This window comes from Salinivibrio sp. SS2, assembly GCF_001722075.1.
In the GTDB taxonomy this organism is placed as follows: domain Bacteria; phylum Pseudomonadota; class Gammaproteobacteria; order Enterobacterales; family Vibrionaceae; genus Salinivibrio; species Salinivibrio proteolyticus.
Window position 1 is genome coordinate 114,119 of sequence record NZ_MEBP01000064.1, and the last position, 57,671, is coordinate 171,789.

Below are 57,671 nucleotides of genomic sequence, written 5' to 3' on the forward strand. Positions count from 1 at the left end.
AAAGACTATTCAGGTTAAGGAAGTTAAATTCCGTCCTGGTACAGATGTAGGCGACTATCAGGTAAAACTACGCAACCTGGTTCGCTTCATTGAAGAGGGTAACAAGGTCAAGGTTACAATCCGATTCCGTGGTCGCGAAATGGCGCACCAAAGCATCGGTGTTGACGTGCTGAACCGCTTGAAAGAAGACACTGCTGAAATCGCTTCAGTAGAAAGCTTCCCTTCACGCATCGAAGGCCGTCAAATGATCATGGTTCTTGCCCCTAAGAAGAAGTAATTTTGGCTTCCAAGTAACGATCGGCTGCGCCGAAAGGTGCGGCCGTTTTGTTCGCCAAATTGCTATGTTATTAACACAATGCGGAGTTATTCATCATGTCTAAGATGAAATCCAACAAAGGTGCTGCTAAGCGTTTCAAGAAAACTGCTGGTGGCTTCAAGTACAAGCGCGCAACCAAACGTCACATCCTGACTAAGCGTACTACTAAGAACAAGCGTCAGCTGCGTCCAAACGCGATCCTACCAGCGTGCGAAACCGCGCAAGTAGCTCGCATGCTGCCATACGCATAAGTTTTTAGTTTTAGTTTATTTAGTTTAGGAGAGACACAATGGCTCGCGTAAAACGTGGTGTACAAGCTCGTGCACGTCACAAGAGTGTAATGAAGCAAGCGAAAGGCTACTATGGTGCGCGTTCACGCGTATACCGCGTAGCTTTTCAGGCGGTAACGAAAGCTGGTCAATATGCTTACCGTGACCGTCGCCAGAAGAAACGCCAATTCCGTCAACTGTGGATCGCACGTATCAACGCTGCGGCTCGCCAAAACGGTATGTCATACAGCCGTCTGATTAACGGCCTTAAAAAGGCATCTATCGAAATCGATCGTAAGATCCTTGCCGATATCGCGGTATATGACAAAGCAGCATTCTCTGTGCTGGTAGAAAAAGCGAAAGCTTCACTGTAATTTTTACAGTAAAGAATTGCTGAGAAAGGAGAGCTTCGGCTCTCCTTTTTTGTTATTGATGTGTGTCTAGATAATTACACTTCGTGCATATTAAAATGAGTGATGGGTACACCATCTCACTAAAATACCGTGGTATATTGCTTAGATAATAAGTTGCATAATGCCTTCGCACTTTAAGTAGGCAAAGTTTCACTGACGCTTTGTTGAGCTATTAAATCTTCATCGGCCTCCGGCCTTAGTTAGAAGGGTAATAGCATGATAAATGTAAATAAGTGGGAAGCATTTTCTGATAGCTTCGAGCAGAGAAATACCTACGTTGTTGGGCAGGCCATTATAGACACAGTAAAATCGAAACTTGCTGAGTTAGACAACCTCGGGGTAGTACTTGAGGTAGCAGCACTACTTGAATCAAAGCGAGTATTAAAACCTGGTGGTCGGCTGATTGTGATGAGCATAACCCAATACAGCATGAGTTTATTCCAGCAGATTGGACTCATGTATCGTTATATCAAAATGTACGGTAACAAGCCTGCTGGTGCGATAAAACTCACGCCGAAAAGAACACTGCAATATCTTGATGCGGCGATGTTTGACGATGTTCAAATCGAAGTTCTAGGAGATGGAGTAAAAGCGTTGTATGCAGAAGCAGTGAAAGCGCGCCGTTAATGACAGACTTTCGGAGCTAGGAGGGCTACTCATCAATGCTAAAGATTTACATAGACTGTTAATGCATTGGCCTTACATCGGTCAGTGCTCGTCTATTGAAAAAATCGAATGCGGGGCAGTGAATGTTACGTACAAGATTCATGCTAGGTATACCTACTTTCTGCGCTGTTATCAAACCTTAACTGACGAGCAAATCTTACAGTCTCATCAGATTCAGCGCTCGTTAGCGGTCCAGCTGCCGTTTGTGATTGCTCCTTGCTTCACGGACAAAGCGTTAACGTTAATCAAATTTAATGGTGCATCTTACGCGCTGTACCCTGCTGCTCATGGGAACTCTATGAGTAAACTCTCGTCAGTTCAGGCTAAATCGGCAGGTTTTGCGCTCGCACTCGTGCATAGTGCGCTTGTTCAGCATGATGGTAGCGCCTTTCCGTCTATTACCCTTAGTTGGGAAAAAGAGGCGTGGCTACTCAAACTGGAAACGATCATCAAACGAATTCGTCAGGCACCTACCAGTGTTGACAACTACTGGGCAATGCGCCGTGCTGAAAAACAGCACAACTACTTAGCGAATAAAAATAGTGTGCACCAATACAAAATAGCCACTCAGCGTCAGCTAATTCACGGCGACTACCATCAGGCTAATCTCTTTTTCGATAGGTATAGTGCAGTGTCAGGGCTGATCGATTGGGATTTATTGCAGAATATGCCACGTGCCTATGATGTGATTCGTGCATGTACATATATGTTTCAAATGGATCCTGTGCTATCAAGTGCCTTTATTGGTGGCTATATGTCGCAATTACCATTGACTGGCGAGGAATTGATAGATGGAGCCAGAGCTTGGGGTATATATGCGGATCATCATATTTGGCCGCTAGAGCAGGTGTACTTACACAATAATGTTGCTGCAAAGCGCTTTATTCCTCATCAGGATTTTCTGCCTTTTTCCCAGCAGTGGTGTCGTCTCGCTCACTACCTAAAAAACGATAAGGATATACGATGAACCAATACGTCTTTTTTTGTCAGCCTAACAACTGTGACCAGTTTACTTACTTGATCAAGGAATCCCCCAGCTATCTTGCTGAAAAAGAAGCATTGTTAGAGCAGGGATTGATCATCGAAGGAGATGTGATTATTGCTGATTGTGCGGAGACTGCGATTGAAAAATTCCGCCAGATTAATCTCAATGCAATCGAGGATTACATTCAACACGATCCTATCGTTGGCTTTACGACCTTTATCATGGAAATGTATCATTCGCTGCGTCGCCGGCTTGGAATGAAATCGTGATTGTGGATATGTATCAGGTTGATGCCTTTAGTGCGTCATTGTTTCAGGGAAACCCGGCAGGGGTGTGTATCTCGGCGTCCATGTTAGATGAAGCAACCATGTTGGCTATTGCCGAGGAAATGGCGGTCTCTGAAACGGCATTTCTTGCCTTAGATACCATGTCCTTACGCTGGTTTACACCGACAGTAGAAGTCGCACTCTGCGGTCATGGCACACTCGCCACAGCACATGTTTTGGCTGAGCGTGGTGACGTCAAAATGGGTGACAATGTCACTTTTTATACGCAGTCTGGGCCTCTTGAGGTGACGGTAAAACGCGAGGGGATAGCGATGGCATTTCCTGTTCCTGAGCTTGCAGAAGTAACGCCAAACCCATCGCGGCTAGAAGCCTTGGGTCTACATGGCTCTGGTATCAGTGCGAGTTATTGTTTTGGCGAAAAAGAGTTATTGGTGGTTGATTCTGAAGATGATGTAAAAGCGCTGTCTCCTGATTTTGCGGCGCTAAATACGCAGCCCGGACGTGGCGTGGTGGTGACTGCGGCAAGCCCTGATAACACGGTCGATATTGTCTCTCGCTACTTCGCCCCTTGGGTGGGGGTGAACGAAGACCCAGTGACAGGATCCGCACATTGTGCGCTGGCAGCTTATTGGTCTCAAGCACTGAGTAAAAAGCAGCTTATCGGTTATCAAGCGTCCGCGCGCGGTGGGTATATCAAGATGACGCTTAGCGACGATCATGTGTTGCTACAAGGCCAAGCCGTGACTGTATTCAGCGGAAAGCTGGATTTAAGCAAGAAGTAGCCATTCATTTTCCCCGCGGTATATTTTCAAGGCGCAGAATAAATTCCTCTGGTCCAATGCTTTCATCATTAAAATACCGATAGATCTCACTGGTCGTTGCTTGTTGAACGATAGGGCTTACAGCCATTGAATCAACTGTACTTGGAAGCAAGCGGCCGTTTTGTTCTGCTTGCTCCATATCATGATGGGCTTGGCGAGAGCACGGGTTGAACTGGCTTAGGTCGATATCTTTACGAGCGGGCAGTGCCCCTTTTGCTTGATTAAAAGCAGTAAGAAATGCTTTGGATGATAAGGCGCGAGCGAGCGTATTGGCCGTTTTTCTACTACTGCGCGCGCTATTAAAGAGCGCGAAACTGTCCATATTGTAAATAAAACCGGTGTGCTTGGCGGGGGCTTGATAGCAGCCGATTGCTTCTGGAGCCGCTACATGTTTGGCCAATAGCTCTCCCAATACCCAATCGCCAGAAAACTGAAATGCGTGTTTGCCTTCAATCAGCAACTGAGTTGCTTCATCCCAGCGTATGTGAGAAATCGTTGGCTGGATGAGGCGGCTAATCTCTCGGAACAAACTTAAAACCTCAAATGTGGTTGCGCTCCGCAGTGTATGCTCATCCATATCCATAAATGCACGTCGATAATAGTCCGCACCGCCGTAGCCAAAAGCGAGGTTTTCAAACAGTAAGGCGATTTGCCATTGATCATTGCCGATGGCTAGCGGTTGCACATTATGACGCTTTAAGGTTTTAAATGTATCGATTAGTGCTTCCCAGTTGTCAGGTGGCGATAGGCTGTATTGACGAAGCACGTCATGATTCACCCACATCCAATTTAATCGATGAATAGTCACTGGCGTTGCCACAAATCTCCCTTCAAATTGATTGACCGCGCGCGCAATAGGATAGAGCTGCGAGCGCCAATGCTCTTGATTGGCTAACTGTTCTAGGTCGTAAAGAAAACCCAGCGCTGCCCATGACTGGATCGCGGGCCCCTCGAGCTGAGCGATGGTTGGCGGTGTGCCCGCAATTGCGCGAGCTTGTAAAATAGACATTGCCGTATCCCCGCCGCCACCTTGAACTGCCTGCTGTTCGACGTGAACATTAGCCTCCTCAAGCGCCTGTTTAGCGATGTTGGCAGCGCGGACTTCACCTGCTGATGTCCACCAATGCAGAAATTCAACAGATGCTACGGTGGACTGTGCTGCGTTAATGGGGAAAGCGGCTGCGAATAAAAGGGTAAGCAAGTATTTTTTCATAGTTCACACGCCAACTGAATGGTGACAATAAGCCCTTGTTGGGGGTGGTTTTGTACATAGAGATCGCCGCCATGGCTTCGAGCAATACTGCGGGAAATGGTGAGGCCTAGCCCGGATCCGAGATGTGTTTTTGCATCAACGCGAAAGTACGGTTCGAAGACTTTTTCTTGCCACTTTGTCTCCAAGCCCGGGCCAAAATCGCGCACCTGAATAACAACCTTGTCATTATCGTCGTAAAGACCAACTTCAGCGGAGCCACCATATTTAATCGCGTTGTCGATGACGTTATAAAGGCATCGTTTAATCGCAAGGGGTTTACCCAAGAATCGGCTTTCAACTGGTAGCGAAAGCTGAACCTTATGTTTACTGCGGTTGTAGTACGCTGCGCATTGTTCAAGCGTGTCGACCAAATTAATCCATTCAATTTCCTCATGGATGTCAGTTTCACGAATACACTGCAAGGCGCCCTCTAACAACACATCAAATTCAGTCAACACGGTCTCAAATTTTTGCCGCTCTGCATCCTCTTCCAACATTGCCGTGCGTAATTTCAGGCATGCTAATGGCGTCTTTAAATCGTGTGATATGGCCCCGAATAGCATTTCGCGGTCGCGGATATAGGCGCGTATACGTCGCTGCATTTTATTAAATGCTCGCACAGCAGCACGTGTTTCTTTACTGCCTTCTTCTTGTACTTCTTCGACATATAGCTGTCCGCTCATCAGCGTCGCGGCTTTAGCCAGTCGCCGAATTGGACGAATTTCTAATCGCAATAACCAGACCGTACAAAAGACAAGGAGTAATGAGGATATCCCCAAAAAGACCAGCTGTTTTTGGTCAATAAACTGTGGCGATAAGGTAGAGAAGGGGACAGGTAGCGTTGCCGCGAGATAAAACCATTCGTTTTGTGACATTTGGATCTGTACCACAACGATAGGTAAATCCAGATCGCCTAAGGCTAAGCTGTAGTCGGCCCAAATAGCAGGCAATGCCTCAAGCTTAATACCTGAGTTAAACACTTGGAGGTCTTGGCGTCGGCTTAACGCAACATCAATGTGTTGCGCGTGGCGCACTGATTTAGACAACCGCGTTGATGCTTGTTCTAAAATCATGGCGGTACGCGCAGTTTGCGTGGGTAACCCAACATCTAATTTGCGTTGGTTGATGGAGATAAAGAAGCGTGTGCCACCCATCTCTCGTATTTGGTTCAAGATGAGGTAGCGATAACTGACGGGAAGTGCCTCAAAATAGTTGTAAGTATCAGCAACATTACTGGTTAGGCTTTGTACCGTTTTCTGTAGACTCTCTTGCTCCTTTTGCGCACTGGTTTGGTACCAAATCAACCCTGCGATCAGTTGGGCGATAACAATCACGATCAATAAAGTCGCGCCAATACGAAATCGAATGGAGGTGAACAACGATAGCGCAAGCGTACGCATCAATGCACCTCTGTCGCGATGACATCAGTGGCGAGCATGTAACCTTTATTCCTTACCGTTAAAATGAGCGAACGCTCATCGTCGTGAAGGTGCTTACGTAATCGGCTGATTTGCACATCAATCCCGCGTTCAAATGGCTCTGCATCTCGACCCCAAATGCAGCGGGCAATATCATCTCGACTCAAAAGCTGATTGGGTTTTTCTAGCATTAAGCTGATCAGATTAAAGTCGGCGCCAGACAATTGTTTGCACTCACCGTGAGGGCTAACTAATTGACGCTTCAGCAGGTCACACGTCCATCCGGCGAAAGTGACTTTATGGCCGACACCGGATGATTGGGTCATATGTGTACGCCGCAATAAGGCTTTAATTCGTGCCAGTAGCTCACGTGGGCTAAAGGTTTTTGTAATGTAATCATCGGCGCCCACTTCCAGCCCTGCAACACGATCAGCTTCATCTGTCACAGCCGTGAGCATGATGATAGGGACATTTGAGTGTTTGCGAATTTGGCTACATAGCGTTAGCCCATCATCGCCCGGCAGCATAATATCGAGAATGATGAGATCCGGTGCGTGCGTTTGATAGTGCGCCCACATTTGCTCACCGTCACTGGCAGTAAGAACATGAAACTCAGCACGCCCTAGGTAATCGGTGAGTGCATCTCTAAGCGATTGATTGTCATCCACAACCAGGATGGTTTTCATCTTGCACGTTCCTGTGTTTTTCACCAATACCTTGTGTATACCTCAATTAAAACGAGATAACTATTGGTGCAAACTGATATTGCCACACCGGTAGGCGTTGGTATGTAACAGCCTGCTTACAAACTCATAGGCTTTTGTAACCTTGGGAGAGACGCTTTTCTTTATCGTGTGTATGTCTCTACATAAAAAAGGAACATTACATGTTTAGTCACGCGTTTGGATTACTACAACGGATAGGGCGCTCTTTGATGCTGCCTGTGGCCGTATTACCTGTTGCCGGTCTATTACTCGGTATCGGTTCTGCTAACTTCGCATGGATACCGGATAGTGTCTCTGAAATCATGGCCATGTCAGGCGATGCCGTATTCAGCAATCTGGCACTTATCTTTGCGATTGGTGTCGCTCTGGGTCTATCAGACAACGATGGTGCGGCTGGGCTGGCGGCGACGGTTGGCTTTGCCATTATGACCGCAACCTTAGGGGTAATGGCTAACATCCACGGCATTGAGCCTGCGATGATCATCGGGATCCCTAGTCTTAATACTGGGGTATTCGGCGGGATTATGATTGGGGCTGTAGCAGCCTATTTGTTTAATCGTTTTCATAACATCCAGCTTCCTGAGTACTTGGGCTTCTTTGCCGGAAAACGCTTCGTCCCTATCGTTACGGGTATTGCTGCAATATTTCTTGGTATTGCGCTCAGCTATATCTGGCCTCCCATTGGCGGCGCCATCAAGAGTTTTTCGCACTGGGCGGCTTATCAAAGCCCAACCACAGCTTTTGGTATTTACGGGTTTGTTGAGCGTTCTTTGATTCCTTTTGGCTTGCACCACATTTGGAACGTGCCTTTCTTCTTTGAAGTGGGGGAATATGTCGACCCTGAAAGCGGCAAAGTGATCACCGGTGAAATTCAGCGCTACCTTGCTGGTGACCCTACTGCCGGCAATCTAGCCGGAGGCTATTTGTACTCAATGTGGGCGTTACCGGCGGTGGGATTAGCTATTTATCACTCAGCTCGCCCTGATAAACGCGCACTGGTTGGCGGGATTATGGCTTCGGCAGCGTTAACATCTTGGCTGACGGGTATTACCGAACCGATGGAGTTTTCTTTCCTATTTGTCGCGCCGGTGTTGTATGCCATGCATTGTGTCTTAACGGGGATCGGTTTTGCACTCGTCACGACGTTAGATATCCACCATAGCGTCACCTTCGCACATGGTGCAATTGACTTCCTTATCTATTATCCACTGTCGACCAATGCTTGGCTTTTCGCACTGATTGGCCCGCTCTGGGCGTTAATGTATTACAGCTTGTTTAGATTAACGATCAGTAAGCTTAATTTGCTGACACCAGGCCGAGAAACCGCTGAAACCGAGGTGAGTCAACTTTCGGAAATCGGTTCAGAGCTAGCACATCAATTGGTTAGTGCGCTTGGAGGAAAGGAAAACATTAAAAATGTGGATGCTTGTATCACACGACTGCGAGTCAGCCTGAACGATATCCAGCATGCCGATATTGCCGCAATTAAGCAGCTCGGCGCCAAAGAGGTACTAGTTGTTGGCGATAATCTTCAGGCTATATTTGGTACGCAGTCAGACACTATCAAATCTGAAATAAAAGCGGTGCTTGTTGGGTAACTCTTTAATAATTAAAAGGTATTACAGAATGCATAGTTCACTTGCTAGAAAGCTATCGACGGCCTGTCTTATCATGAGTATGTCCGCTATGTCGAGTGTATCCATAGCAGAGCCGTTGGATATTACACATGAAAAAATCTTTTTCTTAAGTCCTCATCCGGATGATATTGCACTGACATTTGGTGGCTTGATTAATAAGCTTGCTAAAGAGGATGGGTTGCTACAAAAAAAGCCAGTCACAGAAGTCTATTTTTCGGTATCTAATTACACTACTAATCACCTAGATATCTCGACAAATAAGAGAGTTATCGATGTGACCTCGATGAGATTCAACGAGGACATCAAGGCTCATACAGATATGTTTAACAAGTGGAGTAATTTTAGGTACAAAACGTCAGGTTTTTATGATGCGCCATTGAGAAATTATGAAGGGTCGACAACGGCTGGGGGAGGACCGGCTGGAACGTTTGAAGACTTTAGGCAGCAAGAAATAGAGATTTACCAGACTATTACAGCTAGCGTAAAGCCTATTCTACAACAAGATAATTGTGCAGCATTTGTTCTATTGGCTAATGGTAGTCACATCGATCACTTCGTCGTGAGGGAAGCGATTTTAAAAGCTGCTCATGACTTAGGTTCACAAGCTAAATGCGACATTTACTTAGGGCAAGATCAACCTTATACGGGAGCAAACCCTACTGATGCGATGGTAGAGGTTAATAATTTAGCAGCCAGATTACCCCCTAACGCATTAATACCAATGAGATATTGGATAGACAAGGAACATAAGGTTAATTTATTCGAGACTTACTTCCTGAGCCAATACGATAAATCATACATTCCAGCGCTCGATAGTACGGATACTGAGACAATATACAAATGGGAGAAATCAACATACTCTCAGCTCAGTCCTCACCAAAAATGTAATTCAGAGTACTGTCGCTGGTAGTCAAAAAAGAGGCCAAACGGCCTCTTTTTCATTATTGAAGTGGGGTGGGGGGATTACGCCACTTGCACTTGCTGTTGTTCGATTTCTTCACTTGGTGTGGCACCAGATTCAGCACCGTGCATCCAACGAATCAGTGTGCCGGATAGCGCCAGTAAGATAACACCGGAAATCGCGGCTGTTGCTGCAATACCACCGAAGATGGCCATGGCACCGTAATCGCCCACATGTGAGCCAATAATACCTGCCACATAGTTAGCGACGGCGTTAAAGCCAAACCATGCACCCATCATTAGAGAAGCCAAACGTAGTGGTGCGAGCTTGGTAACTAGCGATAAGCCGATTGGAGAGAGACAAAGCTCGCCCATGGTATGGAAGAAGAACGCGCCCACTAGCCAGAACATAGAGGTTTTAACCGCCGTGTCGCCACCTTGTTCTAAAACGGCACCAATCATGAACACAAATCCTAACGCGAGCATAAATAGCGCCATCGCGAACTTCACTGGTGAACTTGGCTCTTTACTGCCCAAGCGAACCCATAGTGATGCGACAATGGGAGCAAACACAATGATGAAGAATGGATTAAGCGATTGGAACCAAGCCGCAGGGATCTCAAAACTCCCCACCATACGATCTGTGTATTGTTGGGTATAAATATTCATCAGTCCGCCTGCTTGCTCGAAGCCAGCCCAGAAAATGATCACGAACAAGCCCATCAATAAAATCACTTTGAGGCGATCGATTTCTTTTTTCGTCAGTGGGGCATTGGTGGTCGACTTATTGGCGTCTCGCGCTTGCTGTGCGGCGGGTACTTTACCGATTTCGCCCAGCCATGAGTTCGCCATGGTAAGCTGGATTGCTAAACTGATTAGCATGCCAACGCCTGCCGCGAAGAAACCGTATTGCCAACCGTAGGCACTCGTTACTGTACCAGAGACAAAACCGGCGAGCAGTGAACCAATATTGATCCCCATGTAGAAGATGGTAAAGGCACCATCTCTACGGTGATCGCCTTCGTTATAAAGGTCACCAACCATGGTTGAAATATTGGGCTTTAACAGGCCACAACCCGTGATCAGTAGGGCAAGACCAGCATATAAGGTATGCACGATATCCAAGCCATATTGGTGAGCGGGAAATGCAAGGGTAAACTGACCGATGGCCATTAAGGCACCACCGAACACCACCGCACGTCGCTGACCAATATAGTTGTCGGCAAACCACCCACCAATTAATGGTGTGATGTAGACCAAGCCTGTGTAGTAGCCATAAAGCTCAAGTGCATCTTTGGTTGACCAGCCTAAACCACCGTTAATGGTCTGATCGGTCAAATAAAGGACGAGGATGGCGCGCATCGCGTAGTACGAAAAGCGCTCCCAAAGCTCAGTGCCAAAAAGCAAAAATAGCCCACGAGGGTGGCCGAGTATATTCTTTTGGTTTTCCATAACTATCTAATTATTCACTTAAAGTTTTTGTTGGGTCTGCATTTCGTCATTTGGCGTGCAGTACGTCGCCAAGAGGGAGGGTTGTGATTAGATGAGCTCCTTAAATGTAATTTGTAACAAAATATTTAAATCTAGAGTAATGGTTTTTTACCAAAATTAAAATCTATTAATCAATCTCTTTATGAGTCATTTGATTAACTTTCGAGCAGGTAGTTGAAATATTGTGTTCTGATGATTTCAAAAAAGGCTGCCACCATCATAGTTGGTGTAGCAGCCTCTTAAATCTTTGAGTGGGATCAAAAGAAGGGTGTTTATGTGACGTGTGTCACTATGAAGAGTGCGTTTGGATAGAAATCAGACAATAGCGTTACGTAGCCACAGCGCAATATCTTCGTACATAGTTTGGTGGCTCTGATCGGCATCAGCCCAGCTCATCACAAAGTGATAAAGCTTTTCGTGGTGGTAAGCTTGCCCCAGCATTTGATTGGCCAGTAATTCTAACGGACCGGGCGTCAGGCTGTCGGTAAACAGTTTACAGTCCACAATCTCACCGTGTTTGACGTCCAAGTGTAACTCAACGCCACCCCAATCAAATCGCTCGTCAAAGGTGTGCATAAATTGCGGACTTTGGCCAAAGTTCCATTCCCAACTGCATTGCTTCTCGTAGATAGCATCAAACCCTTCGACGTCAGGTTTTGCTTGGGGAGAAATGTATTCAATCTCAGTGTGCTGACCAAAGTGCGCGAAGAATGCTTGTTTGATGGCGTCACAGACCTTTTCGTGATCCACCGATGGCACAAACTCCGCAATGTTAGCGACGCGAGCGCGGACTGACGTAATGCCTTTGGCTTGCAGTTTTTTGGGGTCGGGGTTGAGGTAATCACCCAATCGAGATAGATCGGCGTTAATCAACAATGTGCCATGATGAAAACCACGATCTTTGGCTTCTTTATACGCCGAGCCAGAAATTTTACGTTGTCCTTCAGGGGTATCCATAACCAAGTCGTTGCGTCCACTGGCGGAGGCATTCACGCCAAGCGACTTGAGCGCATCAAGGACGATTTGCGTAGAAATGGATTTATCATAGCCGGGTTTGCCTGCCATGAAGGTGAAGTTAGTATTGCCGAGATCATGAAACACTGCGCCACCGCCACTTTGACGACGCGCTAAGACTACCTTGTCTTCTTCCATCTTTCGCGTGTTGCATTCGCGCCAAGGATTCTGACCGCGTCCAATGACCACCGTATTGTCATTGCGCCACAAGAACAGCACATTTTGTTGGGCCGACATGGTGCGAAATATGGTGTCTTCCACGGCAAGATTGAACCACGGGTGAGTGGACGTAGATACAAAAACGCGCAGCGGCAGAGAGTTAGGGTTCATGCAAGGCTCCAATCAGTCAAAAAGCTGGGCAGTAGAATAACAAACTCACTAAGGCGAGCGGGAACAAATAGCAATAAAAATCATCTCCGAGTGTCGCTGTGACTGACAACTCTGCTTAAAGAGCAGACAAATTTACTTTTTCTCCGCAAATCAGTGTGGAAAAATCCAACAAAAGCGGTTTAGGGTTTGGCATTAGCCGTGGCATTAATTAGTATGTAAGGTCATTTTTATTACCCGTTCTCTCAGTTAATTGGCATGGTAGTGCAAATCGGCGCTCTGTCAGTTTGCTCAGACAATTGGTAAACCACGATTTCCAACTGGTATGCCACTTCTTTAATCTGGTTGGACAGCCCCACGGGTCGACGAGGAAACAATGCAACAATTAGAAGAAATTCTTTCTAGCGCAACAGCGGCGATCGCCAGTGCCGCATCCGTTGCTGCACTGGATGAGGTCCGGGTGAAATTCCTGGGTAAGAAAGGTGAATTAACCGCGCAATTACAAGCTTTAGGCAAATTGCCTCCGGAAGAGCGTCGTGAAGCAGGTCAAACGATCAACCAAGCGAAGCAAACCGTACAACAAGCGATTGCTGAGCGTAAAAATGCACTTGAGCGTGCCGAGTTGGAAGCGAAGCTTGCGGCTGAAAACATTGATGTCAGCTTGCCGGGCCGTCGTATTGAAAACGGTGGTATTCACCCTGTAACGCGTACTATTGAGCGTATCGAACAGTTTTTTGGTGAGTTAGGCTTTTCTGTTGCCGCAGGCCCAGAAGTCGAAGACGGCTTCCACAACTTTGATGCGTTGAACATTGCTGCGGACCATCCGGCACGCACAGACCATGATACTTTCTTCTTCAACCCTGATCTGATGTTGCGAACCCATACCTCGGGTGTACAAATTCGTACCATGGAAGCGGGCAAGCCACCGTTCCGCATTATTGCGCCGGGCCGTGTTTATCGAAATGATTACGACCAGACCCATACCCCCATGTTCCACCAAGTGGAAGGTTTATTGGTTGATAAAGACATTAACTTCGCTGACCTGAAAGGCGTGTTAAATGACTTTTTGCGTAACTTCTTTGAAGAAGACTTAGAAGTGCGTTTCCGTCCGTCTTACTTCCCGTTTACTGAGCCGTCAGCAGAAGTGGATGTGCGCCGTAAAGGTGGCAAGTGGCTTGAGATTTTAGGCTGTGGCATGGTTCACCCGAATGTCCTACGCGCGGTAAACATTGACCCAGAAGAGTACCAAGGTTTTGCCTTCGGTATCGGGGTAGAGCGCTTGACCATGTTGCGTTATGGCGTGAATGACCTTCGTGCGTTCTTCGAGAACGATCTGCGCTTTTTGAAACAATTTAAGTAATCAGTGGGGCAAGGTAATAATGAAATTCAGTGAATCTTGGCTGAGAGAGTGGGTGAGCCCAGCAAACGACACCGAGGCGCTTGCCCACCAAATCACGATGGCCGGCTTAGAAGTAGACGACATTGCGTCAGTGGCTGGCGACTTTTCCGGCGTAGTGGTTGGCGAAGTGGTTGAGTGTGGTCAGCATCCGGATGCGGATAAACTGCGTGTCACCAAAATCAATGTTGGCGGTGATGAGCTACTTGATATTGTATGTGGTGCGCCAAACTGTCGCCAAGGCTTGAAAGTTGCAGTAGCGACCGTTGGTGCAGTCCTTCCTGGAAACTTTAAGATCAAAAAAGCGAAGCTGCGTGGCCAGCCATCGTTCGGGATGCTGTGCTCTTTTACCGAGCTAGGCATCGATGTGGAATCTGATGGCATTATTGAGCTGCCGACCGATGCACCGATTGGCACCGATATTCGTGAATACTTGTCACTCAATGATGCTGCGATTGATGTTGATTTGACACCCAACCGTGCTGATTGCTTGAGCCTGCGTGGCCTCGCTCGCGAAGTTGGCGTGCTTAATCGCGCCGATGTAGCCGAGCCGACCATTACTCCAGTGGCACCTAGCATTGATGATAAAGTCACGGTACGTATTGATGCGCCTCAGGCATGCCCACGTTACCTCGGCCGTGTCGTTCGCAATGTCAATGTTGGCGCACAAACACCGCTTTGGATGCAAGAAAAACTACGTCGCAGCGGCATTCGTGCCATTGATCCTGTTGTTGATGTCACCAACTATGTGATGCTCGAACAAGGTCAGCCGATGCACGCGTTTGACCTCAGCAAAATTGAAGGCGGCATTGTCGTGCGTCTTGCTGAAGAGGGCGAAGCACTGACCTTACTCGATGGCAACGAAGCGAAGCTAAATGCGCAAACACTGGTAATTGCCGATAACCAAAAAGCCTTGGCGATGGCGGGGATTTTTGGTGGTCAAGACTCAGGTGTGACGACGGAAACTCAGGACATCTTATTAGAGTCCGCCTTCTTTGCGCCTGAAGCCATTCGTGGTCGTGCACGTAACTATGGTTTGCATACTGACTCGTCACACCGCTTTGAGCGCGGCGTTGATCCAGCACTGCAAACTGCTGCAATGGAGCGTGCGACTGAACTATTGATCGCGATTTGTGGCGGAGAAGCCGGTGAAATTGTGGTGGGTGAGTCATCTGAGCATCTACCTAAGCGTGACACTGTGACTTTACGCCGCGAGAAGCTTGATCGCCTACTGGGTCATCATATCGACGATGCCACCGTTACTGACATTCTGACCCGTCTTGGCTGTGGCGTCACACAGACGCAGGAAGGTTGGCAGGCGACAGCACCAAGCTGGCGTTTTGATATTGCCATTGAGCAAGACTTGATTGAGGAAGTGGGCCGTATCTATGGATACGACAACATTCCGACGCGCGCACCGAAAGCCGCACTGACTATGCGCGAGCATCAAGAAGCCGCGATGCCGCTAAAACGTGTACGCGATTTGTTGGTTGACCGTGGCTTCCACGAGGCGATTACCTACAGCTTTGTCGAGCCAAAACAGCAAGCGTTGATTGTGCCAGATGTTGAGCCGCTAATCCTACCAAGCCCAATTTCTGCAGACATGTCAGCCATGCGTTTGAGCCTGCTTCCAGGGCTTTTGAATACGGTGGCGTACAACCAAAAACGCCAACAACCGCGCGTGCGGTTGTTTGAGTTTGGTTTACGTTTCACTCCAGAAGGCGATATGACGGGTGCTGTTCGCCAAGAAAATATTCGTCAAGAGCGTATGCTTGCGGGTGTGATTGCTGGTCCTCGTAGCGAGGAGCACTGGGACATGGCAACGGCGACAGCGGATTTCTTTGATTTGAAAGGCGATCTTGAAGCTGTTCTTGAATTGAGCGGTAAGTTGTCTGACTTCCGTTTTGTCGCCGCCAAGCATCCAGCGATGCACCCGGGTCAAACTGCTGCGATTGAATTGGATGGCAAGGTCGTTGGCTATATGGGCACCTTACACCCAGAGCTTGAGCGTGAGTTTGGCTTAAATGGTCGTACCGTGGTGTTTGAGATTGAGTGGCAAGCCATTGACAGCCGCTTTATTCCAGAAGCCGCTGGCCTTTCTAAATTCCCAGCAAACCGCCGTGATATTGCGGTGATTGCCGACCAAACACTCGCGTCTGGTGACGTAGTGGCTGCGTGCTTGGAAAGCGGTAATGCGTTGGTGAAAGGGGCGAAACTGTTTGACCTCTACACTGGCAAAGGGGTGGAAGAAGGTAAGAAAAGCTTGGCGATTGCCCTTACGCTTCAGTCTGATGAGCGCACGCTGGAAGAAGCCGATATTAGCGATGCCGTGTCTGGTGTTGTGGCCCATTTATCAGAGAAACTGGGCGTAACTTTGCGTGATTAATCCCACTCTGATTAGAAAAAAGCAGCGGAAACGCTGCTTTTTTTATGCCTAATTGATCTAACATCTATCCGTTTGAAAAGCTGAGTAAATTCACTAAATCTGTATAAAATCCGCTCAGATATTGATAAATTTGCCTAAAATCAGTCACTAATGGATATATGCAAATAGCGTGACTAAAATACGCTTGGTAAGTGGCTGGTAACAAAGGTCAAATTTTTGGACACTGTTCTTGCTTTTGCAACTTAAAAAAGTTGGCGCAAATCAGCCAGTTGGCATACACTTGTTTTGAGTTGGTCCTCAAATATCCCTAAAATACAAGGGCTAAAGACGTGTGGACCACGTGTAGAATGGTGGTGTCGATACTGCGGTATTGCATATGTGTTCAACAATTCTTGAGGGAAAAACCTATGGCGCTCACTAAAGCCGATTTGGCTGAGAACCTGTTTGAAAATATCGGGATTAGCAAACGGGACGCCAAGGAGACAGTCGAAGCGTTTTTCGAAGAAGTTCGTAAAGCACTCGAAAGTGGCGAGCAGGTGAAATTATCGGGTTTTGGTAATTTTGACTTGCGAGACAAGAATGAACGTCCCGGTCGAAACCCTAAAACAGGGGAAGATATTCCAATCACTGCGCGACGCGTTGTGACGTTTCGACCTGGTCAAAAACTAAAAGCACGGGTTGAGAACGCCAAGGTAGAGAAATAAACAGAGCGTTACTCGTGCCAGTGGTGACGATGCCACGGATAAAAAGCCGCGGACCGAAAGGTTGGCGGCTTTTTAATTTGTCTATACATGATCACACTGTGAAGGGAAAACGCTGGGTTTATCGGTTAAGTCACTGTAACGTTTTGTTGTCTAGTTGTAATAAAAGGAAGCATTATGCTGACAACACGTCCTGGTGCCTTTATTGATGCGGCATTGACCGCACCTCACGCCTTTACCCCAGACTCATGGCGAGTTGGCTCGCTGACCTTCAATCACAGCGCGCCCGGTGTTATCGCAATCCAACCCGATGTGACCAACGTTTCCCGTTGTGTGGTGCTATCGTCGGGGATCCATGGAGACGAAACTGCACCGATTGAACTGATTGATCAGCTGCTCACGGATATGCTCGCAGGGCAATTTACTCCTGATGTTCCACTGTTACTGATCATTGGTCATGCTGAAGCGATTAAAGCGCACACTCGTTTTATTGAAGATAACCTCAACCGCTTATTCGGTGGCTGGAATGAGGAAAAAAACGAAGAGCACTACCTTGCCAACCAGCTGCAGAAAGCGGTGAGCGATTTCTTCGCGGCTCAACCGGATAACATGACCCGTTGGCATCTTGATTTACACAGTGCGATTCGTGAGTCCTACCATTATATGTTTGGCGTGATCCCAACCACGCCGACCGAGAAAGACGTACGCCCATTGGCCGCATTACTCAATGACGCGAAAATGGATGCCACTGTCCTGTCTCAATCACCCTCACCAACCTTTAGCTGGTATAGCGCCAATCACCATGATGCGCTGGCTGCAACCTTAGAAATGGGCCGTGTGGCGCCGTTATTTGAAAATGATATGCGAGAGTACGAGCCACTTGATCGCACCTTACGAGGCTTGTTAAAAGCCGCTACGTTGCCGACTGAATTGGCGCCGATGCGCTTTTACCGCGTGACCCGAACCTTGACCAAGCACAGCGAGCAATTTGCACTCACGTTTCCCTCCACCGCCAAAAACTTTACACCGTTTGAAAAGGGCGTGTTATTGGCGACCGACAAGGAACAAGAAATTTATGCTGAACACGACGGTGAAGTGGTGATCTTTCCAAACGCGAATGTCCAAGTGGGTCATCGCGCCGGGTTGCTTGCCACACCGTTTGAAGCCGATGCGAGTCAGCCACTCTATGTGCACGTACCACAAAAAGCCACTGCGTAGCGCTTTTCAAGCCTCACGCCAGTCTGTAAAGTGCGTCACAGAATCAAAATAATGGATGACGCATGCGAGTGTCCGAACTTACTGCACGCCAACAAGCCAGATGGCGGCGTGCTTTATTAGCATTTAGTGGCGTTTTACTGGTCGTTGGCGTATTTGCTCTGAGCGTTGGGGAGATCTGGATCGCTCCGTTTGGCAATCACTCAGTATTAGAGTCGCAGCTGCTGGTACAACTGCGCTTGCCGCGAGTGATGGCGGCCATACTCATTGGCGCGTCGCTTGCCATCGCAGGGGCGAGTTTACAGGTGTTACTCGGTAACCCGCTTGCCGAGCCCGGCGTGTTGGGGATCTCAGGCGGCGCCAGCGTCGCAGTCGTATTGTTGCTTTTTTTCGCGCCAGCATGGGCATCCGGAGGCATGATGGCGGTTGCGGCTATGCTTGGTGCTAGCCTCTTTACACTGATATTGGTGTTGCTTGCTCGGCGTGCCTTAGCAACGTCACGCATCTTGTTAGTGGGCGTCGCCTTGAGCATCCTTGCCGGGGCGGTGGTGACCTTAGCCTTTTATTTCAGCTCTGATTTTAACCTTCGCCAATTGATGTATTGGCTAATGGGTTCATTGTCCGGTATGCGCTTAAGCCATATCACGTGGTTGGCGCTGACCGCGCCCTGTATCGCGATATTGTGTCATTTTGGCCAGCAATTGGATCAACTCATGCTTGGTGATGTACAAGCGCAACAATTGGGGCTAGATACTCATCGATTGCGTTGGCAATTGATTGTGCTGATCAGCATCTTGGTCGGATTATCGGTCGCTGCAGCTGGTGTGATTGGCTTTATTGGCCTTGTGGTGCCCCACTATTTGCGTTTGTGGTTTGGTAGCCGGAATCGCTACTTGCTGCCTTTGTCGGCGTTGGCTGGGGCGATTTTACTGGTCAGTGCCGATACGTTGGGTCGATTACTACTTGATGCGGCAGAGCTCCCCGTTGGGGTGGTGACCAGTGTGATTGGTGCGCCTTTATTCATTTGGATGCTGGTTAAGGCGGTGTAATGTTAACAGCACATCAATTGAGCTTATCGCCGCGTTTATTGCCACTGTCTATCCGCTTTCAGCCCGGGCAAGTGACGCATTTGATTGGCCCTAACGGCAGTGGCAAAAGCACGTTATTACATTTGCTGTCAGGGCTTGGTACGCCTGAACACGGCCAGGTGAGCATTCAAGACACCGCTATTGCTGGCCTACGCCGCCAAGATCTCGCGCATCTTCGCGGTTACTTAATCCAACAGCAAAAACCTGCCTTCGTGATGGCCGTGTATGAATACCTCAATCTGGTCATCGACAGTCTACAGCTTGGGCAAGTGTCTGCGCGTGATGCGGTGGTAAGACGTGTATGCCAATCGCTGTCGATTGATGACAAGCTTCATCGTCGTGTTGACAGTTTGTCAGGAGGAGAATGGCAACGGGTTAGGCTGGCTGGGGTATTATTGCAAGTTGACAGGCAATTAAACCCACAAGCTTCTGTGTTATTGCTGGATGAGCCGGCGACGGGGCTGGATGTTGCTCAGCAAGAAGCGATTTACGCAGAAATTACTCACGCCGCCAAGCAGGGACTGTGCGTCGTCATGGCAAACCATGATCTCAACCGCAGCCTGACGCACGCAGATAACGTAGTTTTGCTCAACCAAGGCCGGATGGTGGCGAGTGGTGCACCCCGTGATGTACTCTCGGACACCCGCTTGTCTGACGTATTTGCGACTCCTTTAGTGCAGGTCAGTACTGCATACGGCCCGGTGATTGTGCGGGTTGGCGAGCAAGCCGATCTCAATCCGCCTCGATGACGTTCAGCTTGGCCCGGATAAACTCCGCGTGATCCACATAAAGCAGCTCGGCGGTTTTACGGATCACCGCTTCTTCGAGCGGGTCGATATTTTCATCGGCATACGCCACCGACCACATGGCTTCAATCAGTTCAATCCGTGCTTGTGGGTCTAAATCACGCAGCTTGTCTGTGTATTCGTATAGCGACGTCGCTTGTTTACTGTGAGCTTGTGCTTCGGCCAACAGTGTATCCGCTTGCGATGGCTCGAGGTTCAGTAATTGGCAAATGCGATCGCGCTTAGTCACAAACTCGCGCTCATCAATGTCGTGATCGGCCATTGCCACCTCACTCAATAAGCCTGCCATCGCTTGATGCAGCGATAGCCCAACGTCACTGTGTTGCGCCGCATCAGCGGCGAGGGCGGATTCAAGTTTTTTAAAAAGCTGTTTTAGCATGGCTGTTCTCCCAAACTGCGGAGTTTATTGGCCGTATTTACACACTGAGTACGTAGTGAACGGGCAATACGTTTACTTTAGCAACACCGTATTGGCGGTTTGCACGTCGATGGCGCGGCTTTGTTTCTTTTTACTTTGTGATAGGATGCGTCTCCAATCAACCTTATTTATCGGCTGTGACACTGATAAACGCCTTAAAAGATTAAGCAGTAAGCAGGAATCGCCTTGAGTTCACGTCATCACAACACGTCAGAGACACTGTTTGCAGCGTTAAACGATTGTATGCTGCAAGACCGTTTTCGTTTTAAAAAGCGCATCCATGGCGCACAAAAAATCAAAAAAGACGACGCCAAACAGGCGGTGTACGATCAAATTGCCGTTGAAATGGCGCAGAGTATGCAGCGCCTGCTCGCCCGTCGAGCCAATACGCCAACCGTTCGCTACCCGGAAGAGTTGCCAGTCAGTCAGAAGAAAGATGACATTGCCGAGGCAATCGCGAACAACCAAGTCGTGATCATTGCGGGTGAAACGGGCTCAGGCAAAACCACTCAGCTGCCCAAAATCTGTATGGAGCTTGGGCTAGGCGTCGCCGGTACCATAGGTCACACTCAGCCACGTCGCTTGGCTGCACGCTCGGTCGCCTCACGGATTGCTGAAGAGCTTGACGTCGAGTTAGGCAGTAGCGTCGGCTATAAAGTGCGCTTTAATGACAAAGTCTCAGAGGCGACGCAAGTCAAACTCATGACGGACGGGATCTTGTTGGCCGAAATCCAGCACGATCGGTATCTGAATCAGTACGATTGCATCATTATCGATGAAGCGCACGAGCGCAGCTTGAATATCGACTTTATTCTCGGCTATTTGCGCGAGTTATTGCCCAAGCGCCCCGATCTCAAAGTCATCATTACCTCGGCAACCATCGATCCTGAACGTTTTTCTAAGCATTTCAATAATGCCCCCATGATTGAGGTATCTGGCCGTACTTATCCGGTGGAAGTGCGCTACCGCCCCTTGGTGGAAGAGGACGATAGCGATCGTGACCAGCTGGAAGCGATCAGCGATGCGGTCGATGAGCTGTGCCTTGAAGGGCCGGGTGATATCCTAATCTTTATGAACGGTGAGCGTGAAATTCGCGACACCGCCGATTACCTTCAGCGTCGTCAACTGCGCGACACCGAAATTTTACCCTTATACGCGCGGCTTTCTGCTGGCGAGCAAAATCGTGTATTCCAATCTCACTCGGGACGCCGGATTGTACTGGCCACCAACGTCGCCGAGACCTCGCTAACCGTACCGGGCATTAAGTATGTAATTGATCCCGGCACGGCGCGTATTTCTCGCTATAGCTACCGAACCAAGGTGCAGCGATTGCCAATTGAGCCGATTTCACAGGCCAGTGCTAACCAGCGTAAAGGGCGCTGTGGCCGTGTGTCGGAAGGCATTTGTGTGCGTCTGTATAGCGAAGAGGACTTTTTAGGCCGTCCTGAATTTACCGACCCAGAAATTCTGAGAACAAATCTGGCTTCGGTGATCCTGCAAATGACGGCATTAGGGCTCGGTGATATTCAAGCCTTTCCGTTTGTTCAGCCACCTGATAGCCGTCACATCAAAGATGGTGTCCGTTTGCTCGAAGAGCTGGGGGCGATCAAGCCCGGCCAAGCCACTGATAAACGTAAGCTGACCGCGATTGGTAAAACCTTAGCCAAACTGCCGATTGACCCGCGTTTGGCACGCATGGTGATTGAGGCGCCCAAGCATGGTGCCTTAAATGAAGTGATGGTGATTGCCGCGGCCTTAGCTATCCAAGATCCGCGTGAGCGTCCAGCGGATAAGAAGCAACAAGCGGATGAAAAGCACCGTCGTTTTGCCGATAAAGAATCGGACTTTTTGGCCTATGTAAACCTTTGGGACTACGTTAAAGAGCAGCAAAAAGCGCTATCGAATAACCAGTTCCGTAAACAGTGTAAAAAAGACTATCTCAATTACTTGCGGGTGCGAGAGTGGCAAGACGTTCACTATCAGATCACCCAAGTTATGAAAGAGCAGAATGCGCAATTCAACCAAGAGCCCGCCAGTTATCAGGCCATTCACATGGCCCTGCTCGCCGGGCTATTAAGCCACATTGGCCTGAAAGACCAAGAAAAGAACGAATACCAAGGCGCGCGAAATGCACGGTTCCATATTTTCCCGGGCTCTGGGCTTTTCAAAAAGCAGCCTAAATGGGTGATGGTTGCCGAGCTGGTTGAAACCTCGAAACTCTGGGGGCGAATTGTTGCGCGTATCCAACCTGAATGGGTGGAGCCATTGGCGCAGCATTTGATTAAGCGCAGCTACAGTGAACCACATTGGTCACGCAAGCAAGCGGCTGTCATGGCCAGCGAGAAGGTCACGCTATACGGGATCCCGATTGTCGCCAGCCGTAAAGTCAATTATGGCGCCATCGACCCGGTGCTTAGCCGTGAGCTGTTTATTCGTTCGGCATTGGTTGAGGGAGATTGGCAAACTAAGCATGCCTTTTTCCGCCAAAACCAAAAGCTGTTGGCGGAAGTGGAGGAGCTCGAGCTCAAATCTCGCCGGCGCGATATTTTGGCAGACGATGATACCTTGTTCGACTTTTACGATCAGCGCCTCGATCACAGTGTGGTCAGTGGGCGTCACTTCGATACCTGGTGGAAAAAGGCACGTCAAGACAATCCGGATCTGCTCAACTTTGAAAAAGCCATGCTATTGCAAGGCGACGCGAGCCATGTCACGGAGCTGGATTACCCTAACTTTTGGTATCAGGGCAACCTAAAACTCAAATTAAGCTACCAATTCGAGCCGGGCCAAGACCATGATGGGGTGACGGTGCATATTCCACTGCCGATCCTTAATCAGGTGTCAGAAGAAGGCTTTGATTGGCACGTCCCCGGGCTACGTCACGAGCTAATTGTCGCGCTGATTAAATCTTTGCCTAAGCCGTTACGACGTAACTTTGTTCCGGCACCAAACTATGCGGATGCGGTCTTGCAACGAGTGACGCCCATGGAAGCGCCTTTGCTCGATAGCATGGAAAAAGCCCTAAAGCAGATGTCCGGTGTCACCATTGAGCGCGACAGCTGGAATTTGGCGCAATTGCCAGAGCATCTGCGCATTCAGTTCCGCGTTGTGGATGATAAAAACCGCACCTTGGCTGAAAGCGAAGATCTTCATGCACTGAAACTGTCACTGAAAGATAAGGTGCAAGCGACGTTATCGGATGTGGCAGATGATGACATTGAACAGCAAGGACTCACCCAATGGACATTTGGGGAATTGCCGAAACGTTACCAGCAAAAGCGCAGCGGGTTTGAAGTCAAAGCGTATCCGGCTTTAGTCGATGAAAAAGACAGTGTCGCGATCCGCCTTTTCGAAACGGAAGATCAACAACATAAAGCCATGCAAGCGGGGCAGCGTCGATTGGTCTTGCTCAATGTGCCATCGCCGATAAAATACCTGCACACCCATTTGCCCAATAAGTCGAAACTCGGTCTGTATTTTAACCCCTATGGCCGTGTTTTGGATTTGATTGATGACTGCATCGCCTGTGGCGTGGATAAACTCATTGAGCAACACGGCGGGTTAACCTGGGAAGCGCAAGCATTCGAAGCTCTTAAAGAGACGGTGCGTGCGGAGCTAGGTGATACCGTGGTGGATATTGCTCAACAGGTCGAACAGATTTTAACCCATGCCTTTAGCATCAATAAAAAGCTAAAAGGCAAAGTGGATCTCTCTATGGCGTTTGCGATGTCGGATATCAAAGCTCAGCTAGAAGGGCTGATTTTCAAGGGCTTTGCTACCGAATCAGGCTGGCAACGGCTGCCCGATATTTTACGCTATATGAAAGCGATAGAGCGTCGGTTAGAGAAGCTGCCGATTGATCCAGCGCGAGATCGCAGTCATATGCTCAAGATTGAATCTGTGATGAATGACTACAAGGCGTTGCTGAATAAGTTACCGAAAGGCAAAACTCTCCCTGATGAGGTAAAAGCCATACGCTGGATGATTGAAGAGCTTCGAGTGAGTTACTTCGCGCAGCAACTGGGAACGCCTTATCCGATTTCAGACAAGCGGATTAAAAACGCCATTGCGGCGATTTAAACGCGGCAAGGTCGTGCCGCCGTGTGACGTCAGCGAATGGATAAATCGTGAACGATAATTAATTTATATAAATATCAATAGTTAATAGAAACCGTGTCAAATGGCACGGTTTTTGTTTTTGCCAATACGGACAACAAACGGCTCGGTCGTTCGTGTTGCAGTGGCAAAGTAAGGAGCAGAAAAATGAAACAAGCAGGTGTGGCCCCTTGGTATCGGGTAGTTTTTTATGTGTTAGCGCTCAGCATGCCAACCACAGTATGGGCCAGTTTTAAAGATGAGGTCAGTGGTTTATATCAGTCTCTCAACCTCGACGGTGAGGTGTCGTATCAGGCCTTTTCTGATGCGTATCGCCATTTTAAGCACAACCAAAGTAGCAAGCCGGTGATGACGCTGATTGATTACGGCAAACCGTCGTCAGAAAAGCGGTTTTGGGTGATCAATGTGAAAAAACGCCAAGTGCTATTTCGCTCTTATGTCTCTCATGGCAAGAATAGTGGCGCCCTTTACGCAAAGCGTTTCTCGAATCAGATTAATTCCTTGCAAACATCATTAGGGGTTTATCGTGCGGCTGAAACCTATCATGGTAAACATGGCTACTCACTGCGTTTAGATGGGCTTTCGAAGGGCTTAAACGATAATGCGCGCGCAAGAGCGATTGTGATCCATGGTGCCGATTATGCTCACCCTAAGGTGATTAAACAAAGCGGCCAATTAGGTAGAAGCTGGGGCTGCCCGGCGTTACCTAGCTACTTATCCACGCGCGTGATTGATGCAATAAAAAATGGCACCTTTATCTATGCGTTTGCCAGCCAAGCTTGATGGTTCTTGATTGCGCAGCGGACGAGGTTTCACGAGTCATTTCACGGTGGGCGATGTAACACCTGCACATTGTTCACCGTGAACGCAAATTCTCTACCAACAAAAAATAAAGGCATGTTGAGACGCCTTTTATCGCGCTAGCGTATGCTCCTTAACCACTAAGGAGGAATGCATGGCACGCCTAAATCCTGTTACTTTATGCTTACTCTCCGCGTTTACCCTGTTTCCTAGCAGTGACGGAGATGCTGCACCGTCCGCGCCAGCGTTGATGCATGGTGTTGACGGGCAGATTGCCGAACATGACTATCGTGGCTATTGGGCCAGTGAAAAACTGGATGGGATCCGCGCCTATTGGACGGGCACGCAATTCTTAACTCGACAAGGAAATCCTATTCACGCACCGGAGGCATTGATACGAACGCTACCAACGACGCCTTTAGATGGTGAGTTATGGGCCGGAAGAGGCGAGTTTCAAACCGTGTTGCGTACCGTGTTGGACGATAAACCAGACCCTGACGCGTGGCAGAACGTTCGTTTTTATGCGTTTGATTTACCGGATGAACCTGGCCCGTTTTCTGCTCGCTATGCAGCACTGAAAAAGATAGTCGCCAACAGCGCATCGCCGTTCTTAGCCTTGGTAAAGCAAACGCCAGTGACTGACAATGACGCGCTCCAAGGACAGCTTATTGCCATCAATGAATCGGGGGGAGAAGGTTTGATGCTGCATCATCCCGATAGCCTGTACTTAGGAGATCGGGTAGAGAGCTTGGTCAAGCTAAAAACCTACCAAGAGAAAGATGCCACCGTTGTTGGTATGACGCCCGGAAAAGGTCGGTTACAAGGCTTGATGGGGGCCTTAGTGGTACGCCTTGCGGATGGTGCTGAGTTTCGCGTGGGATCTGGCTTTAGCGATGCACAGCGGGCTGAACCACCTGAAATCGGCAGTACCATTTTGGTTAGGCACAATGGTGTAACGGAAAAGGGCATCCCACGCTTTGCGCGTTTTATTCGCGAGAAACCCATGCTTTAAAAAGAACCCGCCCAACGGTTGGCGGGTTTGCAGGTCGGTTTAATGCTCATGCGTGGCGGGTGACGTGTCCTGACTCGCTCGATGACGAAGCTGGTGATCAAGGCACTGACAGTCTGCATTGTATTTTTTCTTGCTGGTTTTTCCGATCCCCGGGTTAAAACTATTGGTTGGGTCAAGCTGATGGTAGAAATGAGCTAAATCGGGCTCGGCGGCATAGAGATGTCCCACGTTATGCTCGGCAGGGTATTTCGCGCCGCGTTCGTTGAGCTGAGAAAGCATTTTTGCCTTAATCGCATGTACATCGGCACCTTTTTTCACAATGTAGTCTTGGTGAAAGACGTGACAAAAAAAGTGTCCGTAATAGAGCTTGGTGACCAACTGTGACTCAATGGTATCAGGCAGTTGCTCGACCCAATGTTTTTCATTGCGCTTCAATGCAATATCAAGCGCGAGAATATCTTCCACATCATTGCTGTGCATGGTGTGATAGCGAATCGCTGCGCCGGCAGCAGCAAAGCGGTGAAGCATGGCTTTTTTGGCTTCCTCTTCGGTACAGACAAAAAAGTCGCTGTCATCATGGTCGGCAAAAAATTGCGTCAAGAATTGCGAGCTTTCCTCAATACCTTCGTCTGATGCTTTAAAAATCAAATGATGTTCAAAGCGGTCACGGAACGCGAGCATACGAGAAGGCAAATGCTGCGGAAAAAGCTGGCTAACGTACTGCATGACTTTATCCGGCAGTGAATTGGGCAGCAAGGGCACTTTATCCAGCCATGCGGTAATTTGGGCTTTTAAGGCAAACATTTTAGGAATGCTGTCCGTCCCTAGTCGGGCAATGGCTAAAAACACGTCTTTGCCATATCGTTCAGCAATATTAAAGGCCTCGCGATGCATGTATTCTGCCACTTCGGGAAGATGTGACAGATCGCTGAGCACACGGCGACGTAACTGGTAAAAAACATCAGGATTGTTGGTGCCGATATAGAACACCTTTTCACGCTCTGGAATGGGATAGGTATCTAGCCTGACCGCAAACACTGCCAGTTTTCCTGCACAGCCACTCACTTCATGAAGACGGTGTTTATCGGCGTTATACCGTGCAGGACTATCTGCGTCGACATCACGGAGGATTTGCTCGTAATCATGCGCGGAGGCTTTGCGCGTATCCGTGGTAATGTCTTCAGGACGATAATCGCCGCGTTCGACACGGGCGAGAATGGTTTCCGGATCGTCGCCAAGCGCAATCCCTAAATGATTGACCAAGACTAGCTCACCGGCTTCGTTTAACTGCGCAAAGAGCGAATATTCTGTATAGGCAGGGCCACGTTTAACCAACGCGCCACCAGAATTATTGGCCACACCACCGACAATCGATGCGCCAATACACGACGAGCCAATCACAGAGTGCGGGGCTCGGTTAAGAGGCCGTAAGGTTTGCTCTAAGTGATGAAGTGTGGTCCCCGGAAAGCTGATCACTTGCTTGCCCTGATCAAGCAGCTGTAAGCCGTCTAATCGTGTGGTATTAATTATCACCACATCGCGGTCATAGTCATCGCCCTTCGGCGTCGATCCTTCGGTTAAGCCCGTATTCGCGGCTTGCATGATGATCACCACATCGGCGTCGACACAGGCTTGCAAAACACGCCATTGCATCACTAATGAGGTCGGGAAAATGACCGCCAGCGCACTGCCTCCTCCAGAGCGAAACCCAGTGCGATAGTGCTGGGTATGACTTGCATCCGTCAGTAGGTTCTTGTGACCGACAATATCCGTCAGCGTTTGTATCAATGCTTGTTGTTGTGATGAGGACAAACGTGATGGGGTGTTCATAAGCGTTCCTTTCCTTCCATATATTCCAAAAGGCTGAGGGTCAGCCTGGCTGGCCCGCTTGAGTTAGGTCAATCAGGCCGAGTTCTGCGCTCGGCCTATCATCGTCAGATTACGCCGCGATCAGGATGTCAGCAACTTGAATCACATGTATCGCGATGATGCCAATTACTCCAGCGGCAATTAGGTAGTAAATCGTAGGTAACACAGTTTTACGTAAGGTCGCGCCTTCGCGCCCCAATAAGCCCACAGTGGCGGAGGCGGCAACGACGTTGTGAATGGCAATCATATTACCTGCTGCCGCACCGACGGCCTGAAGTGCCAGCACGGTGACGGTTGAAGCGCCCAGTGTTTGTGCGACTTCAAATTGAAACTGACTAAACATCATATTCGAGACGGTATTTGAGCCGGCGATAAAGGCCCCTAATGCACCAATGGTGGCGCTCAGAGCAGGGAAACCATCACCCACCAGTTGCGCAGCAAACCGCGCAGTCATTACTGGCATACTGACCAAATCGGCGGCATTCACTCCTGAGTTAATAAATATACGCACCATAGGAATGGTAAACACCAACACAAAGCCTGCACCGATGAGTGTTTTACTAGACTCATTCGCTGCTTTGAATAGAGGCTGGAGACGTTTGCTGTGAAGTAAGGTGGCAACTAAGGCGACGAATGCGAGGATCCCACCAGGAAGATACAAAGGTTGAATCGCCGCATTAATGCCGGTTTCTCCCAATAGCGCGTTAAAACTTAAGCTCACATCTGTTAGTAGTGATTTTACCGTTGGACTGACGCGGCTGATCACCAAACACAGTGCCAAGAGTAAATAAGACGCCCAAGCCATGGCCATGTTCATGGGCTTTTCTTTAACCTTAAGGTCCATTTTAAGCGAGCCTAACCATTGACTTGGCCACGTAGAGGCATCATCAAAGTCCCAGTGCTTTTTGGGAACAAGAAAATTTTTCCGCGCCGCGGTGGTGACCAGGACAATACCTACTAATCCACCAAGTAGAGAGGGGAATTCAGGACCGAGTAACCACCCGGTCAAGGCATAAGGAATGGTAAAGGCTAACCCCGCAAAAATGGCGAATGGCGCCACGGCCAATCCTTCGCGCCAGCTTTTGTTTTTGCCGAAAAAGCGAGTCAACATCATGGCCATCAATAGTGGCATTAGGGTGCCAATCATGGCATGGATGAGTGCGACTTGGGTGGTGATAGCTTGTAAATAGCTGGCCCAGTCACTGCCGTTAGCCAGTAATGTTTGCCCAATAGTGTGGCTATCAAGCCCTTTATTGACGCCGACAATGATAGGGGTTCCCACTGCTCCGAAAGAGACGGGCGTGGATTGGATCATCATACCAATCACAACGGCGGCCAGCGCAGGAAAACCGATCGCAACCAACAAAGGGGCTGCGATGGCCGCGGGGGTCCCAAATCCTGACGCACCTTCAATGAAAGAGCCAAAACACCAAGCGATAATAATGGCTTGAATACGCCGGTCATCTGAAATATTGGTGAAACCATTACGGATCACGGTAATCGCACCGGTGTGTTTCAATGTATTGAGCAGCAAAATCGCGCCAAAGACAATCCAGAGGACAGCAGCTGTAATGATTAGTCCTTGTAAAATCGAGGCTGAGACGCGAGTAAGGCTCATTTGCCACTGGAATAGTGCGATTAACACTGTCATGATAAATGCCACTGGCATCGCCTTTTTGGCGGGCCAATTTAATCCCACCAGCAAAATGGCAGCAACCACGATGGGGGAAAACGCAACAAGGGCGTAGAGGGTATCAGTCATAGTCTGTCCTTTTAGACGTCTCTTCCGTTAGTTCACGTAAAAGCAAGGCACGCCATCGTATTTTTATGCTGTCGCATCTGTTGTTTTTTTGCTGACATCGTGATGACGTGATGTTAACTGGATGTGACATTACTCGTTTACATTTTCTTGATATATGGAAATAATGAAAATGATTACTTCCATAATTGACATAATATGCCGAAAACAGACGATCTCGTACTTTTTGCTCAAGTCGCTGAATATGGTTCCTTCAGCAAAGTTGCCGAAATAAATTCCCTTACAAATTCAGTCGTTAGTAAACGGATTAAGAAGCTGGAGGAGAGTCTAGGCGTTCAGTTGTTGTATCGAACAACCCGAAAGCTCACGCTAACGGATGCGGGGCGGACACTCTATCAAGGCGCAAAAACTGTGAAGCAAGCCGCTGATGAAGCCTTTGATGCTGTCTCGGGCTTTGGGGAGGCGATCAGTGGCCATATCAAAATCTCGGTACCAACGATTTCTGGTGAGTTACTGTTAGCGGAGGCAGTCGCGGAATTTTGTAGCCAATACCCGGGGCTTACCATTGATATGTCGTTAGAAAATCGCTTTGTTGATTTGATTGATGAAGGGTTTGATTTGGTAATCCGTACCGGTTATCTCGAAGACTCCAGTTTGATTGCCCGGCATATTCTCGACTCTCAATGGGTGGTTTGTGCTGCACCGGGCTACATCGCACGTCATGGTCGTCCGCAGCAACCTCATGATCTGAAAGCCCATAACTGTTTGCAATATGCCTATCAAACCACAGGGGCGAGTGATTGGGAATTTAAAGGTGAGGGCAAAAACCAAATGATTAAAGTGTCGGGTAATCTCTCGACGGATAACCCTATTGCATTGAGGAAAGGCGCGCTTGGGGGACACGGTATTGCGTATGTCCCGCGTTGTTTGGTTTATCAGGATATTACTCGGGGCGACTTGATTGATTTGTTTCCCGATCAGGTGGGCAAGCGATTGGGGATTTATGCCGTGTACCCGTTTACCCGACAGCCACCAAAGAAAATCCGCTTACTCATTGAGCACATTCGGCAAAAGTATTTAGATATTCGCCATTGTTTCTAGCAAGGTGATGCATAAACAGATACCGCGTTTATTTGGCTGCAATGGCAACGTTCGGTGACAACAAAAAAGCGCCATGCTGGATGGCGATGGCGCTTGTATTCTATGTACAGTCAGAATTAACTATTTCAGCATCTTCGCCATTTCACGGCCTTTGCCGATCACATCATCAACGGCGGCGACCACGGTTTTAGGAAAGCCGAGCATATTGTATTCGAGCTGCTGATTAAGCCACTCGAGCTTGGAGTCGGTAGTGACAAACTCCTGCCATGATTCGTCGACTTTCCCCGCCAGTCGTAAGATACCGGCCAGTGGCGAGAATTGTTCTTTATGCACAGGCGTAAATTGATAGCGAATCGCATCGCAAAGCCGATCAGGAAAATTCCACCTACGTGCTAACTCACCGCCTAACTCTGCGCTGGTGACACCTAAAATGAGTTCCTGCGCTTCTTGCTTGGGTTTACCCGCTTCTATATGTAGATTAATCCTATCAAGCTGTTCATAAGCGGTTGTCATGATCAGCAATTCGCCCAAGTTATGAAGCATCCCCGCAGTAAACGCCTCATTCGGATCCATTTTTAATGAGCCCGCGAGCGCTTTGCTGATGGTCGCTACTTCAAAGGTGTGCTGCCAAAATGCGTCGATATCCAATTCGCTATCGACGTCAAACGCACTCATTAATGCACTTGAAACGACGAGGGTGCGCACGGGGCCAAGCCCAAGCCGAATGACTGCCTCATTGACAGAGCCAATGTTCCGGGCTCGTCCAAAATAGGCGGAATTTGATAAGCGGAGTACTCGGGCTGAAATCACTTGATCGTATGAAATTTTGTCCGCAATTTGATTGAGATCGGCACTGTCACTGTTTACCAAATCAATCAGTTCTTGCACAATTTTGGGGATCTTCGGTAATTTATCGATACGCTCAACTAAGCTACTGGATTGCATAATAACTTCCCTATAAAAACGCCCTCATCTAACTATAGATCAGGGCGAAACGTGGGTGCGGATAAAATGCAAAAAAAGCTAAGCCATACAGTATGCTTGCTTACGGGCATTAAAACGCTCAACCAAATCTTGAATCGCGTCTTCACAATAAGGGCGCAACCCGCTGGCGACCATTGTCTTGCAACCATGACCGACACGCCTATCCCCAACCATAAAATCAAACGAGAGATCGACCTTGCCACGTTTACCGTTAACACTCATGGTTGAGCTAGAAAGGGCAACTTCTGCCGAGCTAATTTGTAAATCATCAAACGACAGACTCATGCTCTCATACATCACCAGTGGACGATCGGTATTGATCATCATCTGCTGCTCACGCATCAATGGCACCATGATATGGGGAAAGTTTTTACCTGAAAACTGTACATAGTGCTGAGCAATTTCGTTAGCAAGCGCAGGGTCGTGTCGTACAGCACCGCGGCGGGTCAGGGTAAGATAGAGCTTTTGGTTTTCATCGACCACAGTGACTTCATGATCGGTTTCGACAATCTGTAATGGCGTGTTCGCACTGATCATGCCATTAAAATGAATCTGAATATGCTCACTGATCCCAATCTTTGCAAGCAAAATAGAGAGCAGAAGATCGCCGGGTACACAAAAGCGTGATGCCTCAGTATCGTGGATAGGGTTAAAGTCACCGGCAACACGTTTGGCAAAGTCACTGGCTTGCTGGCGAGTAAAAAGCAGTTTTCCGTCCTGCTCACTATAATAACGTTCAAGTTGCATAATTGTTAACAAAAGCGATAAACAAGTGAGTATTGTAACCCAAGCGGACGGATTGATTGGTCTAGCCAGTCGTTGCATTAGCGGTTCGTGATCGCGGTCGAGCATTTTTTCCTAATGAAACCATTTCGCGACCAAGGTCTAAAGCCACCATGCTTCAAAGGTTTCAATTTGGGTGTTATAAATGAAGGTGTTAGATGAAAATTCAAGGATGGGCTATGACATTTCCCTACCGACACATTGTTGTGCTTACCGGCGCGGGCATTTCTGCAGAGTCGGGTATTCGTACCTTTCGTGACCAAGATGGCCTGTGGGAAGAGCACCATATTGAAGATGTCGCGACGCCAGAAGGCTTTGCGCGTAATCCGCGATTGGTTCAGCAGTTTTATAATGACCGCCGTCGCCAGCTTCAATCCGGTGTATTGCCCAATGCGGCACACGACGCGCTAGCCCGTTTAGAAAAAGAAAGTGATGCCACTGTGCTGGTGGTCACGCAGAATATTGATGATCTTCATGAACGTGCCGGCACACAGCACATCATTCATATGCATGGCGAGCTCCTCAAAGCACGCTGCAGCCACTCGCAACAGACCATTGATTGGGTAGGGGATATTACTGATGCTGATCACTGTCATTGCTGTCAAATGCCAGCGCCCCTTCGTCCTCATGTGGTTTGGTTTGGCGAGATGCCACTGGGGATGGGACAAATCCATGATGCACTCACCCAAGCTGATTTATTCGTCTCTATTGGGACGTCTGGTGCAGTCTATCCCGCGGCGGGATTTGTACATGAAGCGGCGATGCATGGGGCTCACACCATTGAAATCAACTTGGAGCCCAGTGCGGTTGAAAGTGAGTTCAGTGAACGCCGTTACGGCAAAGCCAGCACGCTCGTACCGGCGCTGGTGGATGAAATCCTCGCCCTTGAACAGTAAAAAGGGGCCCTCAGGCCCCAATGTCTCGTTATTACATCCCCGCCTTTAAGCGCTGGAAATAATCTTCGTACAAGCGGTTGGCATCACCGACCGCGTTTTGCCATTCACCGGCCTGCATCACCGCTTTCGGTGGGTAAATATTAGGATCATTTTTAAAGGAAGCCGGTAACAGCGGATAAGCCGCTTTAACGGGTGTTGGGTAGCCAATTTCGAGTGCGAGCTTCGCGGCGTTTTCTGGACGCAGCAAGAAGTCGATCATCTTGTGCGCAGCGTCTACATGTTTAGCGTTGGCGGGAATGGCAAGGCTATCCATCCAAAAGATAGCGCCTTCTTCTGGCCAGACAATCTCAATGGGAGCGCCTTCTTGACGGGCCATATACGCAGAGCCATTCCAAAGCATCCCCAAGGTGACTTCGCCGGCAAGGTAGGGGTTGGCAGGGAAATCGGAGTTAAATACTAATACATTTGGCATTAGCTCACGCAGCGCCTCGTAGGCGGCTTTAATCTCATCCGGATTGGTGGTATTGGCTGAATAGCCCAGCTTACGCAGTGCGATGTGGAAGAGCTCGCGCGCGTCATCCATCATCAGCAACTGACCCTGCCATTTAGGATCCCACAGATCGGCCCAGCGAGAGACAGCGCTGCTATCCATAAAATCAGTGTTGACCCCAATGCCCGTTGCTCCCCAGATATAAGGGATAGAGTATTGGTTATCAGGATCAAAGGGTTTGTTCAGGTTATCAGGGTCAAGGCCGTCAAAGTGGCTTAGCTTGGTTTTATCCACTTTCTGTAGCATGCCTTCCTGACGCATTTTGGAGACGTAATAGGTTGAGGGAACAACCAAATCATAGCCTTCAGGATGCGTCTTTAATTTCGCATACATGGTCTCATTGGACTCATAGGTGGAATACATGACTTCAATACCGGTTTCTTCGGTAAATTCTTCTAGCACGGATGCTGGAATGTATTCGGACCAGTTGTAAAAGTAGAGAACATCATCTTCAGCCGATGCCGTTGATGGGACCAGTGACGCACCCAGCAGCGCCAACGCAGAGAGTGAAGACCATTTGGTCATGGTGAAAACTCCTAGACATTACAGACAACAGGAAGCGGGCTGCCAGCGGGGTAGCAGCCCGAGGAAAGGTTTATTTTAGTCGATCTTTAGCCAGCCATTGTGAGCACATAACTAAGACGAGCGATACCATTAGCATGATGGTCGCTAAGGCATTAACTTCGGGTGAGACGCCAACTTTAACCATTGAGTAGATTTTCAAAGGTAAAATTTCATAACTTGGGCCCGTCACGAAAGAGCTAACAATCACATCATCCAAGGAGAGTGTGAAACTCAGTAACCAGCCCGCGCCCACCGCAGGCGCTGCAAGGGGCAGAATGATTTTGGTCAGAATGACCCACTCACTGGCGCCTAAATCGCGAGCTGCCTCAAGCATTTTGACATCAAAGCCATTTAAGCGGCTGTACACGGTGACCACCACGAACGGCAAACAAAAGGTGATGTGCGAGAGCAGCAAAGTAAGAAAGCCCAATTGTGCGCCCATCAAGACAAATAATGCCAACAATGAAATAGCCATCACGATATCAGGCGACATCATCACCACGAACAGCATACCATTAACGAATTGCTTGCCACGAAAGCGATAGCGGAACAACGCGACTGCCGTGAGGCTACCGATAATTGCCGCCGCAGAGGCAGAGAAAATCGCGATGGTGAGCGAGTTCCCTGCCGCCTGAACCAAGCTGTCATTGTTGATAAGCTGCTCATACCATTTCCAAGTAAAGCCTTTCCAGTTCATGCCAAACTTGCTGGCATTAAAGGAATTCACAATCAATATAATGATTGGAATATACAAAAAGGCATAAACTAAGGATAAGAATCCACTGCGTAAGATACGGCTCATGCGAGTGTCTCCTTACGATTCATCCATTTGCCAACCCGCCAATAGGCGAACAACATCAGACCCATGAGAACGGTCAGAGAAATACTGGCTGCGGAACCAAATGGCCAATCTCGTACATTGAGGATTTGACTCTTAATCACATTACCAATCAGGAGGTTTTTCGCCCCACCCAATAAATCAGAGACATAGAACATGCCCAAGGCAGGCAGTAATACCAACAAACTGCCGGCAATAATCCCCGGAGTGGTCAAAGGAAGGATCACGCAAATAAAACGTTGAACTGTATTCGCCCCAAGATCGCGTGCCGCTTCAAGGTACGCGTTGTCTAGCTTTTCAATGCTGGAATACAAGGGCAAAATCATAAACGGTAGCAAGATGTAGACAAGACCAATCATGACCGCGTATTCGGTATACATAATGCGAATGGGGCGCTCAATCACGCCAAGCCACATTAGGCTTTCGTTCAATAAGCCGCGTGTGCCGAGAAAAATCTTAAGGCCATAAGTACGGATCAGTGAGTTCGTCCAGAAGGGCACAATGACCAAAAAGAGCATTAACGGGCGCATGCGTTTTGGCATTCTGGCGATGATAAACGCGAACGGGTAACCGATTAACAAGCAAATCAGGGTCGCGATGGCTGCCATATAGAACGAATGCCATACCACCTTGGCGTAGAGAGGATCCAATAACTTGGCATAGTTACTGAGTGTGAAAGTCATCTCAATCAAGTTGGCATCGTCACGGGTTAAGAAACTGGTGATGATGATCATCAGGTTGGGCATAAAGACAAAAACCAATAACCAACCGACAACCAAGCCAATGATGGCGGTTTGCAGGTTAAGCTTTTTCATCGGCCAATACCACCTCCCAGCTTTCAACCCAAGTGATTGCCACTTTTTGGTCGAGTGAGTGGTCAACATCCGGATCATCTTCGTTAAAGAATTCGCTGACCATCACGGTTTGCCCTGATGGCATCTCGAGCACAGAGTCTAGCGTCATGCCTTTATAGTTACGCTCACGCACGTAGCCAATTAGGCCATTGGGGTTAGCATCATCACTAATTTCTTCAATGCGAATGTCTTCTGGGCGCAGCAAGACTTTGACTTGATCGCCGGCACCTACATCCAGTTTGCAGTAGACCTCACATTCACGTGACTCAATACGCGCCCAAATGCGTTGCTCATCCATCCGTTTAATCACGGTAGCATCGAACACATTGATTTCACCAATAAAACGCGCCACAAACAGGTTCTTAGGCTCTTCGTAAATCTCACGAGGGCTACCGTCTTGCTCGATTTCACCATCACGCATTACCAAAATCCGATCGGACATCGACAGCGCTTCTTCTTGGTCATGTGTGACAAAGATAAAGGTGATCCCCAGTTTACGTTGTAGCTGTTTGAGCTCCATTTGCATGCGCTTACGCAGCTTATAATCTAGCGCGGATAAAGACTCATCTAACAACAACACTTTCGGTTTATTGACAACGGCACGAGCAATTGCAACACGTTGTTGCTGGCCACCAGATAGCTGATGTGGCTTACGCGACGCATAATGGTCAAGCTGCACCATACGCAGCGCTTCCATCACCCGAGGCTCGATCGTCGTACGATCCACACCTTGCATCCGCAGTCCGAACGCAACGTTTTCGAATACGCTCATGTGCGGGAAAAGGGCGTAGCTCTGGAATACCGTATTTACGTGGCGCTGTTCGGCGGGGATATCTGTGACATCCTTTCCATCGATAATGACACGGCCGCTGTCCGCATCTTCAAGGCCAGCGATAAGACGTAATACGGTTGTTTTCCCGCAGCCAGAAGGGCCGAGGATAGTCAGAAATTCACCATCGTTAACGGTGAGATTGAAACGGGAAATGATTTCTTTGCCGTCAAAGCTTTTGGTCAGAGATTTAAGCTCAACAACCGGTTTGTGAGATACATGCGCGTGGTTCAATGGTTCGTTCTCTCCCTACCTGGCAAATTGTTGTTCGCGGATTTACCCATAAAATAGACGGCGCATGATAGACGTGCATCCTGCTAAGTTAAAGCAATTTTTTACACATTTTCGCCGTGCTCTAATCAGCCGCTATCATGGGTAAATCATGAAACATCCTTGATGTTAACGTTGGGTAAAAATAGCACGGATTCCTTGTTTTCTGGTGAGATTGGTTTTTGGCTATTGGTAACAGTCAGATATACTGTCAACAACAGTCATGACAAATAACGATTATGAGTCAACAAGATTTCAACAATGCGCTACATATTGGTGGGTCGATAGAGACCGCACTCAACGGTCGATATCGCCTCGAGCCATTTGAGATTATTAAAGAAGCGTTCTCGCTGACATTTAAACACTTCTGGTCCTTTCTGCCCGCGGCTTTATGCTTATTTGCCGTTCAAGTTGGTATTCTAGTGTTGATGTTGACGTTACTTCTGGGCGATCCCTCTCATTTATTCGAGGGGTTAGTCGGGCAGCGCGAAATGACCACAGATATGGTGTCATCCGTGTGGTTATCTAACTTTACCTCTGAGGTGCTGATTGCCCCCTTGTATGCAGGTGCAAGCTTGATGGGGTTGGCGCATGCCATTGGGTTTAGGTCCAAACCTCGCCATCTAGTTAAGGGGTTGGCGTTTGCACTGCCTGTCACCGTGGTGATTTGTTTGTCTGCGACGTTACAAAGCGTCGCCAGTATGATTTTTCCATTATTGAGCTTATATGTCGCGATGGCCTTTTCGATGGCACCGCTACTGATTTGTGAAAAGCGTTTGACGCCGTTAAAGGCGCTGGCGGTGTCTTTCCGTGCCGTCAACAAGAAAGTGCTCGCCCTTGCCACTATTTATGCGGTGGTCGGCGTGCTATTTCTCATTTCTTTTGTTACCGCTGGCTTTGCATTGGTTTGGGCATTACCCTTTCTGTTCAATGTTAAGGGTGTGATTTACCGAGAAATGTTTGGTGTCGGCGTCGAAGTGACGGTGTCACAAAATAACGATAACAATGCCACCCCTGAAACATCCCATTCGTCAGGCAACGATACTTTTGATGCCTGATTGGCGTTTAGCCCGTACACGGAGTGTCCATGAAAAAATTAACCAGTGCATTGGTACTGGCAGCTTGTATGAGCTTGCCTGCCCATGCCGATACCATGAGATTTAGCTACAGCAAATTGTTCACTCAGCTCAAGCATAATGTTGAAGAAGGGCACCCAGATATTGGTGTCGCGTATTTTATGGTTTCGCCTGATACCGGAGAGGTGTGCCCCATATCTCGAGCGTGGATGCGCAAAAAGGAACATTACGAAGCCTTTGATATCCCGCCATCGCAAGCATTGCCACTGCCACTAGATAACCAGTTACGCAAAGTGAACCCAGATGTATTTGTGGAAACTCCAGCGGGCATGACCTGCGACATCTCTTTTCAGGTTCTAGTGAATACGCCGGTTGATCAGCAATTGACGGGGGAGCAAATTCAAGGCTGGTTGCCTCAAATGGATGCGATGATGAAGAATCTCGGCGGTATGTTCGCGTCGTGGTTTATGCCGAAAACGCAGGGTGTCGTGGTACATTTTGGCTCAGATGTTAGCGGTAATGTGGTATCAACAACCGGCCAATCGTACGTGATTGAGAACCGTAAAGTGACCATTGATGCCAGTGCGTTGCAACCGGAGTCACGCTTAACGCTTCCAGCCACGCCAATTAAAATATCACCTTGGCTACCAAAAGACCCTTCCTCTTGACAGAAAAAAAGCGCTCTTGGAGCGCTTTTTTACGATAACGAACGGGTTAGCTAGTGGCTCACGTTCATCACATCTAATGTTAATGCCGGGTCTACCTCAACCACATCATCATTATCGGGTGTCGGATTGGTAAAAGTTTCTTTATCGAAGGCAGTGTCTCCATCACCTTCATAGGCCATACCTGCTGCCACTGATTTGAAATCAAACAAGTTGAAGTCAGCCATGTGCGAAGGCACCACATTTTGCATCGCGCGGAACATGGTCTCAATACGTCCAGGAAAACGCTTGTCCCAATCACGCAGCATATCCTTGATCACTTGGCGTTGCAGGTTAGGCTGCGAGCCACATAGGTTGCATGGAATAATCGGAAACGCTTTTTGCTCCGAGTAACGTTCAATGTCTTTTTCGCGACAATAGGCCAGAGGACGGATCACCACATGTTCCCCGTTATCTGAGACAAGCTTGGGTGGCATGCCTTTCATTTTGCCGCCATAAAACATGTTCAAGAATAAGGTTTCAAGGATGTCGTCGCGATGGTGGCCCAGGGCAATTTTAGTGGCTCCCAACTCTTTAGCCGTACGATACAAAATACCGCGACGTAAGCGTGAGCAGAGTGAGCACGTGGTTTTACCTTCCGGCACTTTATCTTTCACAATCGAGTAGGTGTCTTCTTCAACAATCTTATACTCGACGCCGAGACTCTCAAGATACTCGGGCAAGATATGCTCGGGAAAGCCGGGCTGTTTTTGGTCTAAGTTGACCGCGATAAGCTCAAACGAAATGGGAGCGCTTTTTTGCAAGCTTTGTAGCATATCTAGCAGCGTGTAACTGTCTTTTCCGCCAGATAAGCACACCATGATACGATCGCCATCTTCAATCATATTGAAGTCAGCAATGGCTTGGCCGGTATTACGGCGAATGCGCTTTTGCAGTTTATTAAACCCGTATTTTTGTGCTTTGGTCAGCTCTTGCGTGCTCATAAGTACTTTCGCGTGATGGGCAGCTCAACCACGTTGCGCTGCAGTGAATGCATGAATGGCGGGTATGATACGGATTTTGACTATAAATGCCAGCAGCAGGCAGTGAATAGCACTGCCTGCTAGGGTTGAAGGGTTAATCGTTCGCGCGAGGATCAAGTGGACTGATGTAACCATCCGGTTTGATGGCGAGCAAGTCACAATCCAGTTGGTCAATCATATGTTCTGCCGTATTACCAATAAAGACGGCTGAGAGGCCGGTTCGTCCTGTTGTGCCAAGAATCACCAGCTCTGCATCTAATTCGCGTGCGATCTCGGGAATAACATCTTCAGGTAATCCCTCATGCACATGTGTACGCGCCTCTTCAATGTGGTGACGCTGGCGGAGCGCTTTCATGGCGGTGAGGTGATGTCCTCTAACCGCATCGGTATATGAGGTGGGGTCAAACTCTGGTAGCTCGATGGTAATGTTCACCGGTGTTGCAGGGTAGGCATTGGCTAGATGAAGCTCAGCACCAAGCATGGCACTCATCACTTCGCCTTCATCCACGAGTTTATCATTCAATGTGGCGTGTGTTTCGCTCTCAGAGGCAACATGCACGGACGCAATGATTTTGCCTTTGTCTGGCCACCCATGTTCTTTCACCAACAACACAGAGCTTGGACATTTGCGTAATAGGTGCCAATCAGTTGGGGTGAAAATCACGGAGCCTAAGGTGTCATGCTTGTGCGTGGCTTTAACCACTAAGTCATGCTGATGGCTCAGTACTCGCTCAACAATGGCTTCATAAGGGCGGTTATGCCACACCACCTCTTTTTTAATATCACAATGTTGCGCGTTGTGTGACTGAATGATGTCATTCATCCATTCTTCGCGTTGGTGCATCACGCCATTTCGCATTGCTTGACGCTCATCGGATGAGAGCATCGAGGTCATTTCATAAGAGAAATCATAAATAGCAAGAAATAGGGTCAGTTTTACATCCGCATCGCAGCGCTCACTTAATGTGACTGCGCGAGACAGTGCGGGTTGTTGGTCTTGGGCGGGGTCGATCACAACCAGAAGATTTGTATACCTAGACATATCTGCCTCCTTAGCACAGATGCACCGTGTAGTTTCAATGTAACGCACAACATCTAAGAGAGCGATATAAAATCGAGATAGGGAAGTAAAAAAGAGAAATGGCGCATAAAGCGCCATTTATTAGGATCTTGTTCGCGTGTTGAAAGGGCAGTTTAGAGCTCTTCGCCTGCTAAACGTGCTAATTCTTCCAGATTGAGAATCGTGATGTATTTCCCTTTCACGGCAAGAATTTCTGATTTTTGGAAGCGACCTAGCAACCGGCTAATTGTCTCAACAGTAAGGCCGAGATAGTTACCAATATCACCACGGGTCATCGTCAACCGGAACTCACGAGGCGAAAATCCACGCTGAGAAAATCGTTTGGAAAGGCTGTAAAGGAAGGCGGCAAGACGCTCTTCTGCGGTTTTCTTCGATAGGAGCAAGATCATGTCTTGGTCTCCTTTGATCTCATTACTCATCAACCGCATGATTTGTTGTCTTAACTTTGGCATCGAGCCTGACAAATCGTCTAGCGTTTCGTAAGGAATTTCACAGATCATCGAGGTTTCAAGCGCCTGCGCAAAACTTGGGTGCTCTCTCTCGTTGATGGCGTCAAAGCCAACCAAGTCGCCCGCTAAATGGAACGCGGTAATTTGTTCATCACCTTGTTCGGTGATGGTGTAGCTTTTGATGGTTCCTGACCGAATTGCGTAAAGTGCTCGAAGATGATCACCCGCTTTGAACAACTCTTGGCCTTTCTGAATAGGTTTTTTTCGCTCAATGATGCTATCCAGTTGATCCAACTCTTGCTCATTTAACGTAAAAGGGATACATAATTGGCTGATACTGCAATCCTGACAATGAATTGCACAGCCACCAGACTGTACCCGCCGAGTGATGATCTTATTAGACACCATACACCTGCCTGAAATAAAAAACGTCGTTAGTAATATTACACCATCATGGCGTGCTTGGTCGACCTTATCCTTAAGGTCTATCTACAAAAGTAACTTTAATGCCCCATACGCTGTGTAAACCCCATACAATGCCATCAATGTAGCACATGTCAAACGTATTAGGCGATTATTGAGTATGGGTTTGATCCGCTCCGCAAGTGCACCGACAGTGATCATCGCGGGTAGAGTACCGAGACCAAAGCCAAACATAATCAGGGCACCTCCTGATGCGCTACCTGCAACTGCTGACCAACTGAGTGCAGAGTAAACGAGTCCACAGGGTAACCAGCCCCAGAGTAAGCCAAATGGAAGTGCATAGGTTGGTGATTTGAGCGGTAATAACTTCGAGGAAAGTGGAGAGACGCGCTGCCACAATTTGCCACCAACCCGCTCGATATAACTTAAGCCGTTCCAGATATGAGCTAAATAAGCCGCAAGCAACAGCATCATCACAGCAGCAAAAAGGCGTAGTACAGCCAGCTGATGGGTGAGATCACTCATGGCAAGAATAGAGGCAACTGCACCGCCAATCAGTGCACCTGCAATGGTGTAGGAGGTTATGCGTCCAAGGTTATACAAAAGTAGGTAGGGCCATTTCGCTTTATGCTTGGGGATACCGAGTGACATTGCTGCCGCCACACCACCACACATCCCAATGCAATGCCCGGCACCGACCAAACCAATGACGAAGGCGCCAATAAAATCAACGTTAGTCATACAAGGCTCGTTTAGGGATGTTTAGATGAGTGCTGGTTGTCGGATTCGTTTTCGTTACGCTGCGCATTTTTCTCTGGCTCTTCCTCATCAAATAAGATTGATGAGCCTTGGCGTTCTAAATCTTCAAATTGATCGGACTTCACCGCCCAAATAAACACCACAGCAGCCACACAGACCAGCATGATGGCAATCGGGATCAAAATGTAAAGGCTGGCCATAAGATTTCCTTATTTTCGGTTGAGCAGACGGAGTGAATTCGATACCACAATAATGGAACTTGCTGACATGCCGACTACGGCAACATAAGGCGCGACAAACCCCATTACCGCAAGGGGAAGAATGGTGACATTGTACCCTAAAGCCCATGCGAGGTTTTCGGCAATGATACGGCGTGTGCGACGCGCGAGTTGTCTCGCCGTAAGCAGTTTTTCTAGATCATCGCTCAGTAACACCATATCGGCGGAGGCTTTAGCGATGTCGGTACCGCCACCCATCGCCACCGAGAGGTGTGCGCCTGCAAGTACAGGGGCATCATTAACACCATCACCGACCATTAATGTAATCGTATCGCTTGAAAGCTCCTGAAGATACGCCAGTTTTCCTTGTGGCGATACGCCTGATATCACAGTTTCAATGCCAAGCTGGTTTGCGACCATGTCGGCATTGGTAGATTGATCGCCTGTGAGCATGGTGGTTTGAATGCCTGCGTGTTTGAACGCAGCAATTAAGGATGCACTGCTATCACGAATTGGGTCATTGAGCGAGAAGGCGGCAATGGGCTTACCATCACAGGAGAGCACGACTGGGTAATGGCTAAACGCTGTCTCTGTGGTGGTCAGTGCAAAATCCGGCTTGCCGATCCGCCAATGTTGTCCGTTAATTGTGCCGCTGATACCCAGCCCAATGTGATTATCTGCGTCAACGACGTCATAATACGCTAAGGCTCTCAACTGAAAAGCGTAGGCAATCGGGTGGTTGGCAAACGCTTCTAAGCTGGCGGCAATGTCCAGTACGTTTTGTTCATCATATTCAGGATTGAGGATCGCGACATCACTGATCTCAATCTTACCTTCTGTCAGGGTACCCGTCTTGTCGACAACCAACCGATTGACTTTCGTTAACGTCTCCAGCACATGACTGCGGCGTAACATAATACCGAGCTGACCAAAGGTTGAGGTTGAGCAGGTTAATGCGGTCGGTGTTGCTAAAGACAGCGCACAAGGGCAGGTCGCCACCAACACTGACAGCATGATCCAAAATGCATCGTCAGGTCGCTCAAAATGCCAATATAACCACGTTGAGGCGGAGATAAGTAAAATAGCGGCGACAAAATAGCGGGCAATTTTGTCTGCGAGGACAGCGACTTTTGGCTTCGCCATTTGTGCTTCATCTTGTAGGCGAACAATGTTAGCAACTAATGACTCTTTATGATTGGCTGTCACTTCAAGGTCGACGTTACCTTCAACATTCATGGTCCCCGCGTAAACAACGTCTCCCTGTTGTTTCATTTGCGGCAGTGACTCGCCGGTGAGCATTGCTTCATCAACTGAGGTTGTGCCGGTTAGTACCACACCATCGGCAGGGAAAGGCTCACCTGGCAACACGCGTATTTTTTCTCCGACCGAGAGGCTATTAGCAGGCACTGCTTCACCATCAAGATAACGTGCCATTTTCGGTACCAGCTTGAGCAAATTTGCACTCGCGGCCGCCGCTGTGCGTCTTGCCCGCATTTCCAGAAAACGCCCCAGCAGTAAGAAGAAGGTAAACATCGCGACCGATTCGAAGAAGACTTCCCCTTTACCGGTAACGGTCGCGTACAAACTTGAAAAATAGGCAAAGAGCAGGGCGATAGAAACGGGCACATCCATACCCAGTGTGCGTGCTTTTAAGTTTCGCCACGCATTGGTGTAAAACGGAAGCGCGGAGTAAAGCAGCACAGGAGTCGCAAAGATAAGGCTTATCCAACGGAAATAGTTTCGGAAGGTTTCATCCATATCGCCAAAGACTTCAAAGTACATCGCCACGGCAAGCATCATCACTTGCATGGTAGCGAGGCCTGCAATCCCTAGACGATAGAGATATTGCTTCATATTGCGGTGGTATTGCTGCTCTTGCTTATCCGCTTCAAACGGCGCAGCTTTGTAACCGAGTTGGTGAATGTGTGTAAGAATAGTACTGAGTGATGTTTGGGTTTGATCCCAACGCACAGTCGCACGGTTCGTGGTTGTATTGACTTGGATATGCGTTACGCCTTTGGCGCGCTGCAATTGCTTTTCAATCAGCCATGCACAAGCCGCACATGACACACCGTCTAGTGACAGCGTCACTTCTTTTTGTTCCGCGAGGTCGCGAACAAATTCACGTTGAACATCTTCATTGTCATATAGCGACAGTGATTTGAGCTCTTCCGGCACGAGGTCGGCTTTATCTGCTGGGGTGGTTCGATATTGATAATAAGAACTCAAACCACTGTCTACAATAGTGGTTGCCACTGCTTGGCAACCAGGACAGCACATTAGACGAGGTTGATCAAAGATCACAACTTGATAGGTGTCGCCAGTCAAAACTGGCTCACCACAATGATAACAGGAGTTGGTCATGATTACTGCTTACCGCTTAGTGTCCAATCACTAGAAAGAGGGAAACTAATCCGTCCATTTACCTTCCAACTATCGTCAAACGACGAGATCTCAACAAACCACGGCCCCTCAAGTGGCTCTTGGAGATCAATCTGATAAACGCCGGCTTGGTTTGGGTTCACCATCGCATTGATATCTCTCCGCTCTAATGTACGGTGTTGGACGTGTACACGAAGAGTAGGAAACCTTTCAAGTTGGCCTTTATTCAATGCAATCCGCAACGTCTCCGGAGTAGCAGATAGGCTCGCAGAGACTCCCTTTTGCGCCGCCACGCGAAGTTTTGAAAGGTCGATATTTATCGCTTTCCCTTTCTTATAATAATCTTCAGCCACAAGCGACACAGAGTTCAATGAAAACACTGTCACTGTGAGCAAGCTAGCGACAACGACTGAAGAGGGTAGTGCGATAAGGAACCAAGGCCAGAACTGCTTGTACCAGGGCTTTATCATGGGTAACACCTTTGCTTGAGCGTTAAAAAAAGCCCCTGCTGAACAGGGGCTATGTTCACACGTAAGTGTTTATTTTACTTCAGTATTACTCAAACGCCAGACATAAGCAGAGAGCAACTGAATTTTTTCTTCACCGAGGATGTCTTTCCACGCAGGCATCACACCTTGACGACCATAACGAATAGTGTCTTCGACTGCACGGCGAGAACCGCCGTATAGCCAGACGTTATCGGTTAAGTCAGGTGCGCCAAAGGCAGGGTTACCTTTACCATCCGTGCCATGACATGCAGCACAGACAACAAAGCGCGTCTTACCTTTTGCGGCCATTTGCGCGTCAACCTTCCTACCAGAAAGACTTAAGGCATAGGCTGCGACTTCTTTCACGCCATCTTCACCCATGGTGTCTAACCATGCTGGCATATTACCTTGGCGACCATGCATCAAGGTTGCCTTGATGGTTTGAGGTTCACCGCCGTATAACCAAGCTTCGTCGGTCAGGTTAGGGAAGCCCGCTTGGCCACGCGCATCAGAACCGTGGCATTGTGCACAGTTTTGAATAAACAAACGCTGACCCACTTTCAGGGCTTCTTCATTATCCGCGATTTGCGTGATAGAGCGAAGCGTTTTCCCGTCTTCTTGGAAAGCAAGCTTACGGAAAGCCTCACCAAACACTTTATCTGCGGCTTCTAGTTCCATCGCGTATTGGTTGATGTGCTGCGCTTCTTGCGCTTTCGCCATCAATTCACGCGACTCCTCGACGCTTCTTATATCCTGATAAGAACTTTTCCAGCCTAGAACGCCGGCGAAGTTACCCAGACCTGGATACAAGATTAAATAACCAATCCCGAAAACTAACGTGGCCCAAAACATATAAGACCACCACTTAGGAAGTGGGTTATTCAGCTCACGAATACCGTCGTAGTCGTGACCCATATCATCACCTTCGGCAACACCCATTTTATCTTTGGTCGTCCAAATGATAAGAGCTGCACAACCTGCAATGGTGCCGAGTACGATGATTGTTACAAAGAGACTCCAAAACGTACTCATTAGCGATTATCTCCTGTCTTGTCTTTGGACTTATCCTGGTCCTCATCGGCGAACACCAGATTGGCCGCATCATCAAAGTGCTTCTTGCGGCCTTTGCTGTAAGCCCAAATAACGATCCCAATGAAGCTAACAAATAGGACTACTGTCCAAATACTATGAAAGGTGCCGATATCCATAGGCCCTCCTTTTTTACTTCATTGCATGACCGAGTGACTGAAGATATGCAATCAGTGCTTCGATCTCTGTTTTACCTTCTACTGATGCCTTCGCATTCGCGATGTCCTCATCAGTGTATGGCACACCGAATTGGTCGCGGAACAGCTTCAATTTAGCAGCAGTGGTTTTCCCATCTAGCTTGTTTTCTGCCAGCCAAGGGAAACCTGGCATATTTGATTCAGGAACCACATCCCGGGGGTTAATCAGGTGGACACGATGCCATTCATCAGAATAGCGACCACCCACACGTGCAAGGTCAGGACCTGTACGTTTAGAACCCCATAAGAACGGGTGCTCCCAAACACTTTCACCAGCCACTGCATAATGGCCATAACGCTCGGTTTCTGCGCGGAAAGGGCGCACCATTTGACTATGACAAACAGTACAACCTTCACGCACATAAATGTCGCGTCCTTCCATCTCTAACGCTGTATACGGACGAAGGTTATCTACCGGTTCAGTGGTTTGCTTTTGATAGATCAGCGGAGTGATCTCTACCAGCGCACCAAAACTGATTGCAACGATAATCAAAATCGCAAGCAGACCGGTATTTTTTTCAACGATTTCGTGGCGATTGGCACTCATTTATTCGTTCTCCTTATACCGCAGGCTCAAGCGACTTCAAGCTAGCTTCTGGCGCACGAATGGTCTTGTACGCGTTGAAAGCCATCAGGAACATCCCTGAGAGGAAAATTGCACCGCCGATAAAGCGGACGAAATAGAACGGATATGAGGCCTCTAGTGATTCCACAAAACTGTAGGTGAGGGTGCCGTCAGTATTCACTGCACGCCACATCAAACCTTGCATCACACCAGAAATCCACATTGCCACGATATATAACACCGTACCAATGGTGGCTAGCCAGAAGTGCACGTTAACCAGTGACACGGAGTACATGCGTTCTTGACCAAATAGCTTTGGAATGAGGTGATAAATGGAACCGATAGATACCATCGCAACCCAACCCAAAGCACCAGAGTGTACGTGACCAATAGTCCAGTCGGTGTAATGTGATAGCGCGTTCACTGTCTTAATCGACATCATTGGGCCTTCGAACGTAGACATGCCGTAGAACGACAAAGATACGATCAAGAAGCGCAAGATTGGGTCATAACGCAGTTTATGCCAAGCACCAGACAGGGTCATAATACCGTTGATCATGCCACCCCAAGAAGGAGCAAACAGAATCAGTGACATCACCATACCCACAGACTGGGTCCAGTCAGGCAGTGCTGTATAGTGGAGGTGGTGAGGCCCAGCCCAAATATACAGTGAGATAAGTGCCCAGAAGTGAACGATAGACAGGCGATATGAGTACACTGGACGACCTGCTTGCTTAGGCACAAAGTAATACATCATACCTAGGAAACCAGCCGTCAGTAGGAAACCTACCGCGTTGTGTCCGTACCACCACTGCACCATGGCGTCGACGGCGCCAGCGTAGATAGAGTAGGACTTCATCGGTGAAACGGGGATCGCCATGCTGTTGACAATATGCAGTACAGCAATGGTTAGGATAAAGGCACCGAAGAACCAGTTCGCGACGTAGATATGAGAGGTCTTACGTTTAATTAATGTCCCAAAGAACACAATCGCGTATGCCACCCATACAACAGCGATAGCGAGGTCAATTGGCCACTCTAGCTCTGCGTACTCTTTCGAGGTGGTATATCCCATAGGCAGCGAGATTGCTGCGGCGATAATAATGGCTTGCCAGCCCCAGAAGGTAAACTCTGCTAACTTCCCTCCGAATAACCGTGTTTGACACGTACGTTGTGCAACGTAGTAAGACGTTGCAAACAGCGCACTTGTACCGAATGCGAAGATCACTGCATTAGTATGCAATGGACGCAAACGGCTGTACGTCAAATACGGAATATCAAAGTTCAGCGCAGGCCACACCAACTGAGCGGCAATAAGTACACCTACGGCCATGCCCACGATACCCCACAAAATAGTTGTAAGAGTAAATAAGCGGACAACGCGGTAGTTGTAGTCTTGTTCAAGCTGCTTAACTTGGCTCATATTGCATGCTTCCACTTTTTGGTTAACTACACTCACGTTTGATACGGACGAAGCCTCCGCTCCGTCTTGTTACATACCATCACAAAGTAAATCGCATGTTGCGTACGGTTTTTAACCGCTTTCTTCGCTACGTTGCTATTTCTTTGTAAAAATGGCATTTTCGGTCAGAATCATACTGTAGATATTGGGCGAAAAATAGGGGCTAACCCACACACTCAGTACGGCTTACCTCTCTTTCTTATAAAACTTTGACCTCTGTAACACGGAAAATCCTAACTATGGCAGCAGAAAAGCTAACTAAAGGGCGACTCGCGCAAATACTCGTCATGCTTACACTTTTAGTCTCCGCATTTGTGTGGCGAACCCTTTTTTATTCGCCGGGACTAACCAGTATAGACTGCGACGATGGTGAAGGAGTTTGTGGCACGTCACATTCACCAAAATTGGTTACTTATCAATGGAGGCAAGGAAAAGGTAATCTTATATTTTCTTTAATATCAGATAGAAAGCCTCATTCGGCCTATTGGTCAACACAAGGGAAACAAACTCTAGAAATCCCGCAAACGGTGACAGAGACGGACACTGGCTATCAGGTTACTTGGCAATGGAAATCTAAGAACAAGCAAGTTGGTTACGAGGAATTTGTTGTTGTCATTGATCAGTATCAATTTAAATTTAATTACCTAAAAGACACGGAATAATATGCGTGTTAATTCAATTTATAGCTTTTTAAGTCAATTTATTGGTCATAGCGTTCATTATTGTAGGACTTCCTCACCTAAGGTTTAAAAGTCCAAAACAAATGATTGATTATAAATCAATTTTGAGTCATCACTCATAAGGAATGTTGTCATGGATGACAATATTTTGCACTTTTCACCATCTAGCAACGACTCATCATCAGTGTTAATTGTGTGATCCGACTTGAAAATAACTCTGTTAAAGCGTTTCATGCTTTCTGTGTCTAATTTGTATTCGGCGCCAGATCGCTTTTCGGAGTGGATAGCGACAAATACAGGTTCTTGAATACAGACCGCCATCAAGGCACGCCATCCCACTGCAGATAAATAGGCCTCACCATACTCAGGGATCAAAACAGCACCATGAAGAGGACCTATTTGCCGACCGCATTCTTCCAACACTGTCAGGGTTTCACGCTTAGATGGTTGCGTTTCACGAAAGCGAGCACGAGGCTCATCCGCAACAATGTCCAAGCCATTGGATATTCGATGATCGATAATGATAGGGATAAAGCCTTGAGCGGCAAGTTGATGGGACAAAACGGCACCAAGTTTACAGGCCCCACCAAGCAGTGCGATAGGTCGACAGTCCATGTTTTTCGTCTATCCATAATAAGGTTGGATTTAGGATACGCGAGATAAGGTGCAATTTCAGCCACCTAAAGCGATGAATTCAGCGCCTAATGTGCGTATCATGACTATCCTTACTCATTAATGTGTCATTAAAACATACGGATTGTATGAAAATAGCGACAGCACATACACGATTGAGCGATGCGGACCAAGCGGCACACGCACTCGCTCGTACGTTAAAAGCACGATTAACTGCGCCGCAGCTCTTAATGGTGTACTTTACCGAGCAGTATGACGCCAACCAGCTGCGAGAGACACTCACTGAACTGTTTCCTGACGCCCAAGTGATCGGCTGCTCAACTTGCTGTGGTGTAATGACACAAAGCGGCTATATCGAAGGCCCGTCGATTGCAGTATGGGCGTGCAATGATGAAAAAGGTTGCTATGGTTCAGCTTTGGTGCCGCACGAATCCCATCGACAAGTCGCTGACTCCGCGCGCATCGCCCTAAATCAAGCGATTGAAAACAGTGGCCGATGTGGCGAATTACCAAAACTCATTGCACTCCATAGCACCCCAGGTGAAGAAGAACATACATTGGCCGCGATTCGAGAAGAACTGGGGGTCGCGGTACCGGTGATCGGGGGCTCTGCCGCCGCGGATAGCGTGCAAGGGCAATGGTGTCTTTTCGATAGCCAACGCACTGCAGATACCGGGATCGCAATTAGCGTATTTTATCCGTCCGCAAGAGTCAGCTATTCGTTTCATTCCGGCTACGCAGCTACTCAGCGTAGTGCAACGGTGACCGATGTAAGAGGGCGTCAATTGGTGAGTCTTGATCACCAGCCCGCAGCAGAGGTCTACAAAGCATGGTATGAGGCTGAAACCGGCATCGCCTTCGATACGCAACAACCGGTTTTTACGCAATCCACATTGTATCCGTTGGGAACGCAAACCGGCACGATTCATGGTCTACCTTATTACACATTGGCGCATCCAATGGCAGTTAATGAACAAGGCCATTTAGAGCTATTCTCTCAGCTTGAGGTCGGTCAATCGGTGTATCTGATGTCTGGTACCAGCGAAGGATTAGTCGCACGCGCTAGTCGAGTTGTCGAGTCAGCCAATGATCATGCGTTGCGGCAGCCTGAACCCCTAGGGGGATTAGCGATTTACTGTGCAGGATGCATGCTGCATGTCAAAGACAAGCTAGAGCAGGTGGCTCACAATATTAATATTGCGTTATACGATGCGCCTTTCGTTTGTCCGTTTACCTTCGGCGAGCAAGGCTTGTTCAAAGGTGGCGAGTTGTCTCACGGTAATTTAATGATCTCAGCTGTGCTATTTCACAAGGATTAATCATGGCGTCGCAACGACTCACTGCGTCTGCTCGCTCAGACTCAGAATCGCTTCAAGAAACATTGTTTGAACTCAGTCGCGTCGAGGCAAGAGAAAAGCGCCTGCGTGAAGAAAACGATGCCATCTTATCTGCGATTTCAGCAATGACAGAAGCGACGACGAAAACGGATATCTTTGCTTCATTATTGGGTGTGATCCGTCGCTATGTCAGTTTTGATAGCGCCTTAGCTTTGAGCCGCAATCGAGAAACGGAAGACGCCTTCCGCTGCCTCGTAGCAACAGACAGTTCTCTGGAAACCGTGACTTGGCAAACGGGGGAGGTATTTCGTCGTTGCGTCCGCGGTGAAACAGTCGCGATTTATAAGCCAGGATTGGTCAAAGAGCTGCACTGTTTAACTCACCAGTATGCAGGATATATCAATGGAACAGCACTGATCAGTGGCCTGACTGTTAACGATAGTGAAGTTATGTTGGTCTTGCTGTCGCATCGCCGCGATTCATTCAACGACGAAGCCCAGCAAGTGTTAGACAGATTTCGTCCATTAATCCAACGGACGATTATGGATATCGATTATCGTCACCGCCTGCATACGCTGGTTGGGATCCGTACCCAAGAGCTCAATGCAAGTCGTCAACGGTTTCAAGATTTTGCCCAAACAGCCAGTGATTGGTTTTGGGAATTGGATAATAGCTTTCATCTAACTTACCTTTCTTCACCTTCAACCGATGCGGATATCGATCCGGAAGCGCTACTTAATAAAATCAAATCAGACACGGCGCTTAAAGCACGCTTAGAGCGACTCATCCGTCACGAGAAAGCATTCAGTGATATTGAATGGCATATGCGTGCTGGTACAAATGATTACTGGGTAAGTTTGTCGGGCCGCCCCTTCTATAATAAACGGGGAGAGTTAGTGGGGTATCGCGGCACAGCCAAGGATATTACCACCACCAAGCGTCGTGTCGAAGAACTGCAACAAGCACGCCAACAAGCAGAGCTAGCCAATAATGCGAAGTCGCAATTTTTGGCGGTGATGAGTCATGAAATACGAACCCCATTAAATGCGGTGCTGGGCCTTATTGACGCCCTGCAACATTCTTCGCTCAATGCCGATCAAATGGCGTGGGTAGGGCAGATGGATAAATCGGCTCAGTTGCTCTTAACGCTGATTAGTGATGTGCTTGATCTATCGAAAATTGAATCCAATCGCTTTTCACTGTCTCCCTCCGTTATGCGCCCCAATGACAGTGTCACAAATGTCTATCAGCAATTGGTTGATCGCGCCGATAAAAAACATATCTACTTATCAATGTCGGTTTCATCTGTGGTTCCCGAGACGATTTTTATGGATGAAAATCGCTTTACACAGATCTTACTGAACCTCATCGGTAACGCACTCAAATTTACTGATCGTGGTGGTGTCACCGTGTCTCTTGATGCCGAACAGCACACGCTGGTGCTATGGGTGAAAGATACCGGCATTGGCATCGAAAAAAACCAGCTCGCAAGGATCTTTGATCCCTTTACTCAAGCAGACGGCAGTATCACACGCCGTTTTGGCGGGACGGGATTAGGGCTGTCTATCTGTAAGAAACTGGTTGAAATGATGGGCGGGACCATCAGCGTGCAAAGCGAGCTAAACCAAGGAACAGATTTCTGTGTCCGTTTGCCCATTATTGCGCCTCCCGATGGCGCATTACCGCCGGAACAACTAGAAAGGGACGCGTATCATCACGATTTCGTACCGCCGATGACGATTTTAGTGGCCGAAGACAGTCGCGCCAACCAAATGGTGGTGAGACTCATGCTGGAAAAGCAAGGTCATCGAGTCATTCTGGCATCCAACGGTGAAGAAGCTGTTCACCATATTCAGCAACGCCTCGATGATTTTGATTTAGTGCTCATGGATATGTCGATGCCAGTGATGGACGGCATTGCCGCTACCAAGGCCTTACGGATGGCTGGTTTTAACAAGCCAATCATTGCTTTAACAGCCAACGCGATGGATGAAGATCGCCGCCGCTGTATTCAAGCCGGCATGAACGACTTCGTCACCAAACCGGTCAGAGCAGAAAGCCTCCATGCGGTACTCAGTGACTACCAGCCCAGAGTACATACCGAGTAACTCGTGCTAACGATTGCGAGGTCTAATTACAATGAGTTGAATCGGTTTATACCAAGTTGGGATAATCAGATTAAAAGAAGTGGTAATTAGCTATTTTATGGTAAATAGCTAATTACGTTTAATGACATGGATAAAGTAGAGAAGAGCATTGTTAAGCGGTAGATGCCACAATCAACCAAACATCATATTTAACATAATCTATATAATGCGCACTTGGGTTTAATGGTTAACACAGAGGCGACGTGTTGATTATCGCCTCCAACAGTCATGTTATTTGAGCGAAAACTAGCACTATTTGAATGATTGATGTGGAAAAACGTTTTTGATGCGCTGCTGTGTACGACTATCGATGCTGCGTGACATGACCAATTTCGCCGGCTTAAAACGGTTGCTATACACTTTAACGGTTCCGGTAAATGGATTTCGTTTGGCAATTTCTTGGCAATCATGCAAGAAACCTTTTGGCACTTTGCCTTTGTGACGAACAAGCTGTCCATCTTTAAATGCGATGACAATCAAAGGTCTATCAATCAACATAAACGCGAGAAAAATCGCGAACGATATAAATAAAAAATAACCCATAATACTGCTCTAACTGCTCCAGAGTCAGACTCTTGCTGTGAATGCAATCTGTCCAACGGCTACATATCGAGTAAGTTGCTCAAATCTTTCTTCAATGCATCAACTTGCTTGCTTGCGCTCTCTGTACGGTTTGCCTCGGACAGCAAATACTCGATGGTATCGGATAAGGTCGCGTCTAGCTCATGTGCTTTTTGTGAGAGCCGTTCCCAAACCCGGTAATCCAAATCAATTGATTTTTTACGAGTGTGTTCTTGCTCGGCATTAAAGTGACGCTTTCGCTTGGCACGAATCGCTTGTTTAAGCTTATTATCGAGCGCTGGCGACATGTGCTTTTCAATCCATTGATTGACGCGGGTTGGCTCATGCTCAATCGCCATTAACGCATCGATAGCCGTTTGTATTTCGGAACTATCAATGTATTTTGTGACGGTGTCACCATCTTTCCATTTTTTGACTAGATAGGTCCATTTCCAGCCAGCTTCGAGGTTTTCGAGTTGTTGATATTTCATATGCCCAAGCTTTGATCACGCCGATTGGTGACAGCGTAACACCAACTGTCAATCTGTTCAATTATCACACATAGTAAAAGCGGCGTATCGATCCCCTGCCCGTCGTTTACCGGTGTGCCCATGCGAGTATGCCTATTCGCCCAGTGTGTTATCCTTTATACTCGTTTCATTCTAATCCTAGTCAGTAATCATAGACATGCATGAAGTTGATTGGCGTGATGCCAAACCACATTATTCTCAGTTTACCCCAGCAATTGCTCAATTTGAGACATTGGAAGCGGCTGAGCTATTCTCACTCCAATCTCGACTTGGTCGCGCGTTCCGGTGGCTAATGACACCAGACTGTCCAACACAGTGCTTAGTCGTCATGTCCTCTGATTTACCGGGCTATCTCTATGCGTACCAGGATGCGTTAACCCAAATTGATGCACGTACCCCCGTGATTGTGGGTGAAAACATCACTGAGACATCACTATTCGGCTTTGCTTATGATGAAAATAAAAACGTTACAGCGTCACAAAAACAATTTGGCTTAATTCATCAAGCTCATCAAGGCGCCATCATTCTTAAAATCGCAGATGTGCTTCAACAACCACGTGTTTGGCTTCGTTTGCGTCAGCTACTCGCCACGGGTCGCTTACCCTGGCAAACAGCACGTGCCGATCAACTGACCACATTGCCCGATGAGGCGCTCAGCGTCCGAGTGATACTGGTGGGCGATCGACAATGGTTAGCAGATTTTGAGACTCATGAACCTGACTTGTACGATGGTATTGCCGCATTCGCGGAGTACGAGCAAGACATTGAAGTCAATGAGAACAAGATTGAAGCCTATCTTGCTTGGCTAAAAGGCATTGCAAATCAGTTAACAGATAAAAGCATCACTGACACTGCCATTGTCCAACTGATGCAAGCGGGAGCGCGAGAAAGCGAAGCCCAGCACCGTATGCCTTTGTGCCCAGTGTGGTATCAGCAGCTGCTTGGCGAAGCACTTATGCATGCTGAAAACCAATTGGACGGGGACGCAATTGCTAAGGCATTAGCAGAGCGCTATCAACGTGCCGCCTACTTACCCGAGCGAGCGATTGAAGACATCCATAAAGGCCAAGTATTTATTGATACTCGCGGTGAACATATTGGCCAAATCAACGGTCTCACTGTCATAGAAGTTCCCGGCCACCCCATGAGCTATGGTGAACCGGCACGTATTTCATGTGTTGTACACTCTGGCGACGGCGACATTGCCGATGTGGAACGCAAAGCGGAACTCGCGGGTAATATCCATGCCAAAGGCATGATGATTATGCAGGCCTTTGTTAGCGCCGCACTCAATCTTGATGAACCATTGCCCTACTCAGCGTCCATTGTGTTTGAGCAATCTTATTGTGAGGTCGATGGTGACAGTGCTTCCTTGGCAGAGCTGTGTGCTTTTGTTAGCGCGCTTTCCTTGCAACCTATCAATCAAGCTATTGCGATTACGGGTGCTGTCGACCAGTTTGGACGAGTGCAAGCCGTGGGAGGGATCAATGAAAAAATCGAAGGCTACTATCAAGTTTGTGCGCATCGTGGCTTAACTGGTCAGCAAGGCATTGTATTACCGAAAACAAATCTATCGTCGCTCTGCCTACGCCAAGATGTCGTGGATGCAATAAAAGCCGGTCAATTTCATATTTGGGCAGTTGATGATGTCGAACAAGCGCTTCCTATCGTGACTGGGCTCCCATTCTCAGGAGACGAAGGCGAAACATTACTTGGCAAAATTTCTGACAGGATCGATCACTTTCATAATGGTGAAAAACAAACCTGCAACACTTTGTTTAGCCGATTAAAAAACTGGTTGGGCCAGTACTGATCCGAGTTGTTTGGCGTACACGTGTACGCTAATCTGCTCGCAATTGAATAAGGAGCAGTTTAGATATAATGAAACGCCAAAATTCCTATAACCGTGAAGACCTTCTCGCCTCTAGCCAGGGTGAACTATTTGGCCCTGGCAGACCGCAACTCCCCGCGCCTAACATGCTAATGATGGATCGCATTGCTGAAATCACCGAACAAGGTGGAGATTTCGATAAAGGGGTCATCATCGCCGAGCTCGATATTAATCCTGACCTTTGGTTCTTCGATTGCCACTTCCCGGGTGATCCTGTGATGCCGGGTTGTTTAGGTCTTGATGCGATGTGGCAGCTTGT

General features: G+C 48.1%; 55 protein-coding genes (2 of these 55 running past the window's edge). 27 read left to right on the forward strand and 28 right to left on the reverse strand.

The features are described from left to right. The 7 genes from infC to BGK46_RS05940 form a co-directional block, all read left to right on the forward strand. On the forward strand, positions 1 to 277 hold the 3' portion of the coding sequence (gene infC, locus BGK46_RS05910; protein ID WP_069587637.1) for a translation initiation factor IF-3. It extends 269 nt beyond the left edge of the window; 277 of the gene's 546 nt are visible here — the last part of the coding sequence; the start codon falls outside the window, past its left edge; its stop codon occupies positions 275 to 277. A gap of 95 nt (positions 278 to 372) precedes the next feature. Further along, positions 373 to 567, forward strand: a complete 195-nt coding sequence (gene rpmI / locus BGK46_RS05915; RefSeq protein WP_069587638.1) for a 50S ribosomal protein L35 — start codon at positions 373 to 375, stop codon at positions 565 to 567. A 38-nt stretch (positions 568 to 605) separates the two neighbouring features. After that, positions 606 to 959 (forward strand): 50S ribosomal protein L20, encoded by a 354-nt coding sequence (rplT, locus tag BGK46_RS05920; protein ID WP_069587639.1) that lies wholly within the window; start codon positions 606 to 608, stop codon positions 957 to 959. Between the two features lie 255 nt (positions 960 to 1,214). Further along, positions 1,215 to 1,625 carry a hypothetical protein gene (locus tag BGK46_RS05925; RefSeq protein WP_069587640.1) on the forward strand — a complete coding sequence of 137 codons (411 nt, stop codon included), beginning with the start codon at positions 1,215 to 1,217 and terminating at the stop codon, positions 1,623 to 1,625. 61 nt (positions 1,626 to 1,686) lie between these two features. After that, a complete protein-coding gene (locus BGK46_RS05930; RefSeq protein ID WP_069587641.1) occupies positions 1,687 to 2,631 on the forward strand; it encodes a phosphotransferase in 945 nt (314 codons plus the stop codon). Next, positions 2,628 to 2,918 (forward strand): hypothetical protein, encoded by a 291-nt coding sequence (locus BGK46_RS05935; RefSeq protein ID WP_069587642.1) that lies wholly within the window; start codon positions 2,628 to 2,630, stop codon positions 2,916 to 2,918. The genes BGK46_RS05930 and BGK46_RS05935 overlap by 4 nt, the downstream gene beginning before the upstream one ends. Further along, positions 2,915 to 3,718 (forward strand): PhzF family phenazine biosynthesis protein, encoded by an 804-nt coding sequence (locus BGK46_RS05940; protein ID WP_069587643.1) that lies wholly within the window; start codon positions 2,915 to 2,917, stop codon positions 3,716 to 3,718. Before BGK46_RS05935 ends, BGK46_RS05940 begins: the two co-directional genes overlap by 4 nt. A gap of 4 nt (positions 3,719 to 3,722) precedes the next feature. Here BGK46_RS05940 and BGK46_RS05945 read toward each other — a convergent pair whose 3' ends face one another. From BGK46_RS05945 to BGK46_RS05955, 3 genes are read right to left on the reverse strand one after another with little or no spacing between them, the layout of a single operon-like run. Then, positions 3,723 to 4,970, reverse strand: a complete 1,248-nt coding sequence (locus tag BGK46_RS05945; protein WP_069587644.1) for an ABC transporter substrate-binding protein — start codon at positions 4,968 to 4,970, stop codon at positions 3,723 to 3,725. Beyond that, positions 4,967 to 6,409 (reverse strand): ATP-binding protein, encoded by a 1,443-nt coding sequence (locus tag BGK46_RS05950; RefSeq protein WP_069587645.1) that lies wholly within the window; start codon positions 6,407 to 6,409, stop codon positions 4,967 to 4,969. The genes BGK46_RS05945 and BGK46_RS05950 overlap by 4 nt, the downstream gene beginning before the upstream one ends. After that, positions 6,409 to 7,113, reverse strand: a complete 705-nt coding sequence (locus tag BGK46_RS05955) for a response regulator transcription factor (RefSeq protein WP_069587646.1) — start codon at positions 7,111 to 7,113, stop codon at positions 6,409 to 6,411. The genes BGK46_RS05950 and BGK46_RS05955 overlap by 1 nt, the downstream gene beginning before the upstream one ends. Positions 7,114 to 7,313: 200 nt before the next feature. On the opposite strand from BGK46_RS05955, the gene ptsG reads away from it, so the two are divergent. Then, entirely contained in the window at positions 7,314 to 8,750 is a 1,437-nt protein-coding gene (gene ptsG / locus BGK46_RS05960) for a glucose-specific PTS transporter subunit IIBC (RefSeq protein WP_069587647.1), read from the forward strand. A 28-nt stretch (positions 8,751 to 8,778) separates the two neighbouring features. Then, entirely contained in the window at positions 8,779 to 9,699 is a 921-nt protein-coding gene (locus BGK46_RS05965; protein WP_069587648.1) for a PIG-L family deacetylase, read from the forward strand. Positions 9,700 to 9,752: 53 nt separating this feature from the next. On the opposite strand, the gene BGK46_RS05970 is transcribed toward BGK46_RS05965, so the two are convergent. Both BGK46_RS05970 and BGK46_RS05975 read right to left on the reverse strand, forming a co-directional pair. Continuing rightward, positions 9,753 to 11,141: a peptide MFS transporter gene (locus BGK46_RS05970; protein ID WP_069587649.1), complete on the reverse strand. Its 1,389-nt coding sequence runs from the start codon at positions 11,139 to 11,141 to the stop codon at positions 9,753 to 9,755. A gap of 354 nt (positions 11,142 to 11,495) precedes the next feature. Then, positions 11,496 to 12,524, reverse strand: coding sequence for a lipoate--protein ligase (locus BGK46_RS05975; RefSeq protein ID WP_069587650.1), 1,029 nt, complete (start codon positions 12,522 to 12,524; stop codon positions 11,496 to 11,498). A 373-nt stretch (positions 12,525 to 12,897) separates the two neighbouring features. Between BGK46_RS05975 and pheS the strand changes: the two genes are divergently transcribed. The 6 genes from pheS to btuD all read left to right on the forward strand — a co-directional run bounded on the left by pheS (position 12,898) and on the right by btuD (position 20,056). Next, the gene (gene pheS / locus BGK46_RS05980; protein WP_069587651.1) at positions 12,898 to 13,881 is read left to right on the forward strand and encodes a phenylalanine--tRNA ligase subunit alpha; all 984 of its coding nucleotides are present in this window, start codon (positions 12,898 to 12,900) and stop codon (positions 13,879 to 13,881) included. A 19-nt stretch (positions 13,882 to 13,900) separates the two neighbouring features. Continuing rightward, entirely contained in the window at positions 13,901 to 16,303 is a 2,403-nt protein-coding gene (gene pheT, locus BGK46_RS05985; RefSeq protein ID WP_069587652.1) for a phenylalanine--tRNA ligase subunit beta, read from the forward strand. Positions 16,304 to 16,710: 407 nt separating this feature from the next. Then, complete coding sequence (gene ihfA, locus BGK46_RS05990) at positions 16,711 to 17,007, forward strand: integration host factor subunit alpha (RefSeq protein WP_069587653.1); 297 nt, start codon at positions 16,711 to 16,713, stop codon at positions 17,005 to 17,007. 174 nt (positions 17,008 to 17,181) lie between these two features. Next, entirely contained in the window at positions 17,182 to 18,222 is a 1,041-nt protein-coding gene (locus BGK46_RS05995; protein ID WP_069587654.1) for a succinylglutamate desuccinylase, read from the forward strand. 62 nt (positions 18,223 to 18,284) lie between these two features. Beyond that, positions 18,285 to 19,268 carry a vitamin B12 ABC transporter permease BtuC gene (gene btuC, locus BGK46_RS06000; protein ID WP_069587655.1) on the forward strand — a complete coding sequence of 328 codons (984 nt, stop codon included), beginning with the start codon at positions 18,285 to 18,287 and terminating at the stop codon, positions 19,266 to 19,268. Beyond that, positions 19,268 to 20,056, forward strand: a complete 789-nt coding sequence (btuD, locus tag BGK46_RS06005; RefSeq protein WP_069587656.1) for a vitamin B12 ABC transporter ATP-binding protein BtuD — start codon at positions 19,268 to 19,270, stop codon at positions 20,054 to 20,056. Before btuC ends, btuD begins: the two co-directional genes overlap by 1 nt. Here the strand turns inward: btuD and BGK46_RS06010 are convergent. Further along, on the reverse strand, positions 20,040 to 20,492 hold the full coding sequence (locus tag BGK46_RS06010) for a TerB family tellurite resistance protein (protein WP_069587658.1): 453 nt from the start codon (positions 20,490 to 20,492) through the stop codon (positions 20,040 to 20,042). The genes btuD and BGK46_RS06010 overlap by 17 nt on opposite strands. A gap of 225 nt (positions 20,493 to 20,717) precedes the next feature. On the opposite strand from BGK46_RS06010, the gene hrpA reads away from it, so the two are divergent. The 3 genes from hrpA (at position 20,718) to BGK46_RS06025 (ending at position 26,460) form a co-directional block, all read left to right on the forward strand. Next, positions 20,718 to 24,611, forward strand: coding sequence for an ATP-dependent RNA helicase HrpA (hrpA, locus tag BGK46_RS06015; RefSeq protein ID WP_139130738.1), 3,894 nt, complete (start codon positions 20,718 to 20,720; stop codon positions 24,609 to 24,611). Positions 24,612 to 24,794: 183 nt separating this feature from the next. Beyond that, positions 24,795 to 25,430 carry a murein L,D-transpeptidase catalytic domain family protein gene (locus BGK46_RS06020; RefSeq protein WP_175418641.1) on the forward strand — a complete coding sequence of 212 codons (636 nt, stop codon included), beginning with the start codon at positions 24,795 to 24,797 and terminating at the stop codon, positions 25,428 to 25,430. 172 nt (positions 25,431 to 25,602) lie between these two features. Next, positions 25,603 to 26,460: a DNA ligase gene (locus BGK46_RS06025; RefSeq protein WP_069587660.1), complete on the forward strand. Its 858-nt coding sequence runs from the start codon at positions 25,603 to 25,605 to the stop codon at positions 26,458 to 26,460. Between the two features lie 39 nt (positions 26,461 to 26,499). On the opposite strand, the gene dld is transcribed toward BGK46_RS06025, so the two are convergent. Next, positions 26,500 to 28,290 (reverse strand): D-lactate dehydrogenase, encoded by a 1,791-nt coding sequence (gene dld / locus BGK46_RS06030; protein WP_069587662.1) that lies wholly within the window; start codon positions 28,288 to 28,290, stop codon positions 26,500 to 26,502. A gap of 109 nt (positions 28,291 to 28,399) precedes the next feature. Next, the gene (locus tag BGK46_RS06035) at positions 28,400 to 30,091 is read right to left on the reverse strand and encodes an L-lactate permease (RefSeq protein ID WP_069587664.1); all 1,692 of its coding nucleotides are present in this window, start codon (positions 30,089 to 30,091) and stop codon (positions 28,400 to 28,402) included. A gap of 195 nt (positions 30,092 to 30,286) precedes the next feature. Between BGK46_RS06035 and BGK46_RS06040 the strand changes: the two genes are divergently transcribed. Further along, positions 30,287 to 31,189 (forward strand): LysR family transcriptional regulator, encoded by a 903-nt coding sequence (locus BGK46_RS06040; protein ID WP_069587666.1) that lies wholly within the window; start codon positions 30,287 to 30,289, stop codon positions 31,187 to 31,189. 120 nt (positions 31,190 to 31,309) lie between these two features. On the opposite strand, the gene BGK46_RS06045 is transcribed toward BGK46_RS06040, so the two are convergent. After that, positions 31,310 to 32,134, reverse strand: coding sequence for an HDOD domain-containing protein (locus BGK46_RS06045; RefSeq protein WP_069587668.1), 825 nt, complete (start codon positions 32,132 to 32,134; stop codon positions 31,310 to 31,312). A gap of 78 nt (positions 32,135 to 32,212) precedes the next feature. Beyond that, a complete protein-coding gene (locus BGK46_RS06050; RefSeq protein ID WP_069587670.1) occupies positions 32,213 to 32,920 on the reverse strand; it encodes a DUF3581 family protein in 708 nt (235 codons plus the stop codon). A gap of 215 nt (positions 32,921 to 33,135) precedes the next feature. Between BGK46_RS06050 and cobB the strand changes: the two genes are divergently transcribed. Further along, positions 33,136 to 33,852 (forward strand): Sir2 family NAD+-dependent deacetylase, encoded by a 717-nt coding sequence (gene cobB / locus BGK46_RS06055; RefSeq protein ID WP_069587672.1) that lies wholly within the window; start codon positions 33,136 to 33,138, stop codon positions 33,850 to 33,852. Positions 33,853 to 33,883: 31 nt separating this feature from the next. On the opposite strand, the gene BGK46_RS06060 is transcribed toward cobB, so the two are convergent. The 4 genes from BGK46_RS06060 to potA all read right to left on the reverse strand — a co-directional run bounded on the left by BGK46_RS06060 (position 33,884) and on the right by potA (position 37,721). Next, positions 33,884 to 34,927 carry an extracellular solute-binding protein gene (locus tag BGK46_RS06060; protein WP_069587674.1) on the reverse strand — a complete coding sequence of 348 codons (1,044 nt, stop codon included), beginning with the start codon at positions 34,925 to 34,927 and terminating at the stop codon, positions 33,884 to 33,886. Positions 34,928 to 34,997: 70 nt separating this feature from the next. Continuing rightward, complete coding sequence (potC, locus tag BGK46_RS06065; protein WP_069587677.1) at positions 34,998 to 35,768, reverse strand: spermidine/putrescine ABC transporter permease PotC; 771 nt, start codon at positions 35,766 to 35,768, stop codon at positions 34,998 to 35,000. Then, entirely contained in the window at positions 35,765 to 36,619 is an 855-nt protein-coding gene (gene potB / locus BGK46_RS06070) for a spermidine/putrescine ABC transporter permease PotB (RefSeq protein ID WP_069587678.1), read from the reverse strand. Before potB ends, potC begins: the two co-directional genes overlap by 4 nt. After that, a complete protein-coding gene (gene potA, locus BGK46_RS06075) occupies positions 36,606 to 37,721 on the reverse strand; it encodes a spermidine/putrescine ABC transporter ATP-binding protein PotA (protein ID WP_069587679.1) in 1,116 nt (371 codons plus the stop codon). The genes potB and potA overlap by 14 nt, the downstream gene beginning before the upstream one ends. Before the next feature lie 275 nt (positions 37,722 to 37,996). Between potA and BGK46_RS06080 the strand changes: the two genes are divergently transcribed. After that, positions 37,997 to 38,815 carry a hypothetical protein gene (locus tag BGK46_RS06080; RefSeq protein WP_069587681.1) on the forward strand — a complete coding sequence of 273 codons (819 nt, stop codon included), beginning with the start codon at positions 37,997 to 37,999 and terminating at the stop codon, positions 38,813 to 38,815. Between the two features lie 29 nt (positions 38,816 to 38,844). Continuing rightward, a complete protein-coding gene (locus BGK46_RS06085) occupies positions 38,845 to 39,501 on the forward strand; it encodes a DUF2987 domain-containing protein (protein WP_069587683.1) in 657 nt (218 codons plus the stop codon). A gap of 50 nt (positions 39,502 to 39,551) precedes the next feature. On the opposite strand, the gene ttcA is transcribed toward BGK46_RS06085, so the two are convergent. From ttcA to ccoN, 11 genes are all read right to left on the reverse strand, one after another. Continuing rightward, entirely contained in the window at positions 39,552 to 40,481 is a 930-nt protein-coding gene (gene ttcA / locus BGK46_RS06090) for a tRNA 2-thiocytidine(32) synthetase TtcA (protein ID WP_069587685.1), read from the reverse strand. A 133-nt stretch (positions 40,482 to 40,614) separates the two neighbouring features. Beyond that, a complete protein-coding gene (uspE, locus tag BGK46_RS06095; protein ID WP_069587687.1) occupies positions 40,615 to 41,562 on the reverse strand; it encodes a universal stress protein UspE in 948 nt (315 codons plus the stop codon). A gap of 152 nt (positions 41,563 to 41,714) precedes the next feature. After that, the gene (locus BGK46_RS06100) at positions 41,715 to 42,458 is read right to left on the reverse strand and encodes an FNR family transcription factor (RefSeq protein WP_069587689.1); all 744 of its coding nucleotides are present in this window, start codon (positions 42,456 to 42,458) and stop codon (positions 41,715 to 41,717) included. An 81-nt stretch (positions 42,459 to 42,539) separates the two neighbouring features. Then, positions 42,540 to 43,214, reverse strand: a complete 675-nt coding sequence (locus tag BGK46_RS06105) for a sulfite exporter TauE/SafE family protein (RefSeq protein ID WP_069587691.1) — start codon at positions 43,212 to 43,214, stop codon at positions 42,540 to 42,542. Positions 43,215 to 43,225: 11 nt separating this feature from the next. Next, positions 43,226 to 43,432: a cbb3-type cytochrome oxidase assembly protein CcoS gene (ccoS, locus tag BGK46_RS06110; RefSeq protein WP_069587692.1), complete on the reverse strand. Its 207-nt coding sequence runs from the start codon at positions 43,430 to 43,432 to the stop codon at positions 43,226 to 43,228. A gap of 9 nt (positions 43,433 to 43,441) precedes the next feature. Then, positions 43,442 to 45,814, reverse strand: a complete 2,373-nt coding sequence (locus tag BGK46_RS06115) for a heavy metal translocating P-type ATPase (protein WP_069587694.1) — start codon at positions 45,812 to 45,814, stop codon at positions 43,442 to 43,444. A gap of 2 nt (positions 45,815 to 45,816) precedes the next feature. After that, the gene (locus tag BGK46_RS06120; protein WP_069587696.1) at positions 45,817 to 46,302 is read right to left on the reverse strand and encodes a FixH family protein; all 486 of its coding nucleotides are present in this window, start codon (positions 46,300 to 46,302) and stop codon (positions 45,817 to 45,819) included. Between the two features lie 69 nt (positions 46,303 to 46,371). Continuing rightward, positions 46,372 to 47,352: a cytochrome-c oxidase, cbb3-type subunit III gene (ccoP, locus tag BGK46_RS06125; RefSeq protein ID WP_069587698.1), complete on the reverse strand. Its 981-nt coding sequence runs from the start codon at positions 47,350 to 47,352 to the stop codon at positions 46,372 to 46,374. Continuing rightward, entirely contained in the window at positions 47,352 to 47,528 is a 177-nt protein-coding gene (locus BGK46_RS06130) for a CcoQ/FixQ family Cbb3-type cytochrome c oxidase assembly chaperone (RefSeq protein WP_069587700.1), read from the reverse strand. Before BGK46_RS06130 ends, ccoP begins: the two co-directional genes overlap by 1 nt. Positions 47,529 to 47,541: 13 nt before the next feature. After that, positions 47,542 to 48,153, reverse strand: coding sequence for a cytochrome-c oxidase, cbb3-type subunit II (gene ccoO, locus BGK46_RS06135; protein WP_069587701.1), 612 nt, complete (start codon positions 48,151 to 48,153; stop codon positions 47,542 to 47,544). A gap of 13 nt (positions 48,154 to 48,166) precedes the next feature. Further along, complete coding sequence (gene ccoN, locus BGK46_RS06140; RefSeq protein ID WP_069587702.1) at positions 48,167 to 49,594, reverse strand: cytochrome-c oxidase, cbb3-type subunit I; 1,428 nt, start codon at positions 49,592 to 49,594, stop codon at positions 48,167 to 48,169. 278 nt (positions 49,595 to 49,872) lie between these two features. Here ccoN and BGK46_RS06145 point away from each other — a divergent pair, with 278 nt between their 5' ends. Beyond that, complete coding sequence (locus BGK46_RS06145; RefSeq protein ID WP_069587704.1) at positions 49,873 to 50,295, forward strand: hypothetical protein; 423 nt, start codon at positions 49,873 to 49,875, stop codon at positions 50,293 to 50,295. Between the two features lie 84 nt (positions 50,296 to 50,379). Here BGK46_RS06145 and BGK46_RS06150 read toward each other — a convergent pair whose 3' ends face one another. Then, positions 50,380 to 50,874 (reverse strand): hypothetical protein, encoded by a 495-nt coding sequence (locus BGK46_RS06150; RefSeq protein WP_139130739.1) that lies wholly within the window; start codon positions 50,872 to 50,874, stop codon positions 50,380 to 50,382. 200 nt (positions 50,875 to 51,074) lie between these two features. Between BGK46_RS06150 and BGK46_RS06155 the strand changes: the two genes are divergently transcribed. Continuing rightward, complete coding sequence (locus BGK46_RS06155; RefSeq protein ID WP_069587711.1) at positions 51,075 to 52,265, forward strand: FIST signal transduction protein; 1,191 nt, start codon at positions 51,075 to 51,077, stop codon at positions 52,263 to 52,265. Positions 52,266 to 52,267: 2 nt separating this feature from the next. Beyond that, complete coding sequence (locus BGK46_RS06160) at positions 52,268 to 54,391, forward strand: hybrid sensor histidine kinase/response regulator (RefSeq protein WP_069587713.1); 2,124 nt, start codon at positions 52,268 to 52,270, stop codon at positions 54,389 to 54,391. A gap of 291 nt (positions 54,392 to 54,682) precedes the next feature. On the opposite strand, the gene BGK46_RS06165 is transcribed toward BGK46_RS06160, so the two are convergent. Both BGK46_RS06165 and matP read right to left on the reverse strand, forming a co-directional pair. Then, entirely contained in the window at positions 54,683 to 54,973 is a 291-nt protein-coding gene (locus BGK46_RS06165) for a DUF3634 family protein (protein WP_069587715.1), read from the reverse strand. Between the two features lie 59 nt (positions 54,974 to 55,032). After that, positions 55,033 to 55,482, reverse strand: coding sequence for a macrodomain Ter protein MatP (gene matP / locus BGK46_RS06170; protein ID WP_069587717.1), 450 nt, complete (start codon positions 55,480 to 55,482; stop codon positions 55,033 to 55,035). A gap of 196 nt (positions 55,483 to 55,678) precedes the next feature. On the opposite strand from matP, the gene BGK46_RS06175 reads away from it, so the two are divergent. Both BGK46_RS06175 and fabA read left to right on the forward strand, forming a co-directional pair. Next, positions 55,679 to 57,334: an AAA family ATPase gene (locus BGK46_RS06175; protein WP_069587718.1), complete on the forward strand. Its 1,656-nt coding sequence runs from the start codon at positions 55,679 to 55,681 to the stop codon at positions 57,332 to 57,334. Between the two features lie 68 nt (positions 57,335 to 57,402). Then, positions 57,403 to 57,671, forward strand: partial view of a bifunctional 3-hydroxydecanoyl-ACP dehydratase/trans-2-decenoyl-ACP isomerase gene (fabA, locus tag BGK46_RS06180; protein ID WP_069587720.1) — the 5' portion only. Its footprint extends 247 nt past the window's final position; only the first 269 of its 516 coding nucleotides appear in the window; the start codon lies at positions 57,403 to 57,405; its stop codon lies off the right edge, out of view.

Bases quoted from the DNA above. Each gene is read 5' to 3' on its own strand.
- BGK46_RS06160 (WP_069587713.1), top strand. From the start codon at position 52,268: ATGGCGTCGCAACGACTCACTGCGTCTGCTCGCTCAGACTCAGAATCG.
- BGK46_RS06175 (WP_069587718.1), top strand. From the start codon at position 55,679: ATGCATGAAGTTGATTGGCGTGATGCCAAACCACATTATTCTCAGTTT.
- BGK46_RS06080 (WP_069587681.1), top strand. From the start codon at position 37,997: ATGAGTCAACAAGATTTCAACAATGCGCTACATATTGGTGGGTCGATA.
- ccoS (WP_069587692.1), bottom strand. From the start codon at position 43,432: ATGGCCAGCCTTTACATTTTGATCCCGATTGCCATCATGCTGGTCTGT.
- btuC (WP_069587655.1), top strand. From the start codon at position 18,285: ATGCGAGTGTCCGAACTTACTGCACGCCAACAAGCCAGATGGCGGCGT.
- BGK46_RS06060 (WP_069587674.1), bottom strand. From the start codon at position 34,927: ATGACCAAATGGTCTTCACTCTCTGCGTTGGCGCTGCTGGGTGCGTCA.
- BGK46_RS06130 (WP_069587700.1), bottom strand. From the start codon at position 47,528: ATGGATATCGGCACCTTTCATAGTATTTGGACAGTAGTCCTATTTGTT.
- BGK46_RS05995 (WP_069587654.1), top strand. From the start codon at position 17,182: ATGCTGACAACACGTCCTGGTGCCTTTATTGATGCGGCATTGACCGCA.
- BGK46_RS06020 (WP_175418641.1), top strand. From the start codon at position 24,795: ATGAAACAAGCAGGTGTGGCCCCTTGGTATCGGGTAGTTTTTTATGTG.
- btuD (WP_069587656.1), top strand. From the start codon at position 19,268: ATGTTAACAGCACATCAATTGAGCTTATCGCCGCGTTTATTGCCACTG.
- BGK46_RS06105 (WP_069587691.1), bottom strand. From the start codon at position 43,214: ATGACTAACGTTGATTTTATTGGCGCCTTCGTCATTGGTTTGGTCGGT.
- ttcA (WP_069587685.1), bottom strand. From the start codon at position 40,481: ATGAGCACGCAAGAGCTGACCAAAGCACAAAAATACGGGTTTAATAAA.
- BGK46_RS05930 (WP_069587641.1), top strand. From the start codon at position 1,687: ATGCATTGGCCTTACATCGGTCAGTGCTCGTCTATTGAAAAAATCGAA.
- BGK46_RS06050 (WP_069587670.1), bottom strand. From the start codon at position 32,920: ATGCAACTTGAACGTTATTATAGTGAGCAGGACGGAAAACTGCTTTTT.
- cobB (WP_069587672.1), top strand. From the start codon at position 33,136: ATGACATTTCCCTACCGACACATTGTTGTGCTTACCGGCGCGGGCATT.
- BGK46_RS06165 (WP_069587715.1), bottom strand. From the start codon at position 54,973: ATGGGTTATTTTTTATTTATATCGTTCGCGATTTTTCTCGCGTTTATG.
- BGK46_RS05945 (WP_069587644.1), bottom strand. From the start codon at position 4,970: ATGAAAAAATACTTGCTTACCCTTTTATTCGCAGCCGCTTTCCCCATT.
- BGK46_RS05925 (WP_069587640.1), top strand. From the start codon at position 1,215: ATGATAAATGTAAATAAGTGGGAAGCATTTTCTGATAGCTTCGAGCAG.
- BGK46_RS06035 (WP_069587664.1), bottom strand. From the start codon at position 30,091: ATGACTGATACCCTCTACGCCCTTGTTGCGTTTTCCCCCATCGTGGTT.
- BGK46_RS06025 (WP_069587660.1), top strand. From the start codon at position 25,603: ATGGCACGCCTAAATCCTGTTACTTTATGCTTACTCTCCGCGTTTACC.
- BGK46_RS06100 (WP_069587689.1), bottom strand. From the start codon at position 42,458: ATGGTGTCTAATAAGATCATCACTCGGCGGGTACAGTCTGGTGGCTGT.
- BGK46_RS05975 (WP_069587650.1), bottom strand. From the start codon at position 12,524: ATGAACCCTAACTCTCTGCCGCTGCGCGTTTTTGTATCTACGTCCACT.
- BGK46_RS05965 (WP_069587648.1), top strand. From the start codon at position 8,779: ATGCATAGTTCACTTGCTAGAAAGCTATCGACGGCCTGTCTTATCATG.
- BGK46_RS05955 (WP_069587646.1), bottom strand. From the start codon at position 7,113: ATGAAAACCATCCTGGTTGTGGATGACAATCAATCGCTTAGAGATGCA.
- uspE (WP_069587687.1), bottom strand. From the start codon at position 41,562: ATGTCTAGGTATACAAATCTTCTGGTTGTGATCGACCCCGCCCAAGAC.
- potB (WP_069587678.1), bottom strand. From the start codon at position 36,619: ATGAAAAAGCTTAACCTGCAAACCGCCATCATTGGCTTGGTTGTCGGT.
- BGK46_RS06120 (WP_069587696.1), bottom strand. From the start codon at position 46,302: ATGATAAAGCCCTGGTACAAGCAGTTCTGGCCTTGGTTCCTTATCGCA.
- pheS (WP_069587651.1), top strand. From the start codon at position 12,898: ATGCAACAATTAGAAGAAATTCTTTCTAGCGCAACAGCGGCGATCGCC.
- rpmI (WP_069587638.1), top strand. From the start codon at position 373: ATGTCTAAGATGAAATCCAACAAAGGTGCTGCTAAGCGTTTCAAGAAA.
- BGK46_RS05970 (WP_069587649.1), bottom strand. From the start codon at position 11,141: ATGGAAAACCAAAAGAATATACTCGGCCACCCTCGTGGGCTATTTTTG.
- BGK46_RS06085 (WP_069587683.1), top strand. From the start codon at position 38,845: ATGAAAAAATTAACCAGTGCATTGGTACTGGCAGCTTGTATGAGCTTG.
- ptsG (WP_069587647.1), top strand. From the start codon at position 7,314: ATGTTTAGTCACGCGTTTGGATTACTACAACGGATAGGGCGCTCTTTG.
- ccoP (WP_069587698.1), bottom strand. From the start codon at position 47,352: ATGAGTACGTTTTGGAGTCTCTTTGTAACAATCATCGTACTCGGCACC.
- ccoN (WP_069587702.1), bottom strand. From the start codon at position 49,594: ATGAGCCAAGTTAAGCAGCTTGAACAAGACTACAACTACCGCGTTGTC.
- rplT (WP_069587639.1), top strand. From the start codon at position 606: ATGGCTCGCGTAAAACGTGGTGTACAAGCTCGTGCACGTCACAAGAGT.
- BGK46_RS06040 (WP_069587666.1), top strand. From the start codon at position 30,287: ATGCCGAAAACAGACGATCTCGTACTTTTTGCTCAAGTCGCTGAATAT.
- pheT (WP_069587652.1), top strand. From the start codon at position 13,901: ATGAAATTCAGTGAATCTTGGCTGAGAGAGTGGGTGAGCCCAGCAAAC.
- BGK46_RS06155 (WP_069587711.1), top strand. From the start codon at position 51,075: ATGAAAATAGCGACAGCACATACACGATTGAGCGATGCGGACCAAGCG.
- BGK46_RS06145 (WP_069587704.1), top strand. From the start codon at position 49,873: ATGGCAGCAGAAAAGCTAACTAAAGGGCGACTCGCGCAAATACTCGTC.
- BGK46_RS06115 (WP_069587694.1), bottom strand. From the start codon at position 45,814: ATGACCAACTCCTGTTATCATTGTGGTGAGCCAGTTTTGACTGGCGAC.
- ccoO (WP_069587701.1), bottom strand. From the start codon at position 48,153: ATGAGTGCCAATCGCCACGAAATCGTTGAAAAAAATACCGGTCTGCTT.
- dld (WP_069587662.1), bottom strand. From the start codon at position 28,290: ATGAACACCCCATCACGTTTGTCCTCATCACAACAACAAGCATTGATA.
- BGK46_RS05950 (WP_069587645.1), bottom strand. From the start codon at position 6,409: ATGCGTACGCTTGCGCTATCGTTGTTCACCTCCATTCGATTTCGTATT.
- BGK46_RS05935 (WP_069587642.1), top strand. From the start codon at position 2,628: ATGAACCAATACGTCTTTTTTTGTCAGCCTAACAACTGTGACCAGTTT.
- ihfA (WP_069587653.1), top strand. From the start codon at position 16,711: ATGGCGCTCACTAAAGCCGATTTGGCTGAGAACCTGTTTGAAAATATC.
- BGK46_RS06010 (WP_069587658.1), bottom strand. From the start codon at position 20,492: ATGCTAAAACAGCTTTTTAAAAAACTTGAATCCGCCCTCGCCGCTGAT.
- BGK46_RS06045 (WP_069587668.1), bottom strand. From the start codon at position 32,134: ATGCAATCCAGTAGCTTAGTTGAGCGTATCGATAAATTACCGAAGATC.
- potC (WP_069587677.1), bottom strand. From the start codon at position 35,768: ATGAGCCGTATCTTACGCAGTGGATTCTTATCCTTAGTTTATGCCTTT.
- matP (WP_069587717.1), bottom strand. From the start codon at position 55,482: ATGAAATATCAACAACTCGAAAACCTCGAAGCTGGCTGGAAATGGACC.